The following is a 42,722-nucleotide window of genomic DNA, read 5'->3' on the forward strand; positions in this document are numbered from 1 at the left end:
CCGCCACAGCGCGCCGGTGATGCCGAGCAACAGGAACAACAACCCGCTGATCATCGGGAACCCGAGCCCGTCGAACGTCGCGAACGCCAGCCCCGCCACCGCGATCGACGCGCACAGCACCTGGCCGAGATGCCGCATCTCCTCGTCCATCGCCCGCGCCCGCACACCGCGAGCGGAGAAGATGCCGACCAGGAACAACGTGATCAGCGCGACGAGACCGATGAACCCGGTCTCCACGATCTGGCCCAGGTACTGGTTGTCCAGCGTGATGAACGTCTTCGGCAGGAAGGTCCCGAACCCGCGGCCGAGGAACGGCGACTTGTCGATGAACTCGCCGACCACCACGTAGTCGTCGGTGCGCCCCTGGATGCTCGGGTCGTCCTGCCAGCCGGTGAACAGACCGGTGATCGTGCCGACCAGACCGGGGATCAGCAGCCGCAGCACCACGATCGCGACCGGCGCCACCAGCAACGCGATCGCGCGGCGCAGACCGGACCACCCGGCGAACAGCACGATGAACGCGACGAACAGGCCCAAAGTAGCGGAGCGGGACACCGACATCGGGCTCGCCAGACCGATCAACGACACCAGCCCGAGCCACAGCCAGCGCCGCGTCTTGACGTAGAACGCCTGGTGCAAAGCGATCGGGAACATCATCGCGAGCACCACGCCGTACTCGATGGCGTGCGAGGCGGTGGCGGACACCCGGCGGAAGTTGGACCGGTCCGTCACCGACCCGATGACGTAGTTGATCTTCAAACCGGGGATGTGGTAGAGCTCGGCGATGTTGAAGCCGGTCGCGAACTGCAGCAACCCCATCACGGCGATGATGCCGGTCAGAATCACCAACGTGCGCAACAACAACTCGACGCTCTTGCGCGTGCGCAGCAAGTCACACGCCACGAAAGCGATGCCACACCACGACATCAGCGTGAGGATCGCCCTGTCCGCGCCCGAGAGCTGGTCGGCGGGCAACGGGTTCAGCGTGCCCCACGCGTAGGACAGCATGATCGACGCGGCGAACGCCAGCACCACGAGCCTGACCGGCTGCAGCCCGGTCTGCACCCCGTTGCCGGGCAGCATCCTGACCATCAGCCAGAACAGCAGCATGCCCATCCCGACGACGCCCGCGGGAGTACCGCTGGCGCCGAGGGGACCGATGATCATCTGCGCGGGCAGGCAGAACAGCAGTACCGCGTAGACGGTCAGCAGGCCTCGCGCGTCACCGGGTTCGGGTCTGCGGAGGAAGTCCAGCACGGGTCACTCGCGCCGGGTCTGCGGAGCGGGCGCAGGGGCCGGCACCGGGCCCTCCTCGCTCGGCCACTGGACGTCACCGTTCTTGGCGGCCGCCGGAACCTGCACCGGCCGGAACCGGTGCGTCTCCTCGGACCCCGTCTTGTGCACCACGGGCGGCGGCGGTCCGGTCGTCGCGGGACGAGCGGGCGTGGCCGGACGGGCGGGCGTGTTGACCGCGGGCTTGGGGGTGTCCACGACCGGCGGCAGGTCCGAGCTGTCCACCAGCGACTCCTCGACGAGCGAGCGCTGCTTGCGGCGCGTCTTCACGCTCTCGATCACGAACGCCGCGAGCACCGTCGCCGCGAGCCCGACGACGAGCATGCCGGCGAGGGCCCTGAGCTGGCTGCCGCGCTGGATCTCCGCGTGCGTCGGCAACGTGATCGGGTTCGTCGTGATCAGGAACTGCTGCGGCGCCTTCAGGTCGACCTGCGACTGCCGCAGGTTGTCCGTCATCGCCTTCTCGACGACCTGCGCGGTCTTGAGCGCCTCGGCCTCGCTCTTGGACGTGGCGGTCACCGACAGCATCGGCGCCTCACCGGGCACGATGTCGACGAGGTACTCCCCCGTCGCGCCCTGCTCCTTCATCAGCTCGACCGTGGTGAAGTCGTTCATCTTGCGCGCGGTGATCTGCGCGACGATGCCGAGCGAGCCACCGAACCCGAGGTAGGGGTTGGCCTGACCGGCCTGCGACGAGCCGACCTGAGCGGGCACGAGCAGCACGTCCGACGCCTTGACCTGGTACGTCGGCGGCACCGCGATCATGATGCCGATCCCGGCCACGACCATGATGCCGAAGCCGACCAGCACCGTCACCCATCGCCTGCGCAGCACCTTCAGCGCGCTAACGAAATCCACGTCCGCCCCAGGTTTTTCCCGTGCCCCAGTGAGCACGAGCCTACGCGAACGTTTGGTTCCCTCGCTCATTCCGCCACCTCCGAGGTCCTCGCCTGCTCGCGGTGCCAGACCTCGAGCGAGAGCAGGGTCCACAAGCGCGGTTGTTCGTTCCTGCCGCCCGAGTCGTGCTCGGCCAGCAGTTTTCGCACGCCCGCCGGGTCCAGTACACCTCCGACGAACGAGGCCGGCCCGGTGAGCAGGTCGTGTGCCATCTCGCGCAGCCCGTCGCGGAACCACGCGTCGAGCGGCACCTTGAAGCCGGACTTCGGGCGGTCCACCACGTCGGCGGGCAGGTGGTCGCGCGCGACCTCCTTGACCACCCACTTGGTCGTGCCGCGCCGCACCTTCACCGAGCTGGGCAGGGTGAACGCGAGCTCGGCGACCCGGTGGTCGAGGAACGGCGGCCGCAGCTCCAGCGACGCCGCCATGGACATGCGGTCGCCGCGTTCGAGCAGGTTGTCGGCCAGCCACGCGTGCGAGTCGGCGTAGAGCATCCTGCGCAGCGCGTCGCCGCGGCCACGGCTGTAGGCAGGGGTGATGGCGCGGGAAGCAGGGCCACCGAGCAACGCCCGCGACTCGGCGGTCGTGAACGGCGCGAACCAGCCGCGCATCCGGGCGGCCGCGCTGGGCTCTGCCATCGCCCGCAGCGCCACGCCGAAGCGCGCGGCCTTGGCGGGCAACGAGTTCTCCAGCCGCGACAGGGCGGCGTGCCGCAGCCAGGCAGGAGCGATTCCGGCCCAGCGCGTCGCACCGGCGAACTTGTACTTGGGGTAGCCGCCGAACAGCTCGTCGCTGCCCTCACCGGACAGCACGACCTTCACGTCCCGGCGAGCCAGTTCGGCGAGCTTGAACACCGCCACGTCAGCGGGCTCGGACAGCGGCGCGTCCCGGTGCCGGCTCAACCGGCCCCAGTTCTCCTTGAAGTCCTCGGCCGTGACGATGACGTTGTGGTGCTCGCTGCCGACCTCGGCCGCGACCTTCTCGGCCCAGTGGATTTCGTCCACCCGCGGGTCGCCGAACCCGGCGGAGAACGTGTGCAGTTCGCCGCCACCGCGCACCTTGGCGACCAGCGCGGTGATCAGGCTGGAGTCCACCCCACCGGACAGGTACGCACCGACCGGCACGTCCGCGACCAGCGCGTCACGCACCGACCGTTCGAGTGCCTCGGCGACGAGAGCGACCGCTTCCTCGGGCGTGCAGTCGCGCACGAGCCCCTGCGCAGGCAGCTCCCAGTACGGCGTCTCGTTCACGCGACCATCGCGAGAAACCGTGAGCCGGTGACCGGGCAGCACCTTCCGCACGCCGTCGACCAGCGTGTACGGCGCGGGCACCGACCGGTGCGCGAGGTAGTCGTGCAGCGAGGCGTGATCCACACCCCGGTCGCCGATCAGAGGCACGAGCGCCTTGATCTCCGACGCGAACGCGAACACCTGGGAGTCGGCGTAGTAGTACAGCGGCAGGATGCCCATCCGGTCGCGGACCAGGTGCAGGTCGCCGGTCTCCGCGTCGTCGATCGCGTAGGCGAACTGGCCGCGCAGCTTGCGCACGCCGTCGACGCCGTCCCGTTCGTACAGCGCGAGCAGCGTCTCGGTGTCGCCGTCGGTGCGGAACGGGTAGGTGAGCTCGGCACGCAGCTCGCGGTAGTTGAGGATCTCGCCGTTGAACGCGATGTGCCGCCGCTCGTCCGGCGTGGCCATCGGCTGCTGGGACGCGGCGAGGTCGATGATCGACAGCCGCGTGTGCGCGAACCCGGTCGAGCCGCTGACCCAGATCCCCGAGTCGTCCGGACCGCGGTGGTGCAGCGTGGCCGCCATCGCCCGCAGCAGGGCGGGGTCGACCGGCCGGCCGTCGAAGCGCCGGACTCCGGCGATGCCGCACATCAGGCTTCTCCCTCGGCGAGGCGCATCAGGTCACGGGCGCGGGCGTCCCAGGAGGCCGACAGCACGGAACGACGGCGCTGCTCGGGAGTCCCGATACCGCCGTCCTTCAACGTGAGCCGGATCTGCTCGATGAAGTCGTCGGGGTTCGCGGCGACGCGGACGCGGTCGGTGTAGTGCTGGACCTCGGGGAAGTCGGTGCTCACGATCGGCAGGCCGAGCGCGAGGTACTCCTTGAGCTTGATCGGGTTGGCGTGCTTGATCCAGTCGTTGTCGAGCCACGGCATCAGCGCGACGTCGAAACCCGTGCCGTACGCGGGAATCTGCTCGTACGGCCGGAAGTCGAGCCACGTGACGTTCGAGTACTTCTCGTAGCGCTCCATCGAGCAGGTCGCGTCGCCGATCAGCACCAGGTGCGCCTCGGGGATCTCCTTCGCGACGCGCTCCAGCAGGTCGAAGTCCACCAGGTAGTCGTCGAGGCTGCCGAAGAACCCGATCACCGGGCCCTCGATCGACGCGATGTCCGCCGGCAGCTGGTCGCGGCGGCGGAAGTGCTCCAGATCGACACCGTGGTCGAGGAAGTGACCACGGGTGCCGGTCTGGGGCTGGTCCTCCTCCTGCAGCGCGCGGCTGACGTAGAGGACGTGGTCGGAGTGCTCGAGGAGCTGGTCCTCCAGCGCCTTGATCGCCACCTGGTCCGACTCGGGGAACGCCGAGTGGCGGTCAGAACGGTTGTAGACGAGCGATGCGCGCGGCATCGGCTTGATCACGTCCCACGAGGTGGGAATCGTCGCCACCACAACAGGCTTCTTCATCCCCAGCGCGAGACTGACCGCGCGGACCTGGGCGCGCACCAGCACCGAGTTCAGCTTGCGCAACCACGGCTTTCCGTAGAACGGCAGCGGAAGCGGTGTCATCACGTGGAATCCCGGGGTGTCCGGGATCGGACGGCGCACCAGCATCGCGACGCTCTTCAGCTTCCGGAAGATCCGGCGCAGGAACTGGGTGCTGCGGCCGGGCAGCGGCATGCGCAGGCCGATGCTGTTGACCAGCAACACCTTCCGGTGCTTCGCGACCCGGCGCAGCAACTGGAAGTCGGAGTGCGCCCGGTTGTGGTACCACCAGTCCTGGGCGGAGAAGCACAAGTACGCGGCGTTGTTCTTGTTCGTGTCCAACGGTTCCGGCCACTCCCGCATGCCGATCAGTCCACGTAACGCGGCACGGTGCCGCGGCCGGTGGATCCGGAGAAGTTCGTTCAACGCCACCGCGAACCACATCAGCACGGACCGCGGCCGGCCCTGGCGTTCGCGGTGCAACCGGACCCGGTTCGCCTGCAGCAGCGCCCACAGCCGGGCCGAGGTCTCGGACTCGCCGCCGAGGTGGACGGCGACGGCCTCGGGCTCGTACCGGGTCGCGAAACCCTTGTCCCGCGCCCGGAGCATGTACTCGGTCTCCTCGGAGTACAGCAGGTAGCGCTCGTCCAGCGTCCCGATGGCGTCGATGCACTCGGCGGTGACGAGCCACGCGGCACCGGTGATCCAGTCCGCGGTCTCACCCGGCCGCACGACGATCTCGCCCAGCGCCGGGAACTTCCCCGCCGTCGTGCCGCCCAGCAGAGCCTGTCCCAGCACGCGCAACGGCGTCGGCTCGCGGCGGACGGAGTGCTGCACGACGCCGCGCTCGTCGACGAGCTTCGGCCCGACGATCCCGACACCCGGTCGCACGGCTGCTCGCAGTGCCGCGACCGCGCCCGGTTCGAGCCGGACGTCCGCGTTGAGCACCAGCACGTCACAACCGGGGGCCGCGGCGATGCCCGCGTTCACACCCGCGGCGAACCCGTCGTTGCCCAGCCGACGCACGACCTTCGCACCCGCGGCCTCTGCCAGTTCCACGGTGCTGTCCGCGGACGCGTTGTCCACGACCACGGCCTGCCAGTCGGCGATCCCGCTCAGTGCGACCGGCAGGGCCTCGAGGCAGCCGCTGATGACGCTCGCACTGTTGTAGGTGACGACGACCACGGCCAGAGGTCTTGCGGGAAGTGAATCCACGAGCTGGGTCCTCCGGAAGCGAGCTGCGACCGGGAATCCGGCCGCGATGTCTACGACCTCTAGATCGAGGAGGCCTGTCCCGCCGTTACGTTCCGTCGACCTGAGAAACGCCTGAGGACTACTCCGGCAACACAAGGTGTCGCCGAGGTAGCCCTCAGTGTTTCGTGACTATTGCGCTGATTCGGACTCAGCCGACCTTGACCGGCTTGCCGTTCTGGTCGACGTTGCCGCCACCGTCCGTGGCGCCGCCCAACGCGTTGTAGAAAGGGGCGTACTGGAACTGGGTGGTGAGCACGTTGTTCTTGATCACGAACGGCGGTGAGGCCGCGGCGAAGATCAGATGGTTCGAGCGGGTGATGTAGTTCCCGTCGATCGTCCAGTTCTTGCTGACCGCGGTGCCCGCGCCCGGCGTGGCGTCGTTGTAGATGCCGATGCCGTTGTGCGTGTACTGGCCGTCCGAGCGGATGCCGTCGATGTAGTTGTGCTTGATCACACCGTTGGAGCCGTTCGGGTTGATGTTGATGACATCCGTGTGGTCACCGGACTTGAACCAGATGTCGTGCAGGAAGTTGTCCTGGATCAGGTACGGGCCCTGGCCCTGGATGATGATCGGGATGTTGAAGCCCGAGATGTTGTTGCGCAGGAACGTGCCGCGGTCGTAGGCGAAGATGCCGTTGCCGGACAGGCCGCCGGTGCGCGGCGAGATCGTGCTGTCCTGCACGGTCACGGTGCCGTTCTCGATCCACATGGCGTGGTTGTCGCCGCCGTAGATCCGGCTCTGCTGCACCAGGACCTGCGTGGTGTCCGGCACGTTGATGTGGACCATGCCGTCGACTTCGTAGTTCTCGAAGACGAACGGGTCGCCCGCGTTGCCGGAACCACGCGCGCCGTGGTCCTTGAGCCAGCGCACGTCGACCGTCTGGTCGCCCTTGAGCGCGCGCAGGCCACCGTTCTTGACGCCGGTGTTCCCGGCGCCCGGCCAGCCCGTCATGCCCGGCTGCGACGGCGGCTTCGGGGTGCCGGGCGGCGCGGGCTTGGGGGTGGTCATGGTGGGTGCGGCGGAACTGGAGGAGGGTGCCGCGCTCGAGGACGAGGCGGCGCTGCTCGACGTGGCGGACGTCGTCTCGGTCGTGCTGGCCGGCTGGGCGTCGCCCGAGTTCGCGCCCGCGGGGGAACAGGCGGCGAGTGCGACGGCCGCGAGTGCGGCGAGGGCTGCGATGCGGGAGGACCGTTGCCGAAGGGGAGCACGGCGTTCGTTCTGTCTCGCGCTGCCACGATCCGTGGCGGTGCGGTGGAGCACGGGGGATGCCACCTTTCAGTTCGGGCCGCCTACTTCGATCGTGGATCTCCCGCGGCCGGGACATCACTCGAACGATCTCGTTATCTGGCGGTTACCGTTTTGGGCAGGGGGACGGTAACCCAGGCCAGAAGGCCGTGCATTAGGCCGTTCGGACCAGTCAAGCCATTTCACCGCTACCAAACCGAAATAGCCATCACCTGTTCGGGTTGATCTATTTCAAGAATGACCGCAGGTCAGCACAGAAAATGATCTGGCCGCCTCGGAACGCTCTTGAACTGAATTCCCCGTCAGCAGTACATCAACAAACATTTGCAGGTGCACAGGGTGAGTCGTGCCACGTCGTGGGATCACGACGGTGCGGGACTCGCCGGTTCCAGATTCTTCAGGTCTGCCAACGAGTGCCGGATCGGAGCGACAACCGGCAGGTAGAGCAGCAGTCCGCCGATGCCACCGATCAACAGGATCGCCAGGTCGTGATCCAGAACTCGGGTCACGACAAGGGGAACGAGGATCAGCGCGAACACGCCGAGTGCCGGTCTCGTCACCGCCTGGGCGAGGCTGATCGGGCGGACTCCCAGCCCCTTCAAGGCGAACAGGAAGGCGGGCAGCATGATCCCCACCGCCACGATCATGTGGGCGATGCCGACACCCATGACGCCTGACGTGTAGGCGCCTACCGCGAGTGCCGGTACGAGCACAGCCACCCAGAGTGCCTGCAGTGCGAGCGTCTGCCTGGCGTTGCCCACCGCGATGAGCACGTCGAAGCAGAGTTGCAGAGCGACCCTGGCCAGGCCGAGCACGGCCAGGAACATCAGCGCGGTCGACGCGGCCGACCACTTGTCGCCGTACAGCACGCGGATCGCCGGTCCGGCCATGAGCGCGAGCAGGCCGCAGATCGGGACGGCCGCCGCCATCAGCAGGCCCATCGACCGGGCGAAGGCGATCCGCAGGGACGGCAGGTCGTGCTGCAGGCGGGCGAACGCGGGCACGCTCACGCGCGCGACCGGGATGGACAGCAGCGTGACCGGCCAGCTGCTGAGGTTGAACGCGAGCACGTACAGGCCGAGCGTCTCCGGGCCGAGGAGCCTGCCGACGACGACGTTGTCGACCTGGACCATCGCGACGGCCAGGATCGTGGCCCCGGCCAGTGGCAGGCCGTCCTTCAGCAGTTCCTTCGCGACCTTCGGGTCGAACGCCGGCTTGTAGCGGACCGGGGTGAAGAAGAGGTGCAGCAGGCCGTTGATCAGGTTGCCCGCCAGCCGCCCCCACACCAGGCTCCACACGCCGAACCCGGTGAGCGCGAGTGCGAGGGTGAGGCCGGTGGTGACGACGAACCCGGTCAGGTCGGCGTAGGTGCGCAGGTCCTGGCGGAAACTTCTGGTGAGCATCGCCGACGGCACGGCCAGCGCGCCGTTGATCAGGATGGCGAACGACAGGACTTGCACCAGACTTGTCGCTTCCGGCGCGCCCAGTGACCGGCTGAACACGCCTGCGCCCGTGAAGAAGACCGCGAACAGCGCGCAGCTCGACCCGAAGATGACCGTGACCGCGGTCGGCGCGATCCGGGAGACGTCGCCGGGCCAGCGGACGAGGACCTGTTCGAGGCCGAGGTCGTTGAAGTTGATGAGGAACACCAGCGCGACCGTGGCGACGGCGAACAGACCGTAGTCGTTCGGCGTCAGCACGCGCGCCAGGATGATGCCGGAGATCAGGTTCGCCAGCCGTGAGAGCAGCGTGCTGGCGAAGCTCCAGCGCACCCCCTTCTTGACGAGGGTGCCGAGGTTCTCCTCTTCCGCGCTCACGTTTTGCCCTTTAGTGACGTCTTGAGCGCCGCCCACGACCGGTTCTCGAGGAACGGCCGCTCGAACACGCGGTGGAAGAGGTACGAGCCGCCGAGCACGGCCGCGAGACCGAGCACGAGCAGCAGGCCGAACCTCGCGAACTTGTCGCTGACGAGATGCTCCACGACGAAGTGGTCGGTCAGCCACAGCAACGGCAGGTGCACCAGGTACACGCTGTAGGAGAACAGTCCGACACCGCTGAAGATGCGGTGTGCCAGGAGGGTTTTCAGCGGTTCGAAGTGGCCGCCCGCGAGTGCCGCGAGAACCGCGGCGGTGCCCGCGCCGAGCAGCAGGTCGATCCAGAAGTACGCGTGGTCGACCCAGACGGAACCCGTGGTGATGGCCGTGACGATGAACGCCGCGTAGCACGCCGCACCGGCCCAGCCGATCCAGCGCGGGACCTCACCGGACCGCACGACGTCCGCCGCCGCCACACCGAACACGAACAGGGCGAGGAACTGCGGGGTGAAGTTGAGGAGGCCGTGGAGCGGGCCGACGTTCTCACCGGCCAGCTGCGACGCGATCACACCGGTGGTGAAGATGGCGACCATCCACACCGGGCCGAGCTTTCGCCGGAACCACAGCACCAGCGGGAACAGGAAGTAGATCTGCCACTCGATGGCGATCGACCAGAACGCACCGTTGGGCTTCGGGCTGTCGACCACGTCCTGCACCAGGAAGAAGTGCGCGATGACGCCCTTGAGCGTGATCGCCCTGCCGGTCAGCTCCGGGGTGATCAGGCCGAAGACGATGACGCTGAGCGCCAGTGCCGCCCAGTACGGCGGCAGGATGCGCCAGGCCCTTCTGCGGATGAACCTGAGCACTCCCCCGAGCTCGTACTCTCTGCGCGCGGGCGCGACCGTGAGCGAGAAGCCGCTGACCACGATGAACACGGCGACCGCGAGGTGGCCGTAGACGAGCCAGCCGAGCACGAGCGGCCCGGTGTTGACCGGGTAGGTCGGGTAGACGGTGAACCAGATGTGGTGCAGGACCACGTACACCGCGGCCAGCGCGCGCACACCGTCCAAGAAGGACAGACGGGTGCGGGCAGGCGCGCTGACCGTCGCGGTCACCGTGCGACCAGCCCGTCGCCCGCCTTCTGGTACGCCTTGCCGCACTCGCAGGTGTGGTCATCCGCGAGCCGTTCACCGCACTCGCAGACCCAGCCGCGGACCTTGGCCGGGTTGCCCGCGACGAACGCGTGCGCCGGAACGTCCTTGGTGATCACCGCACCCGCCGCGGCGAACGCGTGCGCGCCGATCTTGGTGCCGCAGACGACGGTCGTGCCCGCGCCGAGCGTGACGCCGTTCTCGACCTGGGTGGCCAGGAGGGCTTCGGGGCCCTTCTTGATGTGCGCGCGGGGCCTCAGGTCGTTGGTGAAGACCACGTTGGGGCCGAGGAACACGTCGTCGCCGACATTCACGCCGTCGAACAGCAGGACAGCGTTCTTGACGGTGACGCGGTCGCCGAGCACGACGCCGCCTTCGACGAACGCGTGGTCGCAGATGTTGCAGTCCTTGCCGACAACAGCGCCGGGCAGCACGTGGGCCCACGCCCAGATGCGGGTGCCCTCACCCACGTTCTCGGACTCGTTCAGCCCGAGTGGATGCACGCTAGCCACAACCCACCACCCTCCACGCCCCGGTTCGCCCGGTTCGAGAGCTTGATGAAGGGAACCTTCATCAACCTGAGGTTTATGAAGGTTCCCTTCATCTCAAATCCGGGGCTAGACATGGGCGGCCACCGCTTCCTTCAGGACGGCGGCGACGCGCTCCTGCTGTTCCCGCGTGATGCCGGGGTAGAGCGGCAGCGACAGGATCTCGTCCGCCGCCTGCTCGGCCACCGGGTAACCCTCGGGGCGGCCGTACTTGGCGAACGCGCCCGTGTGGTGCACCGGCGTCGGGTAGTGGATGCCCGCGCCCACGCCGTTGTCGTTGAGGTGCTTCAACACCATGTCGCGGTTGCGGACGCGCACGACGTACAGGTGCCACACGTGCTCGTTGCCGTCCGCGACACCGGGCAGCCGGACCTCGGACACGTCCGCGAGCAGCTCGGCGTAGAGATCGGCAGCGGCCGAACGCTCCTTGTTCCACGCGGCGAGCTGCTTGAGCTTGGCGCGCAGCACGACGGCCTGCAACGTGTCGAGGCGCGAGTTGAAGCCCAGCACGGGGTGCGAGTACTTCTTGTCGCTGCCGTGGTTCGCGAGCAGTCGCAACTTGTGCGCGATCTCCTCGTCCTGCGTGACGACGGCACCCGCGTCCCCGAACGCGCCCAGGTTCTTGCCGGGGTAGAAGCTCGTGGCGGCCGCGACGCCGAAGCCGCCCATGCCGGTGCCGTTCTGGGTGGCGCCCTGGCACTGCGCGGCGTCCTCGATGACGATCACGTCGTGCTGGGCAGCGACCGCGCGGATCGCGTTCATCGGCGCGAGCTGGCCGAACAGGTGCACGGGCAGCACGGCGCGGCAGCGGGAGGCGACGTGGGCGAACTCGTCGGCGTCGATCAGCAGGTGCGCGGGGTCGACGTCGACCGGCACCGGCACGGCACCCGCGCGGACGGCGGCCTCGGCCGTGGCGACGAAGGTGTTGGCGGGCAACGCGACGTGATCGCCGTCACGGATGCCGGCGGCGCGCAGGGCCAGCTCGATGGCGTCGGTGCCGTTCGCGACGCCGACGCAGTGCGCGGTCCCGGTGAACGCGGCGAACTCCTCCTCGAACGCGGTCACGTCCGGGCCGCCGATGAAGGCGGTCTTCGCCAGCACGCGCGCGAAGCCCTCCTCGACCTCGGCGGCGATGCGGTCGCGCTGCAGGCCGAGGTCGACCAGCGGGATGCTCACAGGGATTGCCCTCTCGTTCATGACAGCTTCCGCCGGACTGCCCGCAGGCCGTTCTTCACCGGCTCCGGGAGTCCGCGCGCGGCCAGCATCACCGCCGTCCGCGCACCTTCCTTCACGGACGTCGTTCGGGACGGCGATTCCGCTACGGTCCGCTGGTAGAGACGTTCGAGGCCACGCGCCGCCGGGTCGAGCCCGTAGTGCTCCACGACGACCTCGCGCCCGAACGCGCCGAGCTCGCTCCGCAGCTGTGCGTCGTCGAGCATCGGCCGGATCTGGTCGGCCAGCAGCGTCACGGGTTCGGTGCCGTCACCGAGGCCGTAGTAGCCGTGCTGGCGGAAGTAGCCGACGGTCTCGGGGGTGAACGGCAGCGAGAAGCCCTTCTCCCCCAGCACCACGATCGGCTTGGCGAACGCCAGCGTCCGCAGCGCCGACCCGCCCATGCCGAGCATCACGTCCGCGGCTTCGTAGGCCGGCCGGGGATCCACCAACCCACCGGTCAGCACGATCACATCCGCGCCGTGCCGGTCGTTGACCTCTTTCGCCCGCTCTGCGACCTTCGCCGCCGCGGTGCCCTCACCCACGATCACCAGCCGGACCGGCCGTTCCTTGGCCAGCAGGTCGACGGCCTCGATGCTGCGCAGCAGGCTTTCCAGCTTGAGCCACTCGGTCAGCCGCGACACCGTGACCAGGTTGACCCGGTCGTCGTCGAGTCCGTACTTCTCCTTGAACGGCAACGCATCCACCACACCGGGCGCGTTGAAGTCCACGTCCACGGGCGGTTCGAGCAGGTCCACCGTGCCGGACCGGATCCGCGCGGCGTCCTCGGCCAGCTGCTTCGTGCCGAACGTCGTGGGCAGGTGCCGCGGCAGGAACCCCGGCACGACCATGCCCATCATCGTGGTGAACAGCGGAATGCCGTACACGAGGTGCTCGACGTAGTACGCGTCGAAGCACTGCGGCCAGTCCCACACGTGGATCAGGTCAGGCCCCTCGGCCTTCACCGCCGCGCGCAACGCCCGCATCACCTTCAAGGACGGATGCCGGGTGGCGTCAGGGGCTTCGATCAGGCGGAGACCGCGTTGCTCGGCCAGGGCGACGGCCGGGCCGGGCGCCGCGAACAGAACCACTTCGTGGCCGTGGGTGTCGCGGATGCGGGCGGCCAGCTCGATGGCGTTGGTCTGGGTGCCGCCGAGTTCGAGGCGGTGCGCGAAGACGAGAACCTTCACACCCTCACCTCCAGCGGTCGAGCGGGCACCCCGGCCCAGGTCTCCCCGGCCGGAACGTCCTTCAGCACCACCGCGCCCATACCCACCAACGCCCCAGCGCCGACCGTCAGCCCTTCGCGCACCAGCGCACCCGATCCGATGTAGGCGCTCTCTCCCACCCGAACGTTCCCGGCGAGCGCGGCACGTCCAGCCAAAGTCACACCATCGGCCACCGCATCGTCGTGCGTCAGCAACACGTGCGGCATCGCGACCACGAACCGCCCGACCTGCTGCGGCGCGGTGATCACGGCGCACGCCAGCAAGATCGTGCCCACACCCAGCTCGACACCGGCGGCGACGGAAGCCGCGGGGTGCACCAGAGTCGCGTAGCGCGAGTCGTCGAACCCGAGCCGCTGCGAGATCCGCATCCTGCTGTCCTGGTTCGCGGAGCTCGCCGTGCAGATCAGCACCTGCGCGCCGACGTGCTCGCGAGCCAGGTCGATCGGCCCCAGCACCTCGTGCCCGTCAACCAGAAGACCGTGCTTGTCCGCCGAGTCGTCCAGGAACCCCAGCACCTCGAACGTCGGCTGGACCGAGTTCACCGCCGCGATCGCCGCCAGGGCCTCACGCGCGAGGCCACCGGCTCCGATCAGCAGCAGCGGCGTCATCGCGCATCACACGCGAGCTCCAGCGCGTCGACCACCTGGTCCTGCTCCTCGGCGGTCAGCTCGTGGAACAACGGCAGGATCAGCGTCCGCGAGGTCAGCCGCTCGGTCACCGGCAGCGCCACGTGCGGGTGTCCGGCGTACGCGGGCTCCAGGTGCGACGCCATGATCCCGCGCCGAGCGGAAACTCCCTTGGCCGCCAACCGGTTCAGCACCTCGTTGCGGTCGACCGGGCAGTCCTCGGACAGCTCAACCCAGAACGACTGGTAGTTGGTGGTGCCGTACGCAGGATCGGAAACCGCGCGCAGGCCAGGAATCCGGGCCAGCAACGAGTGGTACCGCGCAGCCAGCTCACGACGGCGAGCGATGATCGCGTCCAACCGCCCCAGCTGCACCAGGCCGACCGCGGCCTGGATGTCGGTCATCCGGTAGTTGAACGCCGTCTCCAAATACTCTTCGAGCACCACGCCGCCGCCCGCGTGACGATCAGCGGCGCTGACACTCATCCCGTGCTCGCGCAACCGCCGCGCCCGGACAGCGACTTCGGGATCGTCCACCGTGAGCATGCCGCCCTCACCGGTGGTGAGCAGCTTGCGCGGGTGGAACGACCAAGCCGCCAGCGAGGCACCGAGGCCCACCGGCGAACCGTGGTACGTCGACCCCGCGGCGCAAGCAGCGTCCTCGACGATCGGCAACCCGAGACCCTCAAAGGACTTCACGTCGGCAGGCACACCACCCTGGTGCACCAGCACCACAGCCCGCGTCCGATCAGTCACCACAGCAGCAACGGTCTCAGCGGTCAGGTTCCCGGTCTCCGCCGACACATCCGCGAACACCGGCGTGGCACCGCAGTACCGCACGGCATTGGCGGTCGCGATGAACGACAACGACGGCACGACGACCTCGTCGCCAGGACCGACGTCCAGCAGGTGCAACGCCAAGTGCAGCGCCGTCGTGCAGGACGACACCGCGACACCGTGCGCGGCCCCGACCCGCAAAGCAAAAGCTTCCTCGAACGCACGGACCCGTGGCCCCTGCGCGACCCACCCGGACCGCACGGCCTCGGCAGCCGCGAGGGCTTCTTCCTCGCCCATCAACGGTCGCATCACCGGGATCATCGCTCTCCCCCAACAGAGTTCTCGGCGGGCACAGTGGCTCCCCTTTCCACGAGGCCGATGGCCTCCGCGAACGCGTCGCTGCGGCGACGCCAAGAATGTTCGGCAGCGAACTCCTGCCGGGACGCAACAGCCGCAGCAGTGCGTTCGGTGCTGGCCGCCTGGGCGGCGGCCGCGGCGAACTCCCCTGGCGCCGCGATGCGAACCATGCCGGCGGCCTCCGAAGCGAGCCACCGCGAAGCAGGCAGATCCGTTGACACGACCGGACGTCCGGCCGCCAGGTACTCCAGCGTCTTCAACGGGAACGAGGCCCGGTTGAAGGAGGAGTCCAGATAGGGCGTCAGCCCGACGTCGATCTTCCGGTAGTAACCGGGAAGTTCCGGAAACGGCACCTCGTCCACGTGCACCACCCGCGGCCGGGCCACCAGCGAGGACCAGCGCTCCGGCTCCCAAGCCGGATCACGCGGCCCGACCATCAACAACGACATCCCGGTGTCGGCAACGGCTTCCAGCAGAGAGATGTCGATCCGAGCGGTGATCCGCCCGACGAGCCCGGCGACCGGGCCTTCCAAACCTGAAACCACGGCAGGAATCTCAGCACTGTCCACAGCGGAATAGGCGTCCGTGTGCACGCCGTTCGGCAGGAACTGGGCCGGTGCGCCGAGGCCGGTCCACCTGCGGACCAGCTCCGGCGTCACCGCGAACACGTGCTGCGCCTGGCGAAGAGCCCTGCTCTCCTCGCCGAGCAACCAGCCCGGGTCCAGTCCCATCAGCTCACCGCCGGCGACCCAGTCGTCCGTGCCGTACAACACGGTCCGGACCGACGAGTCCCACATGCCCAGAACATCGTCGAACGAAAACGACACCACGGCGTGCGGTGAACGCTTCAACTGGCGCAGAGCCCAGCGGATCTGTGCTCGCACCAACGGCCACGTGGTGGCGCGGATGCCGGGACGGGACAGCCCCGGCAACGCGACGGGCGTGAGCCTCGAAATTCCTTCTGGTGTAACAGTGAGGCGAGGCCGGACTCCTCTGCCGACACCTGGCCGGTACCGGGCGGGTGTCACCGGCGAGATCGGCGGATCCACCCACAGCACATCGGCGTACCTGGTCAGTTGTTCGGCCTGCTGCCGGTCAGCGCCACGGACTCCGTCCCACGGCTTTCCCGACATCATGACCAGCAAAGGAGTCACGACCTACCCATCCTCCGTTTCGCTTACCAGACGGCGAGCATCCGGCCGCCCGCCTCCCGGACCGCCGCAGCGGTCCTCGTGAACGACACCGGGCGGGACGCGGCACCCGAGGGCGACCCGCTCGAAGGCGAGTACACCGCGTCGACCCAGTAGTTCGCGTCGTTGCCGTTGACCGGGAAGCCGCCACCGTTGCCGTAGACGTACACGCCGTTCGGAGCACCCGAGAGGGTCTTCGGCGCGTGCATCGGACCGCGGTCCACACCGTTGAACTCGAACTGGCCGCGCGTCACGGAGTAGTGCCCGTTCGGCGCGTAGTACGAAACGATGTACTGCGTGTTCGCGGCGACCGTGATCGGCGAGGCGAAGTTCGCCTGCTGCCATCCGCCGACGCTCTCGTTGGAGAACGTCACCGTGCCGAGCAGCGTGCCGGTCGAGGTCCACAGGTGACCGACGTGCGTGCCGGAGTTGCCGGTGCCCTTGTAGAAGCGGACACCCGTGACCACACCGGGCTGGTCGACGTTGAACCGCACGCCGAGCTCGACCTGGCCGTTGTCGTTGGCGTTGTTGATGACCGGCGTCGCCGAGTCGGCGAACAACGTGCACGGGCAGCCGCTGGAGTCCGGCAGGGCGGTGGTGAACGTCCAGCTGACCGAGCCGGTCATCTGGTTGCCCGCCACGTCCTTCGCACCGGAGACGGTCGCCTGGTACGTCGTGGCGCTGGCCAGCGGCGCGCTCGGGGTGAGCGTCCACGTCCTGGTGGCCGGGTCGTAGGCGGTGGTGCCCGCGACCGAAGCGCCCAAGCCACCCGTCGGCACCAGGTTCAGCGACGGCGTCGCCGGGTCGATCGACTCGTCGAACGTGACCGCCACCGAGGTGGTGGTCGGAACGCTCGTCACGCCGTTGGCGGGCGCGGTCGAGACGACGGTCGGCGCGGTGGTGTCCGGCGGCGCCGTGTTCGTGAAGACGGCGTCGACGTAGTAGTTGCCCGCCTGGTACGAGTCGACCGGGAAGCCACCGCCGGCGCCGTACTTGAACAGACCGTTCTTCAGCGACCCGTTCGCCGGGGAGTGCAGCGGCGCGTTGTCGACGTCGCTACCGAAGTAGTTGACGTCACCCGCGTACCGCCCGTTCGGCGCGTAGTACGACACGATGTAGGTCGTGTTGGCGGAGACCTGCACCGGGTTGGCGAAGGTCAGCTTCTGCCAGCCGGTCGCCGTCTCACCGCTGAACGTGCCGGTGGCGAGACGCGTGCCGGTGGTGGACCACAGGCTGCCGGTGTGCGTGCCGGAGTTGCCGGTGCCCTTGTAGAAGCGGACGCCGGTGATCCAGCCGTTGGTGTCCGGCGTGACGCGCATGCCGAGCTCGACCGCGTTGGTGTCGTTCACCGCCGGGCTGGCGGGCACCACGCTGTCGTTGAACAGCGTGCACGGGCAGGCCCCGACACCGGACGTGGTGAAGAACCAGCTGTTCGTCAGGGGCATCGCGTTGCCCGCGGTGTCGCTCGCCTTCACGGTGACCGTGTAGGTGGTCGCCGCGTTCAACTGGTTCGTCGGCTGGAACTTCGCCGTGCGGGTCGCCGCGTCATAGGTCGCGGTTCCGGTGACACCACCGGTGACCGTCCACTGCACGGTTGCCGGGTTGATCGCCTCGTTGAAAGTCGCCGAGATCTGCGTGGTCCTCGGGACGCTGCGCGAGTCGTTGCCGGGGTACGTGGCGGACACGGTCGGCGGGGTCAGGTCGGGATCCGGCTGGAACACCGTGTCGACCCAGTAGTTCGCGCCGCCGCCGTTGGTCGGGAAGATGCCACCCGTGCCGTAGCGGTAGACGCCGGTCGGTCCGTCGGTGCCGTTGGCCAGAGCGCGCAGCGGGGCGTTCGCCACCTGTGCGTTCAGGCCGCCGGACGTGGCGGAGTAGTAGCCGTTGGTCTGGTACGAGACCACGTACGTCGTGTTGGCGTTGATGTGCACCGGCGTGCTGAACAGCGCCTGCTGCCAGCCCGAGGTGGTCTCACTGCCGAACGTGACGCTCGCGAGCTGCGTGCCCGCGTTCGACCACAGGCGGCCGGTGTGCGCGCCGGTGTTCTGCGGTCCCTTGTAGAACCGGACGCCGGTGACGTTGCCGCCCACGTCGGAGCGGAACCTCATGCCGAGCTCGACCGCGTTGGCGTCGTTGACCGTGACGGTGTTCGGCGTCGCGCTCTCGTCCCACACGCTGCACGGGCAGACACCGGGGTTGGCCGGCTTCTGCGTGGTGAAGCTCCAGGACGTGGTGCCCGCCATGGTGTTGCCGGCGGTGTCCTTGGCTCCCGTGACCGACACGGTGTAGGTCGTGTTGCCCGCCAGCGCGGCGGTCGGGGTGAACGTGGCGACCTTGTTCGCGGCGTCGTAGGCCACGCTGCCGGTCACCGCCTGGTTCGCGGCGTTCTTCATGGTCATGTTGACCGTCGCGACCTGCACGGCCTCGTTGAACTGCACGCTGGCGGTCGCCGACGGTGAGACGCTCGAGCTGCCGTTCAGCGGGGAGATCGGCGTCGCGGTCGGCGCGATCGTGTCCGGCGGGGCGACGGTGTCGAAGACGGCGTCGACCCAGTAGTGCCCGCCCTGGTAGGTGTTCGTCGGGAACCCGAAGGAGCCGTAGGCGAACATGCCGTTCGGGGCGGCCTCCGTCGTCGCGGGCGCGTGCAGCGGCGCGGCGTCGAAGGACTTGTTGCGGAAGAAGTCCGCATCGGACGAGTACCTGCCGACGGGTGCGTTGTACGACACCACGTACTGGGTGTTCGCCTGCACCTCGACCGCGGGGTTGAGCGAGGCCATCTGCCAGCCGCCCGCGGTCTCGTTGAGGAACGTGGCCTGGGCCAGCAGCTGGCCGTTCGCCGACCAGAGAGCACCGGTGTGCGTGCCGGTGTTGCCCGCGCCCTTCCAGAAGCGGACCGCGGTGACCCAGCCGTGCGTGTCGGTGGTGAAGCGGGTGCCGACGTTGATGGCGTTGGCGTCGTTGTTCGCCTGCGTCTTCGGGGTCGACAGGTCCGGGAAGATCGTGCACGAGCAGGTGCTGTTGACGCCCACCGAGGCGGGGCTCGCGTCGGTGTTGAGGCTGTCGTCGGTCGCCCGCGCCTGGATCGTCAGCGCGCCGGTGCGCGGGACGGAACCGGTGTAGGACCAGCTCTCCCTGCCGTCCGCGACGTGCCACGTCGTGCCGCCGTCGAGCGAGACCTCGACGCCACCGACGCGACCGCCGGTGTCGGACGCCGTACCGGTGACGGTGATCGTGTCTCCACTGTGGACGGTACCGCCCGCGGTGGGTGAGGTGATTACGGTGTTGGGCGCGGTGCCGTCGGTGGAGAGGCCACCGGCGACGAGCCCGACCTGCAGGCTGCCCGGCTGGACTCCCATGTCCCCGAACAGGTTCACGGTCGCCTGCTGGATGCGCTGGTCGACGTCGACCTCCGCACCGTCGTGCTGGCTGTCGAGACCCCACGACCACTGGACGGTGCCGGCGCCGAACACGAGCGCGCCGCTGGCCGCCTTGTACAGCGTCATCCGGTGCGTCGCCTCGCCCTGGGCCACGTTCGTGCCGTAGTCCTGGATCTTCGCGTCTACCGTCTGGGTGGTCTTGGACAGCCGGATCATGTTCTTCGGCCGGAAGCCGTTGTCGACGTCCTCGTCCCACTCGTAGCCGAGCGTGTTGGGTGCGAGGGTCGCAACCTGCCCGGCACTCTGGTTCGCCACGGAAGTGTTGCGCCAGAAGCGCATCTTGCCGTCCTCGGCGGGAACCTGGATCGCGTAGCTGCAGCAGTTGACCGTCCACAGCTGACCGGTCAGCGAGTTCTCCGGCCGGCCACCGTCGGCGGGCGGGCTGAAGCGCGGGTCGCGCCACGTGCCGGTCCACGCCGCGTTCGGGTCGGACTTCATGTTGTCGTGGGTTTCCTTGTACGTCACCAACGTCCGGTACGGGGTGTTGGTGCCGTCGACGCTGTTCTCCCAGCGGGTCTTCCAGAAGACCTCGTTGCCGGAGAAGAACGCCAGGTTCACGCCGACGTCACGGGCGGCCTCGACGTTCGCGCGCTGCTGCGACGACCAGTACTCGTCGTGCCCGACCGACAGGAAGACCTTGTGGTTGAGCAGCAACGAGGCCGAGCGGTCGGAGTCGATGCCGGAGATGTAGCTGACGTCGTACCCGTTACGCTCCATGAAGCGGATCATCGGGTACTCGGAGCCGAAGATGAAGTCGCGGCCGTCCGGCACGTCGGTGCGCGTCGAGAACGGCCTGTTGTAGCTCAGCTTCTGGGCACGGCTGCCGTAGAAGCTCTTGCCACCCCACGTGTTGTAGGCCTGCCACGTGGTGTCGGACGTCTGGAACACCATCTTCGAAGCGCGGGCGTCGTCACGCACCACGAACACGATGTGGTTGTTGATGTCCTGGTCGAGCCGCTGCAGGTTCGCCACGTACACACCGGACACCAGGTTGGTCGGCACCGTCCAGGACGCCGACTCGAGCCAGTTGCCGCAGTCGACGAGCCCCGTGTTGGGGTCGCCGCCGCAGTTCGCCGGCTGGTTGCGCGGCGTCGGCGTGATCGAGTCGACCTTCCGGGCGCCCGCGCCGCCGTAGTAGCCGAGGCGCAGCAGGTCGATGCGGTACGGGGACGAGGTCTTGACCTTGAACTTGATGGTCTGACCGAGGTTCACCGACATCTGGGTGGCGAAGCCCTCGATGCTCGGGTCACCACCGCCGGTGGCGTCCCAGTTGGTGTCGCCGGGTTTGGAGTTCTCGCACAGCACCGGGTTGGTCACCGGTGCATCGCAGGGTGCCGCGGATGCGACGGGTCCGAAAATGGCGGCCGGAACCAGAACCGCGGCCATGAAAACAATCAGCGCCAGTGCCCGAGCCAGGATTGGGTGTGATCCGGCTCTCGAACCCCTTGGGGCGGTCATGTGTCGTCTTCTTCCTCTCGCGCCGCTCCTGCGACCCCAGCCATGTGGTCGTCGTCCGAGCGACGCGCGCTGCATCTCCCCAGAGGCGGGGCGCGCCGACGACATTCCAATTGGGACGTCGGGGCGCGACCAGTCCTCGTTACACGTTTTGGGGTATCGATTAGGCCAAAAGTTCAACGGTCCCAAGGGTTTCCGTTGTTTCTGTCACTGTCGGTCAAACCATTGCGACCGGATGAGACGGACGCGGCGGCCTGATTTCACACAGTCAGGCCGCCATTTCGGACAGTCAGGCCGTCTTCTCGGCCGTCTTCTCCGCGCGCCACCACTTGACGAGGTCGCGCAGGCCACCGTCCATCTCGATCTCGGGCTTCCAGCCGAGGTCCGTCGCCGCGGCGCTGATGTCGGCCAGGCGACGCGTGACACCGTTGACCTTGCGCTCGGGGCCGTGTTCCAGCGGCAGGTCGGAGTCCATGGCGGCAAGGAGCGCGAGGGCGAGCTCCTTGAGCGAGGTCTCCTTGGAGGACGCGATGTTGTACACCGTGTCCGTCACAGGTGCCTTGGCGGCGAGGATGTTCGCGCGGGCGATGTCGTGCACGTGCACGAAGTCCATCGTCTGCGCACCGTCACCGAAGATCAACGGCGACTTTCCGTCGACGATGCGTTCCATCCAGCGGATCAGCACCTCGGTGTACAGACCGTGGACGTCCATCCGCGGGCCGTATACGTTGAAATACCGCAGTGCCACGTAGTCCAGGTCGTGCATCGCCTTGAAGCTGCGCAGCATGCCTTCGTTGAACGCCTTCGCGGCGCCGTAGAAGGTGTCGTTGTTGTACGGGTGGTGCCGTTCGTTGGTGGGGAACGACTCCGCGAGCCCGTACACCGACGCGGACGACGACGCGATGACCTTCTTGACGCCGGCGGCCGCGGCGGCCTCGATGACCGTGAACGTGCCGTCGACCAGGCACTCCAGCGCGAGCCGCGGTTCCTCGGCGCACTGGGTGATGCGGATGGCGGCGAGGTGGAAGACGAGGTCCTGGCCCTCGGTCAGCTCGCGGACGAGCGCCTTGTCGTTGATGTCGCCGTCGACGATCTTGACGACACCGGACTCCAGCGCGCCCTTCAGGTTCTCCCTGCGGCCGCGCACGAAGTTGTCCAGCACGACGACCTCGGAGGCACCGGCCTCGACGAGCTGGTCCACCACGGACGACCCGATTGTGCCCGCACCGCCCGTGACGAGCGCGCGCTGGCCACTGATCGGTTGTGCCGTCATTTACTGAACCCTGCCTTCGATTTGGTGAACGGGTACGAAAACTCCGCCGGAGCGCAAAGACTCCGACGCGGCCTCAAGCACTGCCAGCACGCGCAGACCCGCGCGGCCGTCCGTGAGCGGCGGGCGCTTCTCCGTGATGGACGCGGCGAACTCGGCCATCATCGTGCGCAGCGCCTCGCGTTCCACCAGCGCCGGCGCGACCATGTCACCGGTGCGGTAGGAGATCTTCTGCTGTTCTTCGGAACGGTCGACGCCGCGGTCGTAAATGGACAGTCGCTGCGCCGGATTGTTGTCGTCCCAGACCACCGTGCGCTGCGAACCGCCGATGACCATCGTGCGAATCTTCGTCGGCGACAGCCAGTTCACGTGCACGTGCGTGATCGCCCCGTTGGACAGCCGCACGGTGAGATGGCCGACGCACGCGACACCGGCGCCGATCGGGTCCGCGCCGTGTGCCGCGACCTCCACCGGCCGCACGTCGTCGGGCAGGATCGCCTCGAAGATCGACAGGTCGTGGGGCGCGAGGTCCCACAGCACGTCGACGTCCGGCTGCACCAGACCGAGGTTGATGCGCACCGAGTCGATGTACTGGATCTCGCCGAGCTCGCCGCCGCGGATCATGCCGCGCAGGTGCTGCACGGCCGAGGTGTAGGCGAAGGTGTGGTCGAGCATCAGCGTGAGACCGCGGGACTCCGCGGCCTCGACGAGCTTGAGGCCGTCCTCGAGGTTCGCGGCGAGCGGCTTCTCGACCAGGACGTGCTTGCCCGCTTCCAGCGCCGCGAGTGCGACGGGCAGGTGGGTCGCGGCGGGTGTCGCGATCGCCACCGCGTGCACCTCGGGGTCGGCGAGCACCTCGTCCAGCGACGACGTTGCCCGAACGGTCGAGTACTCGCCGAGCACGCGCTCGGCCTTCTCGACGTCGAGGTCGCAGAGGTAGCGCAGTTTCAACGAAGGGGTGGCCTGAGCGTTGCGGACCAGGTTCGGTCCCCAGTAGCCCGCGCCGATGACGGCAATTCCAATCACAGGAGACTTCTCCATCAGTAGGCCCCGTGGCCGCCGAAGACGGCGCGGAAGGTCTTCCACAGGATCACGGCGTCCAGGGCGAGCGACCAGTCCTCGACGTAGCGCAGGTCGAGCCGCACCGACTCCTCCCACGAGAGGTCGCTGCGTCCGCTGACCTGCCACAACCCGGTCAGACCCGGCTTGACGAGCAGGCGGCGCCGGACGTCGGAGGAGTACTTCGCGGTCTCCTCCGGCAGCGGCGGGCGGGGGCCGACGAGCGACATGGTGCCCGCGAGGACGTTGAACAGCTGCGGTAGCTCGTCGATCGAGTAGCGGCGCAGGAACGTGCCGACCTTGGTGATGCGCGGGTCCTTCTTCATCTTGAAGAGGAGTCCGTGGCCTTCGTTCGCCGCGGAAAGCCTGGTGCGCAACGCGTCGGCGTTCGTGACCATGGTGCGGAACTTGATGATCGTGAACGGCTGGCCACCCTTGCCGACCCGCTTCTGGCGGTAGAACACGGGACCGCGGCTGTCGATCATCACGAACGCGGCGACCGCGAACATCAACGGCGCCAGCACGACCAGCAGCGCGAACGCTCCCACGCGGTCGACGACGTCCTTGACCAGACGGCGGAAGCCGCTCAGTGCAGGTTCACTCACGCGCAGCAACGGCATGCCGAGCACGGCGCTCATGTGCAGGCGCGGTCCGGCGACTTCCATCAAACCGGGCGACACGACCATTTCCGCGCCGGAACCTTCGAGGGCCCAGGCGAGCTGCTGCAGCCGGCGAGGCGTCCAGTAGGCATCAGGTGTGACCGCGACGATGCGGTAACCACCGCGGCGGACGTGCTCGGCGAGTTCGCGCAGCTGGCCGACGACGGGCACGCCGTCGACGTCGGTGCCGGAGCGGCCGCGGCCGTCGATCGTGCAGATCGCGTCCACGCGCCAGCCGAGGTGGGCCACGCGCTTGGTGCGGCCGATGAGGTCCTCGACCGTGTCCAGGTTGCCGGCGGCGAGGACGGAGAGCAGGAAGCGCCCTTCCTTGCGGCCGCGGTGCAGCGGGCGGCGCAGGGCGTAGCGCATCGGGAAGGCGACCAGGGCGATCGCGGGGACGACGACGAAGACCCACAGGCGGGCGCCGGGGATGTCGACGGCGAGCGCTCCGAGACCGAGCGCCACAACGGCACCGAACAACCCCCGGCCGAGTCTTCGGAACTCCTCGGCACCCTGGCCGAGAACGGTCGGCGTCCACACGCGGTTGATCGCGAGCGAGCCGACGACGACAACTACTGTGAGTATGTCCAGCAGGGCAAGGGAAAGCGGGCCGAACGCGGCGTGGCGCATGCTCATGACGGCACCGACGGCGACGACGACCAGGGCAATGGTCAGCACGTCCGCGGTGATCACGGCATAGCGGTAGCGGCTCTCCCAGCGGGCGACGGGTGGGTGCGTCTGTCTGTGTTCCGACAGCGGAAGGAGCGTGGAGCGCAGCCCGTCGACGTCACGGGCAGCGCGGACCTGCTCACTCATCGTTCTGATCTCCCCGGCTCAGCGGCGATTCCGGACGTGCACGTACGCAGGTCACCCCGAGGACCTTGAATCTTCGATCTCCGACGATCTTCGACAACGCCACTTTTGGGGCTCGGCGGAAGAAGCTCGCAACCGGTGATTCGCCGCATCCGGCATCCGCGTTACAGGCTGTGGAAAAAAGTTTCCCCACTGCCCGAATATCGGACGTGACGCGCGTCTCACCGTCTGGAAACCGTGGCGACGCAAGACGATTCCACGTGTCCACAAGGGACATAATGGTTACGTATGGCGCGGGTGATTCGTTCAGAACAGGTCTTCAGACCCTAGTTCGATCGTCTGCCTTTATGCATGCACTTACCGCTGAACGGAGTAATGTGTTACGGCCGAACGGAAATGCGGACCTCGTCACCCTGGACAACGACGACGTCGCCGTGCCGCAGCTGTGCACCCCTGCGCACCTCCACAGCGCCGTTGACGTGCACTTCCCCGTCCTCGATCAGCTCCTTGGCGTGCCCGCCGTCCTCGGCCAGTGCCGCCAGCTTGAGGAACTGCCCTAGCCTGATCGGCTCTTCGGAGATCTCCACCGTCCGCATGAGCACATCATCCCAGTAGGGCGCACCCCACCGCTCGCTCGGGTGCCTACCCCAGCGCGTTCGGGTGAAGTCGTTGACAGCCTTACATTTATGAAAACTTCCTGGGGTTACGTCGCCTGGCTGGCGGTGTCCGGTGTGGTCATCACCGCGATAACGATCTTCGCCGCGAGCGCCTACGTGACATTGGACATGAGCCAGGCGCGGCCGGACTTGCACGGTCCGGTCCACTACGGCCTGCTGGTCGCGCACATCTTCACCGGAACGGTCGCGATCCTCGCGGGTGTTTCGCAGTTCTGGCCACGTCTGCGCGCAAAGCACCCGCGCGTGCACCGAGTGCTGGGTCGCGTGTACTTCGCGGGCGTGCTGCCGTCGTCACTGCTGGGCGTCGTGTGCGCTCAGTTGTCACTGAACGGCCTGGCCGCATCGGCGCCGCTGACGGTGCTGTCCGTGCTGTGGTTCGTCAGCGCGGTGCAGGGGCTGCGAACGGCACGGCGGCGCCAGTTCGGCGAGCACCGCATCTGGATGATCCGCGGTTTCGCTCTCACTGGCGCCGCCGTGACGGGCCGCTTGTGGGGCCTGCTGCTCGGCTCACTCATGCCCGCGGGGGACGGGCTGGTCGTCTTCGCCACCGCGAACTGGCTGTCGTTCGTGGTGAACCTGCTGGTGGCCGAGTGGTGGATCCAGTCCCGGGGCTATGCCCGGACCTTGCCCTCCGCAGCGTTGAGGCCCAGCATTTCGAGCAGGTCAGCGCAGTCCAGCGCGTTCGTGGCGTGACAGGCCACGGTGCGCGCCGCCTTGCTGTTCTGAATCGTGCTGTGCTCCTTTTCCAGAGCCTTTGCCTCGGCGAAGGTGCCGGTTTCGGGCTCGGCGATCGCGGGACGCGCCCAAGTCATGTCGTGCCTGCTTCCGCATCGGGGGATGAGGTCATCATGACAAGTGGGTGCCCGAAACACCAGATCTAGTGCTTTCCGTAATCAGGCACCCACAGCGCGTTAACCGCTCAGCAAACCTCCGAAAGCGTTTTCCTGGCAGCAAAGTTGATCGTTTGTTGCCAGGAATTTGGCTTCACCGCCCGTACCGCAGCACCGACTCCACTTCGGTCACAAATGCAACGAGCCTTTCATCGTCCACATCGTCCGGCGTGGGCCCGTCCACCGCGAGCCGTTGCAGCGCAACAGAAGTAGTCGCGCTTTCCCGCGCGAGCCTTCTGAAGCCGAACGTGGCCTCGTAGAGCGAAAAGGCGGTGGCGAGTGCCGCGAGCGTGGTGGCCGCGAAGCCCCACAACGCCCTGCGCGGCCCGTCCGCCATTCCGACCGCTGCCGCCGCCGCGGCGCCGATGAAGAGTGCCGCCGCGATCGCGACCGTCCACGTGCGCGCGGCGGAGTAGCGCTTGCGGGCGCGTTCGAAGTGGTCCAGGCGGTCCTGGAACCGGTGCCTCAGGTAGGCCTCGACGAACTGGGCCTGCCGCTGCTTGTCACTCACGTCCTGACCACCTCGTGTTTGCGGTCGCTGACCGCGGCTTCCAGGTCCGCCACCTTGTCCTGGCGTTCTTCCTCCGTCGCCGGCGCCACGGACGCCAGGTGGGCGAAGTAGAGGGCGCGCAGGCGTTCCGCGCGGGACCTCGCGGTGAGGTACTTGTCGAGCGACTCCCGCTTGCGCGCCACGATCGTGATGGCGGCCGCGAACGCCCCGCCCGCGACCACGAGAACGCCGGGCCACGGCGTGTCCTTGAGCCACGTCTGGAGCGCGCCGAACACCGTTGTGGTGAGTCCGCCGCCGATCGCCAGCACGGCCATCAGCCGGTAGCGGTTCTGCTCGACGTCGGCTTCCGCGTCGAGCTCCTGGAACGCCGGTGCGACAACCTTGTTGGCGTCGTGGATGGCGTCCGCGAGCATCGGGTACGCGACGACGAACCCGGGGTCGACGAGCGGCCGCGGTTCCTGGACCCGGTACCGGACCTTGGGCCAGATCTTCGGCGGCTTGACGGGCTTCTCCTTGCCCAGCAACCGTTCCAGCGCGGTGACCGTCTTACCGGGGCCTTCGTCGACGTGGACGATGAAGATCTTGCCGCTGCGCACCAGCACCGCGAGATCGCCGGTGAGGTCACCGGTCGCGATGCGGTCCGCGAGGCCACCCGTGCCGGCGAGCACCAGGAGCGGGTTGTCCGCGCTCAGGTGGTCGACGATCTCTTTCTCGTTCTCGCCTCCGACGACGAGCGCGATCACGGGCTTCTTGTGCCGCACGGCCTCGATCGTGCGGAACAGCACCGGTGTCGCGTCCGTCCACTCCGAACCCGGGACGATGACGGCGACGCTGTGGTTGGGTTCCAGCGCGACCTGACCGTTGGTGGAGCTTTCGGTGAGGTCGTGCACCTTGCTGCTGGGCGCGACGCCGACCACCACGGGCCAGCGCTGCTCGCACGCCTGCAACGCCATGCCCAGCAAGTGGACCACGCCTCTGTCCGTGCCTTCGGTGACGAACACCACGCCGTCGCGCGCCGCCGTGACCACGACGGATCTGAGCACCGGCAACAACTTCGCGGCGAGATCCGTCTCGATGTCTTGTGTGGAGCCGAAGACCGAGATCACCGTCCGGCCTCGGGGCAGGCCGAGGGCTTTGGGTTTGATGTCGGCGTCCGGCTGGGACAGCCGTTTGACTGTCGGGCCGCCTGCAGTGGGCATGCCGCGCACGATAACGCTGTGATCGACCGCAGACCAGAGCCCGTTGGGCCCCTTCGGCATCACACCTCGTGTCCTCCGCCCGCCCACCCGAGACGGCGTGATCGATGCCAGACCAGAGCCGTTCAGACCCGGTCTTCGTCGTCCACGGGGACTTCGCGCTGCTGGTCGAGGGCATCTGCCGGGTCCGCCTCAATTGGCGTGACCGGCGTCTCGACAGGCTCCTGCGGCACGACCTCCCGCTGCTGCTCGGCCACGTCCGCGTCGGGTGCTTCGGGGTTCATGCCTCGCGGTTTCCCGGCGCCGCCCTCCCCCACACCTGCCAGGTCAGCTCACCGAGATCGGCCAGGCTGCCGAGCACCGCCTCCGCTCCGGCATCGCGGAGGTCCTGCGTGCTGCTTCGTCCTGTGGCGACGGCCACAACCCTGACGCCTGCTTTGGTCGCGGCATACACGTCATGGGGCGTGTCGCCGATCAACACCACCTCGTCAGGTGTGAAGACCCGGACGTGCTGCGCGCGCTTCCTCGCGAACGTCACCAGCTCGGCCCGGTCCGCGTGGTCGTCGCCGAACGCGCTGGTGTCCCAGTCGACGAGATGGGCGAGCCCGAACTCCTCCAGCTTGATCCGCGCGACGCTCTTCAGGTTCGCCGTCAGCACACCCTGGTGCACCCGCGGGTCGTCCGCGAAGTGCTGCAACGCCTGCAGCGCACCAGGCAGCAGGTCGCTGTGGTCGGGGAAGTCGGCGCGGCGACTCTCGAAGGAGCTCGCCAGCGCGTCGGCGAGCAGTTGTGAGGTCTGTTCCGTGTGCTCGATCTCGTGCCGGCGGAGGATCTCCGCGATGACGTCCAGCTCGGTGCGTCCGCCCAGGTCGACGGGCCCTTTCAGCTCCCTGCCGAACGCGCTCCGGAACGCCTCCCGGTACATCAGGCCGCCGAAGCCGCGACCGGCGATGAGCGTGCCGTCGATGTCCCACAACACCAGCAGTTCCGGCCCGGTCACCGGACCACCACCCCTCAACCCGTAAAATGCCTGTTCATGACCTCGATCGACCCCGCAGAGCTGGAAGTCTGCCTGCGCGTGCTTGCCCAGGTCGAGGACCTGCCCGCCGAGCACGACGACGCGGTGCGCGTCCGCCGGGCCACCGCGAAGATCTTCAAGGCCGCGAAGAAGTTCCGTAAGTCCGAGCGCAAGGCCGCCATCACGGCCAACGACCGGGCCGTCACGGCGCTGACCGCCACCGGGTCGCCGGACCGCATCGACGACGAGACGCAGGGCCTTCCGCTCGTGTCGAACGCTCAAGGCGCGACGGCGGGCACTCTGCTGCGCGCGCGGTCCTGCTACACGTGCCGCAAGCGGTTTGTCGAGGTAGACGCCTTCTACCACAACCTCTGCCCGTCCTGCGCCGCGTTCAACCACGGCAAGCGGGACGCGCGCACGGACCTGACCGGCCGCAACGCGCTGCTGACCGGTGGCCGCGCGAAGATCGGCATGTACATCGCGCTGCGGCTGCTCCGTGATGGCGCGCACACCACGATCACCACGCGGTTCCCCAAGGACGCGGCCCGCCGGTTCGCCTCGATGCCCGACTCCGCCGAGTGGATCGACCGGCTCAAGATCGTGGGCATCGACCTGCGCGACCCGGCCCAGGTGCTGGCGCTGGCCGACGAGGTGGCACTGCGCGGCCCGCTGGACGTTCTGATCAACAACGCCGCGCAGACCGTGCGCCGGTCTTCCAACGCTTACGCACCCCTGGCGGCCGCCGAGCACGAGGCGTTGACCGGGGACGCCAAGCGCCCCGAGCTGATCTCGTTCGGCGGCCACGGCCAGCTGGCGTTGCCCGGCACCGCCGTGCCCGAGGCGCACTCGGTGACGACGCTCGCGTTGATGGCGGGCTCGAAGGACATCGACGCGGGCGGCCTGGTACCGGATCTGGCGTCGACCAACTCGTGGATCCAGAACGTCGACGAGGTCGATCCGGTGGAGCTGCTGGAAGTGCAGCTGTGCAACTCGACCGCGCCGTTCCTGCTCATCTCGCGGCTGCGCGCATCCATGGCGAAGAGCTCGTTCCGGCGCAAGTACGTGGTGAACGTGTCCGCGATGGAGGGTCAGTTCTCCCGCGCCTACAAGGGTTCCGGGCACCCGCACACGAACATGGCCAAGGCCGCGCTGAACATGTTGACGCGCACCAGCGCCGAGGAGATGCTGCAGACCGACGGCATCCTGATGACCGCCGTCGACACCGGCTGGATCACCGACGAGCGGCCGCACCCGATGAAGATGCGGCTGGCCGACGAGGGCTTCCACGCGCCGTTGGACCTGGTCGACGGGGCCGCCCGCGTGTACGACCCGATCGTGCGCGGCGAGGCGGGCGAGGACGTCTACGGCTGCTTCCTGAAGGACTACGCGCCGTCCAACTGGTGACGCACGCGTCCGAGGTACCCGTCGGACGCACCCGAACGAGCCCTTTCGTCACGGGACAGGTCTATTCGACCGTGTGTTCGAGTACCCATTTGTCATGAGAACTGTGTGGCGGGGCGCACTTCGGTTCGGCATGACGACGATGACGGTGCGGCTGGTGTCCGCGTCGACGGAACACCGCGGCAGGGTGCACCTGGTGCACCGCGAGGACAGCGGCCGCGTCCGGCACCAGCAGGTGTGCGGCGAGTGCTCTATGCGCCTCACCCCGGACGACATCGGCCGCGGCTATGAACTGGACGACGGCCGAATCGTCCAGATCGACCCGCACTCGCTGCCCGCACCCGAGGACGGCGTGATCGACGTCCAGCAGTTCGCGCCGGTCAGCGACCTGGACCCGATCGCGTTGCACCGCAGCTACTACGTCGACCCGGACGAGCTCTCGGTCCGCTCGTACGTGTTGCTGCGGGAGACGCTGGAACGCACCAAGACCGCCGCGATCGTGAAGTTCGGCTTGCGCGGCAAGGAAACCCTGGCGGCGATGAGACCCCAGCACGGGGTGATCGTCCTGCACACGCTGCTGTGGCCCGACGAGGTGCGCGAGCCGCACTTCGCGTTCCTGCACCGCGACACCGAGGTCCGCACGGGCGAACTGGCCGCGGCGGCGGCGTTGGTGCGCGCGCAGACCCGGCCGTTCAAGCCGCACGACTACCCGAACACCAACCACGAAGCCCTGCTGCAACTCGTCGAGGCCAACGTCTAGTGCCCTCCACCGTCCGCAAGTCCTGTCGTTACAGCGCGAAAGGCACGTCGGTACCGCTAGTTCGTACGTAGGTGCCTTTCGCTCCGAACACGAGTTGCGACTACCACTTGGCGGGCTCGGCCAGGGCGTAGCTCGTCGCCACCCGGTGGTGGTCGTGGTAGATCGAGAGCGTCGACTGGCCGGCGGGCTTCCCGTTGCGCCAGGCCGTGCAGTAGATGCCGGACGACCACCGCATCGTCTTCGAGGCCTTGGGAAGCACGGTCTGCGTGCGCGACACGACCTTCTGCCCGTTGATCCACACCTCGAACTTGCCAACGTCCTTCGCCAGCTTGAACCGCGTCACGATCCTGGTCCACTCGCCGCGCTTGATCTTGCCGGCCGTGCCCGAAATTCCGCCGGAGCCGCCGTACCGGATCTCGTCGTTCTGCACGAACATCAGCAGCCACGGGCCTTCGGGATCTTCCGGTGACCACTGCTGGAACGTCACGTTCTGGTTGTGGAACTGCCAGTTCGCCGGAAGCATGACCGCCTGGCCGTAGTAGCGGTCCTGACCGACCGACTGGGCGCCGCGGTCGATCGTCTCCGAGTGGTAGCCACCGGTTTCGTTGATGTAGGTCTGCTTGGCCTCGATGGCCGTCGACCCCTTGTAATGCACGTTCGTGACGTCGCGGATGACGCCGTCCTTCTGGGTGTAGTGGTAGTCCCAGCCGTTCAGCGTGCCTTCGTTCTGGAAGTCGACGCCGGGAGGGGGAGCCACGAGCAGAGCCGCCATCAGCAGGGGGAGCATGAAACGCCTTCCGTGGGTGCCAGGCGGCGGCCGGCTCGGACACTAGCATCACTGTCCATGCTCGCCAGCCCGTCCGACCTCGTCGACCTGCTCGAATGCGAGCACCGCAGCTACCTGGGCCGCAACGACCGGCAGGGCGATCCGGACGAACTGCACGCGGCGGCCTCGCGAACGGCCGCCGAGATGCGGGCGGGCCAGGACATCATCGAGAGCGCCGTCTTCTTCGACGGCGTTTTCCACTGCTCAGCAACCCTCATCCGCACTCCCGCGGGCTACGAGCCGTACGCGGAGGAAGCCACGCCGCTCGCGATCCTGAACCTCGCCGCGGCCGCGCAGGCTGCCGGGGCCGAGCGTGCCCACCTGCTCGTCGACGGAAAGCGCACGTCGTTCCGGGTCGCCGACTTCACGCCGTTGCTGGGCCGGCTCAAGACGCGGCTCGCGAAGCCCTCACCCGCACCGAAGCGGTCCTGGGGTGAGCTCCGGGCCGCGTGCACCGGGTGTCGCTTCGCCCGTCACTGCGCTTCTGGCCGTGAAGAGGCCCGTGACCTGTCGCTGGTGGCCGGGCTCAGGGCGGATCAGCGGAGGAAGCTGGTTTCGGCCGGTATTGAAACCATCGACGCGCTCGCGGCGACCGAGGAACGGCCTGCCACGCTCTCCCCCGCCAGCTTCACGGCGCTGACCGCGCAGGCGCGGTTGCAGGTGCGGCAGGAACGGACCGGCGTCACCAGCTACGAGGTCGTCGCGCCGGAAGCGTTGCAGCACCTGCCCGAACCGGCGGAGGACGACGTGTTCCTGGAGGTCGACGGGGATGTCTTCCGCACGCCCGGCTGGGAGGGCACGTTCGCGGAGTTCGTCGACCGCACGCCCGTGGGCACGGTCTACCACTTCACGCCGCACGACCTGCACGCTCGCGCAGCGCTCACCGCCACCAAGGAGTCCGAAGTGGACGAACTGGTGCGGCGCTGCGTCGACCTCGGTGCGCTGACCAGGCGAGTGCTGCGGGTCTCCACTCGCGAGTACACGTTGCCTGCGCTGAAACCGTTGGTGCAGGACGAGATCCCGACCAGAGGCGTCCGGGATCTGCTCGAGAAGATCAAGCGCGAGCACGGCATCGAGACCGCGGTTCGCGAAGAACGCGACGAGGCCGCACTGGAGAAGGCCGCGGAACGGGCGCGCCGGATGGCCGCGCTCACCGAGCCGTTGCTCGCCGAGGGGCATGCTTTGTTCGCGGCGACTGTCGGTTATCACCGGCGAGAGGCAAGTCCCGCGTGGGGTGACTTCTTCCGGCAGGCCAGTGCGCCGATCTCGGACCTGGAGACCGACTCCAACTGCGCCGTGCCGATCACCTTGAAGGCCGAGGACTGGGTGCCGCCGAGTGGGCGGATCCGGACGCACAAACGGCAGGTGCACGCGCGGATCGACCCCGAGCGGCCGCACCCGTTCGGCAAGGACGAGCAGGTCAGGCTGTTGTATCCCGGCAACGTCACGCGGAATGCCGTGGTGTCGGACGACAACCCGTACGAACTGGTCGTCACCGAAAGCAACTCCGCCGAGCACGCCGAGCTGCCGATCGCGGTGCTGCCGGGCAGCCCGGTTCCGGCGTCGCCGAAGGACGAGGCCGTGGCGGAGCTGGCCGAGCAGGCGGTGCACCTGTTGCCGCTGCTCCCCCGCAATCCCGGCATCGACCTGCTGCTGCGCACGCCGCCGGGACCGTTGCCGCAGCACCCGGACGTCGTGCAGGCCGTGATCAAGGCCGTCGACCAGCTCGACGGCGGCACGCTCGCCGTGCAGGGACCGCCCGGCGCCGGCAAGACGTACCTCGCGACCAAGCTGGTGAAGCACCTGATCGACCAGGGCAAGACGGTCGCGGTGACGTCGAACAGCCACAAAGCCGTCGAGAACGTCATGAACTCCGTCGACCCGTCGATCCCCATGGCCAAACGCCCCAAGGGAAAGCCTTCCAAACAGGAAGATGACGCTGTCTTGTCCTGGGACCAGCCCAAGGACAACGGCGCGCTGGCCCGCTGGCGTGAGGAGCACCCCGAGGGACATCTTGTCGGCGGCACGGCGTGGACGTTCTCGAACGCCGTGATCAAGGCCCAGCCGTTCGACGTGATGATCATCGACGAGGCCGGCCAGTTCGCCCTGGCCGATGCCGTCGCCGTGGCCACCGCCGCGAAGAACCTGGTGCTGCTGGGAGATCCGCAGCAGCTGCCGCAGGTCGTGCAGGGAGTGCACCCACCCGGTTCGGATGCCTCCGCGCTCGGCCACCTGCTCGGTGACGCGGACGTCATCCCTGACCATTTGGGCTATTTCCTGGCGGAGACGCGCCGCATGCACCCGGCCGTCTGCAAGCCGGTGTCGGAGCTGTCGTACGCCGGACTGCTCCATTCGCACGAAACTGCCCATAACCGAAGCATTGAGGGCATCGAGCCCGGCATCTACCTGCGCGAGGTCGATCACCGGCACAACATCACGTCGTCGACCGAGGAGGCCGACGCCGTGGTGGACACCGTGCGGCGGATCGTGGGTCGAACTTGGACGGACAACGGCAGAACGCGCGAACTGACCGATGCGGACGTTCTGGTGGTCGCGCCCTACAACCTGCAGGTCAGGGTCATCCGGAGACGCCTGGCAGAGGCGGGTTTCGACGAGACGCGGGTGGGCACAGTGGACCGCTTCCAAGGACAGGAAGCACCCGCGGTCATCATGTCCATGACGTCGTCGTCCACCGTGGACCTCCCGCGTGGCCTGGACTTTCTTTTGTCACGTAACAGATTGAACGTGGCACTCTCCCGTGCCCAGACGCTCGCTGTGATGATCTGCTCGCCACGCCTGCTGGATGCCGATGTCCGAGGCGTGGAACAGATGCGCCTGGTGGCGGGCGTCATCGGCCTAACAGAAAACATGAGGATCTATCCGTGGTGACATCGCTCCGTTGTCATACGGTGACCTTCTGAGCGCTCTGTGTTGCTAGCGTGGCCCGGTTCACCCGGTCGGGTGATCAAGGATCTGAATGTGCTCGATCCGCCTCGCACCAACCAGAGCAGGAGACATCCGTTGGCAAGTAGAGTTCTCGGCGCGCTCGCGGTGACGGCCACCGCCGCACTGGCCACCCTGGCGATGGCCACCCCGGCCAGCGCACACACCGCTGACGGGTGGGCGAAGTGCGACGGGAAGGACGCTGTCCTCCACGTGAACTTGACGCAGTTCGCGCCCGAGAAGAAGAACACGGTTGTGATCACGGACGGTGAGACGGTCCTGGTCCCCACCGAGAAGTTCGGCTCCACCTGGAGCGTGCACAAGAAGGACTTGGACGGCAAGGTCGCACACACCTTCACCATCGATGTGAAGGCCTACGACACCGACAAGTCGAAGAACAGGAACTACGACAAGCACTTCACGTACACCACCGAGGTGTGCGACAAGACGCCGCCGAAGCCCGAGCAGCCTCAGCCGCCGAAGCCTGAGCAGCCGAAGCCGCCGGTGGAGACCACGACGGAAGCGCCCTCGTCCTCCGTCACGCCTCCCGCTCCCGGTGGCAGCACGCCGGAACCGCCGCTCGCGGCGACCGGTGCCTCCCCGATGTGGATGCTGCTCTCGGGTCTGGGTCTCGTGGGCGCCGGTGCCGGCACCCTGCTGTTCCTGCGCCGTCGCCGCAGCGCGTGAACTAGCTGAGCTACCACGGAAATCGGGGGCGGCCCCAGGAGGCCGGCCCCGTTTTTCGTTGCTACAGCCCCAGAGGAGTCGCGGGACCGGCGCCGTGGTGGATGAACCACTCGGTGCCGAACGGCAGCGCGAACGTCTCGTCGTCGAGCGACAGGAAGAACGACTGCTCGGTGATCTGCGAGGCGTGCGCGCGCATCGCCGCCCGCTTCACGTCCAGGTACTTCGAGACGTCCACACCAGCGGTGATCTCCGAGTCCGGCACGGCGCCCTCCCGCACCGGCGGCGGATCCATCTCGGCGCGGCGGAACGCCTCCCGGAAGTCGGACCCCTTCACCTTCGCCTGGTACACCGGCGTTCCGGCGATCTCCGCGGCGCGCAGACCCACCCGGTGCACCTGGATGTGGTCCGGGTGGCCGTATCCGCCGAAGCGGTCGTAGATCGTGAGAGCGGCAGCGTCCTCTTCCGCCAGCAGGGCGGCGAGTTTCGACGCCGCCTCCTCGACATCGGCCGTCCAGAACGAGCCCGGCCGCGAGTTCGACGAGTCGCCCATCATCCCGGAGTCCAGGTATCCCAGGAACTCCACGCGCGCCACGCCCAGGAGATCCGCCGCCGCGTACGTCTCCTCCACCCGGCGTTGCCAGAGCTCCTCGCCGGGTGACAGGAAGTCCGGGATCTCGCCGACCTCGCCGCGGGTCGCGACGACGAGCACGACCCGGTGTCCCTCCTCGAACGCCTTGCGCATCACGCCTCCGGTGAGGATGCACTCGTCGTCGGGATGCGCGTGGAAAGTCACCAGTGTGGCCATGTCCGCGACGTTACCCGCGAGTGGAACTTGCCAATTCCGCCGTGCCCGCACCACTCCTTAACGTGGGCCCGGCACCCTAGGCCGCAGGGGAGGTTTGTCGTGCGCGTGCTGTGCACAGTCGCGTTCTCGGCTGCTCACGCACGGGCTCTCCTCCCTCTTGTGACGACGCTCACAGAGCAAGGTCACGAGGTGCTGGTGGCGGGCCCGGCGTCCGTCCTGACCGGCTTCACCAACCAGCCGGCCAGGACCACCGCTGCGCTGCCGGAAGTCTGCGACCAGCTCGTGGACCTGTTGCAGGGCGAGATGCTCTCGCTCCCACCGGACTACGACCCGTTCGCCGACGAGATGATCGTCGAGTTCGCCGCGGGCCCGCACATCAACGGGGCAGTCCAGGTACTCCTACCGGTAGCAGCGGACTTCCGGCCAGACCTCGTGCTGCGCGACGGGATCGAGTTCGCCGGAATGCTCGTCGCGGAACGACTCGGCGTCCCCCACGTCGCCGCACCCACGGGCGTCGGGCAGTACATGGACCGGCTCACCCTGCTGAACGCCCTGAACGAGCGCCGCGCGGAACTCCGCCTGCCGCGGCACGAATCCCTCGACTCGGCGCACCGGTACGGCCGGCTGGACGCGGTCCCGCCTGGCTACTCCTTCGCCCGCCAGCCGATGCCGCCCGCGTTCGCCTACCAGCAACCCTCGCACCACAGCACCGCCGACCGTCTCCCGCAGTGGCTCGCGGACCTCGATCCGGGCAAGCCGCTCGTCGTCGCCTCCACCAGCACGTCCGGCGGCGTGTTCGCGACCGAGTCCGCCTTGCGGCTCTTCGACTTCGACGCCATCCCGGACCTCGCTCTGCGCCACTCCCCCTTGGCACACCTGGAAACGCTCGTGGCGGGCCTCTGCGCGGTCGACTGCGAGGCCGTGGTGCTGACGGGCGGGCTCCCGGTGGAGGCGCCGGCAGCGCGGCACGTGCACCTGGTCGAGCAACTCCCGCAGGCGTTGTTGTTGCAAACAGCCGACTTGCTCGTCTCACACGGCGGCTACAACTCGATCCGCGAAGCCGTGCGGGCCAGCACGCCCGTGGCAGTGCTTCCCGTGTTGCACGACCAGATGCACAACGCGCACCGCGTCAGTGAGCTCAAGCTGGGCGTGCGGGTGCAGGACTTCGAAGCCCACGCGGTCGCCGAAGCGTGCCGGAGAGCGCTCTCCAGCCCGGAGATCCACCACGCCGTGAAACGCGCCCAACGGCACATGCTCGGCCTGCCACCGATCCGGGCGGTCGCGGGCTATCTGGAACGAATAGTGCACCGCAACCGCAAGCTCAGCGTCGCCCGGTGACTCACCGGAAACCAGGCGTGCTGGGCGGCAGGCCCATGAGCACCGCGCCGGCCGCGTCGTAGATCGCGGGACCGAGGAACGCGTGCTGCTTCGGCACGAGCGCGTCACCGAACAGCAGCTGCAGCGGGTGGTCAGAGTTGATCACAGCCGTGCCGGACACCTCCACCAGCCTGCCGACGACCTCCGACGACGTCCTGGCCAGATGTGCCGCGGAGAGCCTCAAATGCGCGTTCTGCTCGTCACTCACGTCATCCCCGGCGACCACGGTGTCCCAGACCTCGTGGCTGAGCTCGTAGAACCACGCCCGCGCCGAACGCAGCGCGGCCTCGCACGAAGCGACCTCCGCGCGGTAGTAGGGCCGGTCGGCCAGCCGAGGTGCGCCGGTCACTCCCGCGTACCCGGCACCAGCCGACAACGCGTGGTCCAGCGCGGCCCGTGCGACGCCCGCGCCGACCACAGCCAGCACCTGGGCCGCGTAGGCGATGGCCGGATAGCGGTACAACGGCTCGTCGATCGTCGATCCGCCGCCACGGACGAACGTCCACTCCCGCGGCACCTCGACCCCGCGCACGACCAGGTCGAACGAACCTGTGCCGACCATGCCGACGACGTCCCAGTCCCGCACGATCTCGACCTGCGAGGGCGGCAGCACGGCGACTCTGGGCTTGCCCTCGGTACCGCCCTGGATGCCGACGCCGAGAACGTCCGCGCCCATGCAGCCACTCGCGTACTTCCAACGACCGTCGACCACGAACCCGCGTTCAGTCGAAACAGCGGGCTGGACAGGGAAGAGGCCTCCTGCGAAGACGACGTCGGGACCGTCGCGGTAGAGCTCTGCCTGGGTTTCCTCGGGCAATCCAGCCAGGTAGACAAGAGCGGACGCGAAGCTCGCGACCCAGCCGGTGGACCCGTCGACCACCGAGATGCGTTCGATCAACCCCAGGAACTCCGCGGGCGGCAACGGTTCCCCGCCGAACCGGGCAGGTGCCGCGGACCGGTAGATCCCCGTCTCCTTGAGGCGGCCGATGAAGTCCCGCGGCACGTACCGCAGCTCGCGGAACTCGGCCTTGCGCAGTGCCAGCTCCGCGAGCACGTCGTCGAACACCATGTCTCCGACCTTGGCACAACATGTGAAAGGGCGGCGCCTCCCCCAGGTAGGAAGGCACCGCCCCTCGGCGAACTCGTGGAGCTATCGCAGGGTCAGGTTCCAGGAGTTGATGTACCCGGTGTCACCGGAGTACACGTCCTGGACCCGCAGCTTCCACGTGCCCGCCGCGACCTCGGACGAGGCGTTGACCGTGTAGGTCGCCACCACGTTGTCGGCACTGTCCGAAGTGGACGAGTTCTTCAACCGGTAGGCGGTGCCGTCCGGCGCGATCAGGTCGATCACCAGGTCACCGCGGTAGGTGTGGACGATGTCCACGCCGACCTTGGTGGCCGAGGACGCGTTGCCCGTCACCGACGAGCTGATCGAGGACTCGACGGTGCCCCGGTCGATGATCGTGACGTCGGTCGTGTTCTCCAGGCCACCGGACGGCGGCGGCGTGGAGTCGATGGCGTTCACGGCCTTGGTCGCGTCGGCCAGACCAGCGCCACAACCACCCGAGCAGGTGCCGGGAATCGGGCGTGAGTTGGTCTTGATGAGGTCCTTGACCTGAGCCGGCGTCAGCGTTGGCTTCTTCGCCACCAGCAGCGCCGCGAGACCCGCGATGTGCGGAGCGGCCATCGACGTGCCCTGGTACGGCTTGTAGGTCTCCGCACCCGGCGTGGTGGCACCGGTGTTCAGCGTGGACCAGATGCCGTTCTCCGGCGTGGTGATGGTGCCGGGGGTGTCGGTACCGCGACGGGTCTCGCCGCCGGGCGCCGCGATGTCGATGCGGGTGCCGAAGTTCGAGTAGAACGCCTTGTTGCCCTCACGGCCGAGAGCCGCGACCGTCACGACGCCCGAGCAGTTCGCCGGGGTGAAGTTCGCGACGTTGGCGTTCGAGTTGCCGGCCGCCACGACGACGGTGGTGCCGCGGTTGATCGCGCCGTTGATCGCGTTCTGGTAGGTCGTCGAGCAGGACGACTGACCGCCCAGCGACATGTTGATGACCTTGGCCGGTGTCGCGTTGGCCGGCACACCGCTCACGGTGCCGCCGGACGCCCAGGTGATCGCGTCGGCGATGTCCGAGGTCGAGCCACCGCACTGCGCCAGCACGCGGACGGGCTGGATCTTGGCGTCGTAGGCGATGCCCGCGATGCCCTTGCTGTTGTTCGTGGACGCGGCGATCGTGCCCGCGACGTGCGTGCCGTGCCAGGACGAGCCCTGGTCGGCGGGCGGGACGGGCTGGCCGAGCGCGTCGGTGCCGCAGTCGCCCTTCTTCATCCAGTCGCCCTCGTCGGACGGGTTGCTGTCGCGGCCGCCACCGTCACGGGCGCGAGTGGCGTCCGAGACGAAGTCGTACCCCGCGACGACCTTGCTCGCCAGATCGCTGTGCGCCACGTAGCCGGTGTCGATCACGGCGACGGTCACGCCGGCGCCGGTCGAGCTGGACCACGCGCCGGGCACGTTCATGCCCGCGGTGGCCTCGAACAGGTCCCACTGCCGGGAGTACTCGGTGTCGTTCGGGTCGGCGAACGGCTGCATCAGCAGGTCCGGCTCGACATAAGCGACATCGGGGTCGCTCTTGAACGCCTGGATCGTCGAGTCCGCGTTGGCCGTCTTCGAGCCGAGGTCGACGACGACCGCGCCGCTCGACATGCGGCGGTGCACGGACTTGCCCTTGCTCTTCACATCGTCCGAGGCAGCGGTGTCGGACGAGGCTTCGGCGGTGCCGGGCTTGTAGCCGACGATCAGCCGTTCGAACGGGCGGTTCACCTGGGTCGAGTCCGGTTGGGACTGGACCGGGGCAGGAGCAGCGTTAGCTGGTGAGATAACGCTGAGCACGGCGGCGGAGACTGCCGCGGCGCACACGCTCGTGCGTCGCAATCCGTTCACGTGAGGTCCTTCCACGCAGGGCCTTCGCGTGCCGTTGAGGGCGTCAGTGTTCTGAACCGGCTGCGGAGGTGACGGGACCGTAAGCCGGGTCACACCTGCGAAAACAGGTCTAGCGGAGTCCGAATAGCGACACTGACGTGTTCACGACAGGTCCACTGCGCTGAATGGCGCACAATGTGGTCGTGTTCGGACACTTGGGCGTCGCGCCGGAGCTAACGGCCGTTTACGAGCTTCTGGTAACGGGAGGTAGCCGCACCACGGACGAGATCGGCGTCGCACCGGACCTGCTGGCACAAATGCGACAGCTCGGCATCGTCCGGTACCTGCCAGGCGACGTCTGGCAGGCCGTCGCGCCCGATCTCGCCGTCGAGGCGCTCATCGCGGCCCGCGAGGAGCAGAACCGCCGGGCCCGCGCGGACGTCGGCCCGTTGATGGAGCTCTACCTGCGCAACCGCGACGAGGAGCAGGCCGACAACGCGTTCGTCGAGACGGTCACCGGCGTCGGCGCGGTGCGAGAGCTGTGGCACACGCTGCTCAACGGCGCGCGCGACGAGATCTGCGTGCTCGACCAGCCGCCGTACGTGACGCCGCTGGGCGAGCACGTCGCGCTGGAAGACGAGACGCGGCAACGCGACGTGCAGTGGCGTGTGGTCTACGACCGGTCCGCTGTGGACCTTCCCGGCCGGGTCACCGAGATCATCGAACTGGTCGCGGCGGGTGAACGGGCGCGCGTCACGCCGACGCTGCCGTTCAAGCTCGCCGTGATCGACGCGCACGCCGCGGTGCTGCCCGTCGCGAACGGCGACGTGGTCGACAAGGTGCTGCTGATCCGGCCGTCCGCCTTGCTGGACGTGCTGCGCTCGACGTTCGAGCTGTACTGGGACAAGGGAATCCCGTTCAGTCCAGGCGGGATCTACGCGGCGGCGGCCGATGTGGACCCGAACCTGCTGGGACTGCTCGCGGCCGGGCTGACGGACGAGTCGATCGCACGGCAGCTGGGGCTGGCACCCCGGACCGTGCAACGACGGGTGCGCCAGCTGATGGACCGCTGCGGCGCGCAGACCCGGTTCCAGGCCGGAGTGCAGGCGATGCGACGAGGCTGGCTCTGACCGCGAAAACTCGGGTGCAACCTCAGGTGATCTTGCGGCGTCTTGATGGTTGCAAGCACACATCACCAGGGGGATACATGCGCATGCGCAACGTGATGACGGCTGCCCTGACGGGCCTCGCACTCCTCGGAATCGCGGGCACCGCGTCCGCACAGTCCGAGCTGACGTGGCCGCCGAAGGACGTCACTCCGGTCCACAAGACCAAGGCGGAGCTGCAGAAGCAGGCCGACGAGTTCTCCGCGCACCAGAAGAAGGCGTTCCCGCGTGCCTTCCACGGCGCCAAGGACGTCGCGACCGGCAACTGGGGCGGCGAGGCCGAGGGCGTGTTCGACGACATGCAGTACATGGGCAACTCGGTGACCTTCACCTACCAGGGCCAGAAGGTCAACACGTACACGCAGGTCAACGCGCCGGGCTTCCTCAAGTCGTCGCCGAAGGAGTACTGCGAGACCATCACCTGCACCAAGACCGTCGGCGACCACCGCGGCGGCGTGACCGTCTTCGCGAAGGACGACCGGTTCGGCATCGTGGAGGCCCGCAACTTCCGCCCGAACGGTGAGGTCGTCTGGGTCCAGAGCTGGACGC

The 42,722-nt window shown here is 68.1% G+C and carries 34 protein-coding genes; 8 read left to right on the forward strand and 26 right to left on the reverse strand.

Translation table 11 applies throughout. The features are described from left to right. The 18 genes from UK23_RS25005 to UK23_RS25095 all read right to left on the reverse strand — a co-directional run. Positions 1–1,257 (reverse strand): O-antigen ligase family protein (locus UK23_RS25005; protein WP_045314065.1); only part of this gene is annotated, 1,257 nt, incomplete at its 3' end. A 3-nt stretch (positions 1,258–1,260) separates the two neighbouring features. Then, complete coding sequence (locus UK23_RS25010) at positions 1,261–2,151, reverse strand: hypothetical protein (protein WP_156213368.1); 891 nt, start codon at positions 2,149–2,151, stop codon at positions 1,261–1,263. Between the two features lie 65 nt (positions 2,152–2,216). Then, positions 2,217–4,070, reverse strand: a complete 1,854-nt coding sequence (gene asnB / locus UK23_RS25015; protein WP_045314067.1) for an asparagine synthase (glutamine-hydrolyzing) — start codon at positions 4,068–4,070, stop codon at positions 2,217–2,219. Then, complete coding sequence (locus tag UK23_RS25020) at positions 4,070–6,115, reverse strand: glycosyltransferase (protein ID WP_045314068.1); 2,046 nt, start codon at positions 6,113–6,115, stop codon at positions 4,070–4,072. Before UK23_RS25020 ends, asnB begins: the two co-directional genes overlap by 1 nt. Positions 6,116–6,302: 187 nt before the next feature. Beyond that, positions 6,303–7,415 (reverse strand): hypothetical protein, encoded by a 1,113-nt coding sequence (locus tag UK23_RS25025; protein ID WP_156213369.1) that lies wholly within the window; start codon positions 7,413–7,415, stop codon positions 6,303–6,305. 347 nt (positions 7,416–7,762) lie between these two features. Beyond that, complete coding sequence (locus UK23_RS25035) at positions 7,763–9,217, reverse strand: lipopolysaccharide biosynthesis protein (protein ID WP_052685012.1); 1,455 nt, start codon at positions 9,215–9,217, stop codon at positions 7,763–7,765. Next, positions 9,214–10,329, reverse strand: a complete 1,116-nt coding sequence (locus tag UK23_RS25040) for an acyltransferase family protein (protein ID WP_045314072.1) — start codon at positions 10,327–10,329, stop codon at positions 9,214–9,216. Before UK23_RS25040 ends, UK23_RS25035 begins: the two co-directional genes overlap by 4 nt. Next, entirely contained in the window at positions 10,326–10,877 is a 552-nt protein-coding gene (locus tag UK23_RS25045; protein ID WP_045314073.1) for an acyltransferase, read from the reverse strand. The genes UK23_RS25040 and UK23_RS25045 overlap by 4 nt, the downstream gene beginning before the upstream one ends. 105 nt (positions 10,878–10,982) lie before the next feature. Next, on the reverse strand, positions 10,983–12,110 hold the full coding sequence (locus UK23_RS25050; protein ID WP_045314074.1) for a DegT/DnrJ/EryC1/StrS family aminotransferase: 1,128 nt from the start codon (positions 12,108–12,110) through the stop codon (positions 10,983–10,985). Beyond that, positions 12,107–13,315, reverse strand: coding sequence for a glycosyltransferase family 4 protein (locus UK23_RS25055; protein WP_052685013.1), 1,209 nt, complete (start codon positions 13,313–13,315; stop codon positions 12,107–12,109). Before UK23_RS25055 ends, UK23_RS25050 begins: the two co-directional genes overlap by 4 nt. Next, positions 13,312–13,962, reverse strand: a complete 651-nt coding sequence (locus tag UK23_RS25060; RefSeq protein ID WP_045314075.1) for a NeuD/PglB/VioB family sugar acetyltransferase — start codon at positions 13,960–13,962, stop codon at positions 13,312–13,314. The genes UK23_RS25055 and UK23_RS25060 overlap by 4 nt, the downstream gene beginning before the upstream one ends. Next, positions 13,959–15,065, reverse strand: a complete 1,107-nt coding sequence (locus tag UK23_RS25065) for a DegT/DnrJ/EryC1/StrS family aminotransferase (RefSeq protein ID WP_045314093.1) — start codon at positions 15,063–15,065, stop codon at positions 13,959–13,961. The genes UK23_RS25060 and UK23_RS25065 overlap by 4 nt, the downstream gene beginning before the upstream one ends. An 8-nt stretch (positions 15,066–15,073) precedes the next feature. Beyond that, complete coding sequence (locus UK23_RS25070) at positions 15,074–16,267, reverse strand: glycosyltransferase (protein ID WP_156213370.1); 1,194 nt, start codon at positions 16,265–16,267, stop codon at positions 15,074–15,076. A 23-nt stretch (positions 16,268–16,290) separates the two neighbouring features. Continuing rightward, positions 16,291–21,057 (reverse strand): DUF4082 domain-containing protein, encoded by a 4,767-nt coding sequence (locus tag UK23_RS25075; RefSeq protein ID WP_231114661.1) that lies wholly within the window; start codon positions 21,055–21,057, stop codon positions 16,291–16,293. Positions 21,058–21,484: 427 nt separating this feature from the next. Beyond that, positions 21,485–22,468 carry an NAD-dependent epimerase/dehydratase family protein gene (locus tag UK23_RS25080; RefSeq protein WP_045314077.1) on the reverse strand — a complete coding sequence of 328 codons (984 nt, stop codon included), beginning with the start codon at positions 22,466–22,468 and terminating at the stop codon, positions 21,485–21,487. Continuing rightward, the gene (locus tag UK23_RS25085; protein WP_231114662.1) at positions 22,469–23,491 is read right to left on the reverse strand and encodes a Gfo/Idh/MocA family protein; all 1,023 of its coding nucleotides are present in this window, start codon (positions 23,489–23,491) and stop codon (positions 22,469–22,471) included. It lies immediately after the preceding gene. A gap of 14 nt (positions 23,492–23,505) precedes the next feature. Continuing rightward, positions 23,506–24,999 (reverse strand): sugar transferase, encoded by a 1,494-nt coding sequence (locus UK23_RS25090; protein ID WP_082114957.1) that lies wholly within the window; start codon positions 24,997–24,999, stop codon positions 23,506–23,508. 377 nt (positions 25,000–25,376) lie between these two features. Continuing rightward, a complete protein-coding gene (locus UK23_RS25095) occupies positions 25,377–25,592 on the reverse strand; it encodes an RNA-binding S4 domain-containing protein (RefSeq protein WP_196777875.1) in 216 nt (71 codons plus the stop codon). Positions 25,593–25,682: 90 nt separating this feature from the next. On the opposite strand from UK23_RS25095, the gene UK23_RS25100 reads away from it, so the two are divergent. After that, positions 25,683–26,366, forward strand: coding sequence for a DUF2306 domain-containing protein (locus UK23_RS25100; RefSeq protein ID WP_052685015.1), 684 nt, complete (start codon positions 25,683–25,685; stop codon positions 26,364–26,366). 291 nt (positions 26,367–26,657) lie between these two features. Here UK23_RS25100 and UK23_RS25105 read toward each other — a convergent pair whose 3' ends face one another. The 4 genes from UK23_RS25105 to UK23_RS25115 form a co-directional block, all read right to left on the reverse strand. Beyond that, positions 26,658–27,074, reverse strand: coding sequence for an SLATT domain-containing protein (locus UK23_RS25105; RefSeq protein WP_045314080.1), 417 nt, complete (start codon positions 27,072–27,074; stop codon positions 26,658–26,660). Further along, positions 27,071–28,273 (reverse strand): DUF4231 domain-containing protein, encoded by a 1,203-nt coding sequence (locus UK23_RS25110; RefSeq protein ID WP_045314097.1) that lies wholly within the window; start codon positions 28,271–28,273, stop codon positions 27,071–27,073. Before UK23_RS25110 ends, UK23_RS25105 begins: the two co-directional genes overlap by 4 nt. Positions 28,274–28,395: 122 nt before the next feature. Then, entirely contained in the window at positions 28,396–28,554 is a 159-nt protein-coding gene (locus UK23_RS52910) for a hypothetical protein (RefSeq protein ID WP_196777876.1), read from the reverse strand. After that, positions 28,551–29,270: a haloacid dehalogenase-like hydrolase gene (locus UK23_RS25115; RefSeq protein ID WP_082114959.1), complete on the reverse strand. Its 720-nt coding sequence runs from the start codon at positions 29,268–29,270 to the stop codon at positions 28,551–28,553. Before UK23_RS25115 ends, UK23_RS52910 begins: the two co-directional genes overlap by 4 nt. A 36-nt stretch (positions 29,271–29,306) precedes the next feature. Here UK23_RS25115 and UK23_RS25120 point away from each other — a divergent pair, with 36 nt between their 5' ends. Beyond that, positions 29,307–30,692, forward strand: coding sequence for an SDR family oxidoreductase (locus UK23_RS25120; protein WP_045314082.1), 1,386 nt, complete (start codon positions 29,307–29,309; stop codon positions 30,690–30,692). A gap of 94 nt (positions 30,693–30,786) precedes the next feature. Further along, positions 30,787–31,449 (forward strand): Ku protein, encoded by a 663-nt coding sequence (locus UK23_RS25125; protein WP_045314098.1) that lies wholly within the window; start codon positions 30,787–30,789, stop codon positions 31,447–31,449. Positions 31,450–31,549: 100 nt separating this feature from the next. On the opposite strand, the gene UK23_RS25130 is transcribed toward UK23_RS25125, so the two are convergent. Continuing rightward, complete coding sequence (locus tag UK23_RS25130; RefSeq protein ID WP_045314083.1) at positions 31,550–32,236, reverse strand: heparin lyase I family protein; 687 nt, start codon at positions 32,234–32,236, stop codon at positions 31,550–31,552. A 57-nt stretch (positions 32,237–32,293) separates the two neighbouring features. On the opposite strand from UK23_RS25130, the gene UK23_RS25135 reads away from it, so the two are divergent. Together UK23_RS25135 and UK23_RS25140 are read left to right on the forward strand one after the other, a co-directional pair. Beyond that, entirely contained in the window at positions 32,294–35,164 is a 2,871-nt protein-coding gene (locus UK23_RS25135) for a DEAD/DEAH box helicase (RefSeq protein WP_045314084.1), read from the forward strand. Positions 35,165–35,296: 132 nt separating this feature from the next. Beyond that, positions 35,297–35,905 carry an LPXTG cell wall anchor domain-containing protein gene (locus UK23_RS25140; RefSeq protein ID WP_156213371.1) on the forward strand — a complete coding sequence of 203 codons (609 nt, stop codon included), beginning with the start codon at positions 35,297–35,299 and terminating at the stop codon, positions 35,903–35,905. Between the two features lie 61 nt (positions 35,906–35,966). Here the strand turns inward: UK23_RS25140 and UK23_RS25145 are convergent, their stop codons facing one another. Further along, positions 35,967–36,710, reverse strand: coding sequence for a PIG-L family deacetylase (locus UK23_RS25145; protein ID WP_045314086.1), 744 nt, complete (start codon positions 36,708–36,710; stop codon positions 35,967–35,969). 159 nt (positions 36,711–36,869) lie between these two features. Between UK23_RS25145 and UK23_RS25150 the strand changes: the two genes are divergently transcribed. Beyond that, positions 36,870–38,048: a glycosyltransferase gene (locus UK23_RS25150; RefSeq protein ID WP_196777877.1), complete on the forward strand. Its 1,179-nt coding sequence runs from the start codon at positions 36,870–36,872 to the stop codon at positions 38,046–38,048. Position 38,049: 1 nt separating this feature from the next. Here the strand turns inward: UK23_RS25150 and UK23_RS25155 are convergent, their stop codons facing one another. Both UK23_RS25155 and UK23_RS25160 read right to left on the reverse strand, forming a co-directional pair. Then, complete coding sequence (locus UK23_RS25155) at positions 38,050–39,156, reverse strand: acyl-CoA dehydrogenase family protein (protein ID WP_045314088.1); 1,107 nt, start codon at positions 39,154–39,156, stop codon at positions 38,050–38,052. An 81-nt stretch (positions 39,157–39,237) separates the two neighbouring features. Then, positions 39,238–41,028 (reverse strand): S8 family peptidase, encoded by a 1,791-nt coding sequence (locus UK23_RS25160; RefSeq protein ID WP_196777878.1) that lies wholly within the window; start codon positions 41,026–41,028, stop codon positions 39,238–39,240. Between the two features lie 182 nt (positions 41,029–41,210). Here UK23_RS25160 and UK23_RS25165 point away from each other — a divergent pair, with 182 nt between their 5' ends. Next, positions 41,211–42,137, forward strand: a complete 927-nt coding sequence (locus UK23_RS25165; protein ID WP_196777879.1) for a LuxR C-terminal-related transcriptional regulator — start codon at positions 41,211–41,213, stop codon at positions 42,135–42,137. Between the two features lie 83 nt (positions 42,138–42,220). Then, a partial coding sequence (locus UK23_RS25170) for a hypothetical protein (protein ID WP_156213372.1) occupies positions 42,221–42,722 on the forward strand: 502 nt, incomplete at its 3' end.

Source organism: Lentzea aerocolonigenes, from assembly GCF_000955955.1.
Classification (GTDB): domain Bacteria; phylum Actinomycetota; class Actinomycetes; order Mycobacteriales; family Pseudonocardiaceae; genus Lentzea; species Lentzea aerocolonigenes_A.

Excerpts from the sequence above, each read along its gene's own strand:
- asnB (WP_045314067.1), bottom strand. The coding sequence starts at position 4,070 with ATGTGCGGCATCGCCGGAGTCCGGCGCTTCGACGGCCGGCCGGTCGAC.
- UK23_RS25050 (WP_045314074.1), bottom strand. The coding sequence starts at position 12,110 with ATGAACGAGAGGGCAATCCCTGTGAGCATCCCGCTGGTCGACCTCGGC.
- UK23_RS25060 (WP_045314075.1), bottom strand. The coding sequence starts at position 13,962 with ATGACGCCGCTGCTGCTGATCGGAGCCGGTGGCCTCGCGCGTGAGGCC.
- UK23_RS25065 (WP_045314093.1), bottom strand. The coding sequence starts at position 15,065 with ATGCGACCGTTGATGGGCGAGGAAGAAGCCCTCGCGGCTGCCGAGGCC.
- UK23_RS25080 (WP_045314077.1), bottom strand. The coding sequence starts at position 22,468 with ATGACGGCACAACCGATCAGTGGCCAGCGCGCGCTCGTCACGGGCGGT.
- UK23_RS25090 (WP_082114957.1), bottom strand. The coding sequence starts at position 24,999 with ATGAGTGAGCAGGTCCGCGCTGCCCGTGACGTCGACGGGCTGCGCTCC.
- UK23_RS25095 (WP_196777875.1), bottom strand. The coding sequence starts at position 25,592 with ATGCGGACGGTGGAGATCTCCGAAGAGCCGATCAGGCTAGGGCAGTTC.
- UK23_RS25100 (WP_052685015.1), top strand. The coding sequence starts at position 25,683 with ATGAAAACTTCCTGGGGTTACGTCGCCTGGCTGGCGGTGTCCGGTGTG.
- UK23_RS25110 (WP_045314097.1), bottom strand. The coding sequence starts at position 28,273 with ATGCCCACTGCAGGCGGCCCGACAGTCAAACGGCTGTCCCAGCCGGAC.
- UK23_RS52910 (WP_196777876.1), bottom strand. The coding sequence starts at position 28,554 with ATGAACCCCGAAGCACCCGACGCGGACGTGGCCGAGCAGCAGCGGGAG.
- UK23_RS25120 (WP_045314082.1), top strand. The coding sequence starts at position 29,307 with ATGACCTCGATCGACCCCGCAGAGCTGGAAGTCTGCCTGCGCGTGCTT.
- UK23_RS25125 (WP_045314098.1), top strand. The coding sequence starts at position 30,787 with ATGAGAACTGTGTGGCGGGGCGCACTTCGGTTCGGCATGACGACGATG.
- UK23_RS25130 (WP_045314083.1), bottom strand. The coding sequence starts at position 32,236 with ATGCTCCCCCTGCTGATGGCGGCTCTGCTCGTGGCTCCCCCTCCCGGC.
- UK23_RS25135 (WP_045314084.1), top strand. The coding sequence starts at position 32,294 with ATGCTCGCCAGCCCGTCCGACCTCGTCGACCTGCTCGAATGCGAGCAC.
- UK23_RS25145 (WP_045314086.1), bottom strand. The coding sequence starts at position 36,710 with ATGGCCACACTGGTGACTTTCCACGCGCATCCCGACGACGAGTGCATC.
- UK23_RS25155 (WP_045314088.1), bottom strand. The coding sequence starts at position 39,156 with ATGGTGTTCGACGACGTGCTCGCGGAGCTGGCACTGCGCAAGGCCGAG.